At 72.8% G+C, this 56,248-nt stretch carries 51 protein-coding genes and 1 tRNA gene (1 of these 52 only partly in view); 20 read left to right on the forward strand and 32 right to left on the reverse strand.

Annotated elements, in window-relative coordinates; all coding sequences use genetic code 11:
• Nucleotides 1–84: 84 nt before the first annotated feature.
• Entirely contained in the window at nt 85–1,191 is a 1,107-nt protein-coding gene (locus tag ACZ6IM_RS32565) for a DUF5937 family protein (protein ID WP_052836355.1), read from the forward strand.
• A gap of 105 nt (nt 1,192–1,296) precedes the next feature.
• Here ACZ6IM_RS32565 and ACZ6IM_RS32570 read toward each other — a convergent pair whose 3' ends face one another.
• Together ACZ6IM_RS32570 and ACZ6IM_RS32575 are read right to left on the reverse strand one after the other, a co-directional pair.
• Nucleotides 1,297–1,971: a response regulator gene (locus ACZ6IM_RS32570; RefSeq protein ID WP_003975444.1), complete on the reverse strand. Its 675-nt coding sequence runs from the start codon at nt 1,969–1,971 to the stop codon at nt 1,297–1,299.
• 61 nt (nt 1,972–2,032) lie between these two features.
• Complete coding sequence (locus ACZ6IM_RS32575; protein ID WP_052836356.1) at nt 2,033–3,238, reverse strand: sensor histidine kinase; 1,206 nt, start codon at nt 3,236–3,238, stop codon at nt 2,033–2,035.
• Between the two features lie 118 nt (nt 3,239–3,356).
• On the opposite strand from ACZ6IM_RS32575, the gene ACZ6IM_RS32580 reads away from it, so the two are divergent.
• A complete protein-coding gene (locus tag ACZ6IM_RS32580; RefSeq protein WP_052836357.1) occupies nt 3,357–4,454 on the forward strand; it encodes an SAM-dependent methyltransferase in 1,098 nt (365 codons plus the stop codon).
• On the opposite strand, the gene ACZ6IM_RS32585 is transcribed toward ACZ6IM_RS32580, so the two are convergent.
• The gene (locus ACZ6IM_RS32585; protein WP_052836358.1) at nt 4,419–5,570 is read right to left on the reverse strand and encodes an NADH-quinone oxidoreductase subunit D; all 1,152 of its coding nucleotides are present in this window, start codon (nt 5,568–5,570) and stop codon (nt 4,419–4,421) included. The two genes, ACZ6IM_RS32580 and ACZ6IM_RS32585, sit on opposite strands and share 36 nt — an antisense overlap.
• 31 nt (nt 5,571–5,601) lie before the next feature.
• Between ACZ6IM_RS32585 and ACZ6IM_RS32590 the strand changes: the two genes are divergently transcribed.
• Entirely contained in the window at nt 5,602–6,168 is a 567-nt protein-coding gene (locus tag ACZ6IM_RS32590; protein ID WP_052836359.1) for a PH domain-containing protein, read from the forward strand.
• A 386-nt stretch (nt 6,169–6,554) separates the two neighbouring features.
• Complete coding sequence (locus ACZ6IM_RS32595; RefSeq protein WP_052836894.1) at nt 6,555–7,829, forward strand: PH domain-containing protein; 1,275 nt, start codon at nt 6,555–6,557, stop codon at nt 7,827–7,829.
• A gap of 37 nt (nt 7,830–7,866) precedes the next feature.
• On the opposite strand, the gene ACZ6IM_RS32600 is transcribed toward ACZ6IM_RS32595, so the two are convergent.
• Nucleotides 7,867–9,123, reverse strand: coding sequence for a hypothetical protein (locus ACZ6IM_RS32600; protein WP_469561517.1), 1,257 nt, complete (start codon nt 9,121–9,123; stop codon nt 7,867–7,869).
• 136 nt (nt 9,124–9,259) lie between these two features.
• The gene (locus tag ACZ6IM_RS32605; RefSeq protein ID WP_052836361.1) at nt 9,260–10,393 is read right to left on the reverse strand and encodes an alpha/beta hydrolase; all 1,134 of its coding nucleotides are present in this window, start codon (nt 10,391–10,393) and stop codon (nt 9,260–9,262) included.
• A 183-nt stretch (nt 10,394–10,576) separates the two neighbouring features.
• On the opposite strand from ACZ6IM_RS32605, the gene ACZ6IM_RS32610 reads away from it, so the two are divergent.
• From ACZ6IM_RS32610 to ACZ6IM_RS32635, 6 genes are all read left to right on the forward strand, one after another.
• On the forward strand, nt 10,577–12,373 hold the full coding sequence (locus ACZ6IM_RS32610; protein WP_052836362.1) for a phosphatidylglycerol lysyltransferase domain-containing protein: 1,797 nt from the start codon (nt 10,577–10,579) through the stop codon (nt 12,371–12,373).
• 653 nt (nt 12,374–13,026) lie between these two features.
• Nucleotides 13,027–13,890: a dihydropteroate synthase gene (gene folP / locus ACZ6IM_RS32615; RefSeq protein WP_052836363.1), complete on the forward strand. Its 864-nt coding sequence runs from the start codon at nt 13,027–13,029 to the stop codon at nt 13,888–13,890.
• A complete protein-coding gene (locus tag ACZ6IM_RS32620) occupies nt 13,887–14,390 on the forward strand; it encodes a nuclear transport factor 2 family protein (RefSeq protein ID WP_052836364.1) in 504 nt (167 codons plus the stop codon). Before folP ends, ACZ6IM_RS32620 begins: the two co-directional genes overlap by 4 nt.
• Nucleotides 14,391–14,672: 282 nt before the next feature.
• Entirely contained in the window at nt 14,673–15,032 is a 360-nt protein-coding gene (gene folB / locus ACZ6IM_RS32625; RefSeq protein ID WP_052836365.1) for a dihydroneopterin aldolase, read from the forward strand.
• Nucleotides 15,029–15,640 carry a 2-amino-4-hydroxy-6-hydroxymethyldihydropteridine diphosphokinase gene (folK, locus tag ACZ6IM_RS32630; protein ID WP_052836366.1) on the forward strand — a complete coding sequence of 204 codons (612 nt, stop codon included), beginning with the start codon at nt 15,029–15,031 and terminating at the stop codon, nt 15,638–15,640. The genes folB and folK overlap by 4 nt, the downstream gene beginning before the upstream one ends.
• 70 nt (nt 15,641–15,710) lie before the next feature.
• On the forward strand, nt 15,711–16,199 hold the full coding sequence (locus tag ACZ6IM_RS32635; protein ID WP_052836367.1) for a DUF3180 domain-containing protein: 489 nt from the start codon (nt 15,711–15,713) through the stop codon (nt 16,197–16,199).
• A 42-nt stretch (nt 16,200–16,241) separates the two neighbouring features.
• On the opposite strand, the gene folE is transcribed toward ACZ6IM_RS32635, so the two are convergent.
• From folE to dacB, 6 genes are all read right to left on the reverse strand, one after another.
• On the reverse strand, nt 16,242–16,847 hold the full coding sequence (folE, locus tag ACZ6IM_RS32640; protein WP_030184086.1) for a GTP cyclohydrolase I FolE: 606 nt from the start codon (nt 16,845–16,847) through the stop codon (nt 16,242–16,244).
• A 132-nt stretch (nt 16,848–16,979) separates the two neighbouring features.
• Nucleotides 16,980–19,019, reverse strand: coding sequence for an ATP-dependent zinc metalloprotease FtsH (gene ftsH, locus ACZ6IM_RS32645; protein ID WP_052836368.1), 2,040 nt, complete (start codon nt 19,017–19,019; stop codon nt 16,980–16,982).
• Nucleotides 19,020–19,215: 196 nt separating this feature from the next.
• A complete protein-coding gene (gene hpt / locus ACZ6IM_RS32650; RefSeq protein ID WP_007452004.1) occupies nt 19,216–19,776 on the reverse strand; it encodes a hypoxanthine phosphoribosyltransferase in 561 nt (186 codons plus the stop codon).
• Between the two features lie 77 nt (nt 19,777–19,853).
• Complete coding sequence (tilS, locus tag ACZ6IM_RS32655) at nt 19,854–20,912, reverse strand: tRNA lysidine(34) synthetase TilS (RefSeq protein WP_469561525.1); 1,059 nt, start codon at nt 20,910–20,912, stop codon at nt 19,854–19,856.
• A 191-nt stretch (nt 20,913–21,103) separates the two neighbouring features.
• Nucleotides 21,104–22,231 (reverse strand): zinc-dependent metalloprotease, encoded by a 1,128-nt coding sequence (locus tag ACZ6IM_RS32660; protein WP_052836370.1) that lies wholly within the window; start codon nt 22,229–22,231, stop codon nt 21,104–21,106.
• A gap of 67 nt (nt 22,232–22,298) precedes the next feature.
• Nucleotides 22,299–23,855: a D-alanyl-D-alanine carboxypeptidase/D-alanyl-D-alanine endopeptidase gene (gene dacB, locus ACZ6IM_RS32665; RefSeq protein WP_469561610.1), complete on the reverse strand. Its 1,557-nt coding sequence runs from the start codon at nt 23,853–23,855 to the stop codon at nt 22,299–22,301.
• A gap of 124 nt (nt 23,856–23,979) precedes the next feature.
• On the opposite strand from dacB, the gene ACZ6IM_RS32670 reads away from it, so the two are divergent.
• A complete protein-coding gene (locus ACZ6IM_RS32670) occupies nt 23,980–24,471 on the forward strand; it encodes an inorganic diphosphatase (RefSeq protein WP_007452023.1) in 492 nt (163 codons plus the stop codon).
• A 113-nt stretch (nt 24,472–24,584) separates the two neighbouring features.
• Entirely contained in the window at nt 24,585–26,291 is a 1,707-nt protein-coding gene (locus ACZ6IM_RS32675) for a threonine/serine exporter family protein (RefSeq protein ID WP_052836371.1), read from the forward strand.
• Here the strand turns inward: ACZ6IM_RS32675 and ACZ6IM_RS32680 are convergent.
• Nucleotides 26,288–27,181 (reverse strand): DedA family protein, encoded by an 894-nt coding sequence (locus ACZ6IM_RS32680; RefSeq protein WP_469561529.1) that lies wholly within the window; start codon nt 27,179–27,181, stop codon nt 26,288–26,290. The two genes, ACZ6IM_RS32675 and ACZ6IM_RS32680, sit on opposite strands and share 4 nt — an antisense overlap.
• Before the next feature lie 135 nt (nt 27,182–27,316).
• Between ACZ6IM_RS32680 and ACZ6IM_RS32685 the strand changes: the two genes are divergently transcribed.
• The gene (locus ACZ6IM_RS32685) at nt 27,317–27,682 is read left to right on the forward strand and encodes a YbjQ family protein (protein WP_052836373.1); all 366 of its coding nucleotides are present in this window, start codon (nt 27,317–27,319) and stop codon (nt 27,680–27,682) included.
• A gap of 21 nt (nt 27,683–27,703) precedes the next feature.
• Here ACZ6IM_RS32685 and ACZ6IM_RS32690 read toward each other — a convergent pair whose 3' ends face one another.
• The gene (locus tag ACZ6IM_RS32690) at nt 27,704–28,465 is read right to left on the reverse strand and encodes a MerR family transcriptional regulator (protein ID WP_469561532.1); all 762 of its coding nucleotides are present in this window, start codon (nt 28,463–28,465) and stop codon (nt 27,704–27,706) included.
• Nucleotides 28,466–28,595: 130 nt separating this feature from the next.
• Here ACZ6IM_RS32690 and ACZ6IM_RS32695 point away from each other — a divergent pair, with 130 nt between their 5' ends.
• Nucleotides 28,596–30,023, forward strand: a complete 1,428-nt coding sequence (locus ACZ6IM_RS32695; RefSeq protein WP_469561535.1) for a glutamate decarboxylase — start codon at nt 28,596–28,598, stop codon at nt 30,021–30,023.
• A 110-nt stretch (nt 30,024–30,133) separates the two neighbouring features.
• On the opposite strand, the gene ACZ6IM_RS32700 is transcribed toward ACZ6IM_RS32695, so the two are convergent.
• From ACZ6IM_RS32700 to ACZ6IM_RS32710, 3 genes are all read right to left on the reverse strand, one after another.
• On the reverse strand, nt 30,134–30,778 hold the full coding sequence (locus ACZ6IM_RS32700; RefSeq protein ID WP_052836376.1) for a PadR family transcriptional regulator: 645 nt from the start codon (nt 30,776–30,778) through the stop codon (nt 30,134–30,136).
• Nucleotides 30,779–30,841: 63 nt separating this feature from the next.
• Nucleotides 30,842–32,302 (reverse strand): aldehyde dehydrogenase family protein, encoded by a 1,461-nt coding sequence (locus ACZ6IM_RS32705; protein WP_469561539.1) that lies wholly within the window; start codon nt 32,300–32,302, stop codon nt 30,842–30,844.
• Nucleotides 32,303–32,377: 75 nt separating this feature from the next.
• Nucleotides 32,378–33,202 carry a helix-turn-helix domain-containing protein gene (locus tag ACZ6IM_RS32710; protein WP_052836896.1) on the reverse strand — a complete coding sequence of 275 codons (825 nt, stop codon included), beginning with the start codon at nt 33,200–33,202 and terminating at the stop codon, nt 32,378–32,380.
• A 378-nt stretch (nt 33,203–33,580) separates the two neighbouring features.
• Here ACZ6IM_RS32710 and ACZ6IM_RS32715 point away from each other — a divergent pair, with 378 nt between their 5' ends.
• The gene (locus ACZ6IM_RS32715; RefSeq protein WP_052836379.1) at nt 33,581–34,045 is read left to right on the forward strand and encodes an ATP-binding protein; all 465 of its coding nucleotides are present in this window, start codon (nt 33,581–33,583) and stop codon (nt 34,043–34,045) included.
• A 28-nt stretch (nt 34,046–34,073) separates the two neighbouring features.
• Here ACZ6IM_RS32715 and ACZ6IM_RS32720 read toward each other — a convergent pair whose 3' ends face one another.
• From ACZ6IM_RS32720 to rpmG, 5 genes are all read right to left on the reverse strand, one after another.
• The gene (locus ACZ6IM_RS32720) at nt 34,074–34,292 is read right to left on the reverse strand and encodes a DUF397 domain-containing protein (RefSeq protein WP_469561613.1); all 219 of its coding nucleotides are present in this window, start codon (nt 34,290–34,292) and stop codon (nt 34,074–34,076) included.
• 335 nt (nt 34,293–34,627) lie between these two features.
• Nucleotides 34,628–34,867 (reverse strand): 30S ribosomal protein S18, encoded by a 240-nt coding sequence (gene rpsR, locus ACZ6IM_RS32725; protein ID WP_469561542.1) that lies wholly within the window; start codon nt 34,865–34,867, stop codon nt 34,628–34,630.
• Between the two features lie 4 nt (nt 34,868–34,871).
• A complete protein-coding gene (locus ACZ6IM_RS32730) occupies nt 34,872–36,062 on the reverse strand; it encodes a CobW family GTP-binding protein (RefSeq protein WP_469561545.1) in 1,191 nt (396 codons plus the stop codon).
• Nucleotides 36,059–36,313 (reverse strand): type B 50S ribosomal protein L31, encoded by a 255-nt coding sequence (locus ACZ6IM_RS32735; protein WP_469561548.1) that lies wholly within the window; start codon nt 36,311–36,313, stop codon nt 36,059–36,061. The genes ACZ6IM_RS32730 and ACZ6IM_RS32735 overlap by 4 nt, the downstream gene beginning before the upstream one ends.
• A 6-nt stretch (nt 36,314–36,319) precedes the next feature.
• Nucleotides 36,320–36,484, reverse strand: coding sequence for a 50S ribosomal protein L33 (gene rpmG / locus ACZ6IM_RS32740; RefSeq protein WP_052836384.1), 165 nt, complete (start codon nt 36,482–36,484; stop codon nt 36,320–36,322).
• A 72-nt stretch (nt 36,485–36,556) separates the two neighbouring features.
• On the opposite strand from rpmG, the gene rpmB reads away from it, so the two are divergent.
• Genes rpmB through ACZ6IM_RS32755 form a run of 3 tightly spaced genes read left to right on the forward strand, consistent with a single transcriptional unit; the run spans nt 36,557 to nt 37,879 of the window.
• The gene (gene rpmB / locus ACZ6IM_RS32745; protein WP_469561551.1) at nt 36,557–36,793 is read left to right on the forward strand and encodes a 50S ribosomal protein L28; all 237 of its coding nucleotides are present in this window, start codon (nt 36,557–36,559) and stop codon (nt 36,791–36,793) included.
• Nucleotides 36,793–37,098: a 30S ribosomal protein S14 gene (gene rpsN, locus ACZ6IM_RS32750; RefSeq protein WP_469561554.1), complete on the forward strand. Its 306-nt coding sequence runs from the start codon at nt 36,793–36,795 to the stop codon at nt 37,096–37,098. The genes rpmB and rpsN overlap by 1 nt, the downstream gene beginning before the upstream one ends.
• A gap of 52 nt (nt 37,099–37,150) precedes the next feature.
• A complete protein-coding gene (locus ACZ6IM_RS32755) occupies nt 37,151–37,879 on the forward strand; it encodes a hypothetical protein (protein WP_469561556.1) in 729 nt (242 codons plus the stop codon).
• Between the two features lie 31 nt (nt 37,880–37,910).
• On the opposite strand, the gene ACZ6IM_RS32760 is transcribed toward ACZ6IM_RS32755, so the two are convergent.
• Nucleotides 37,911–39,053: a DUF2786 domain-containing protein gene (locus ACZ6IM_RS32760; RefSeq protein ID WP_469561559.1), complete on the reverse strand. Its 1,143-nt coding sequence runs from the start codon at nt 39,051–39,053 to the stop codon at nt 37,911–37,913.
• A 94-nt stretch (nt 39,054–39,147) separates the two neighbouring features.
• Here ACZ6IM_RS32760 and ACZ6IM_RS32765 point away from each other — a divergent pair, with 94 nt between their 5' ends.
• Entirely contained in the window at nt 39,148–39,933 is a 786-nt protein-coding gene (locus ACZ6IM_RS32765) for a Clp protease N-terminal domain-containing protein (protein WP_469561561.1), read from the forward strand.
• Nucleotides 39,934–40,026: 93 nt separating this feature from the next.
• Entirely contained in the window at nt 40,027–41,736 is a 1,710-nt protein-coding gene (locus tag ACZ6IM_RS32770; RefSeq protein WP_469561564.1) for a bifunctional 3'-5' exonuclease/DNA polymerase, read from the forward strand.
• A gap of 78 nt (nt 41,737–41,814) precedes the next feature.
• On the opposite strand, the gene ACZ6IM_RS32775 is transcribed toward ACZ6IM_RS32770, so the two are convergent.
• The 10 genes from ACZ6IM_RS32775 to ACZ6IM_RS32820 form a co-directional block, all read right to left on the reverse strand.
• A complete protein-coding gene (locus ACZ6IM_RS32775) occupies nt 41,815–42,468 on the reverse strand; it encodes a response regulator (RefSeq protein WP_469561568.1) in 654 nt (217 codons plus the stop codon).
• A 41-nt stretch (nt 42,469–42,509) separates the two neighbouring features.
• Entirely contained in the window at nt 42,510–44,027 is a 1,518-nt protein-coding gene (locus ACZ6IM_RS32780) for a sensor histidine kinase (RefSeq protein WP_469561571.1), read from the reverse strand.
• Nucleotides 44,028–44,061: 34 nt separating this feature from the next.
• Nucleotides 44,062–45,261 carry a hypothetical protein gene (locus tag ACZ6IM_RS32785; RefSeq protein WP_052836390.1) on the reverse strand — a complete coding sequence of 400 codons (1,200 nt, stop codon included), beginning with the start codon at nt 45,259–45,261 and terminating at the stop codon, nt 44,062–44,064.
• Between the two features lie 200 nt (nt 45,262–45,461).
• Nucleotides 45,462–45,538, reverse strand: a tRNA-Thr gene (locus tag ACZ6IM_RS32790).
• Nucleotides 45,539–45,654: 116 nt separating this feature from the next.
• Nucleotides 45,655–47,274 (reverse strand): alpha/beta hydrolase, encoded by a 1,620-nt coding sequence (locus tag ACZ6IM_RS32795; RefSeq protein ID WP_469561575.1) that lies wholly within the window; start codon nt 47,272–47,274, stop codon nt 45,655–45,657.
• A 123-nt stretch (nt 47,275–47,397) separates the two neighbouring features.
• The gene (locus tag ACZ6IM_RS32800) at nt 47,398–48,603 is read right to left on the reverse strand and encodes a DNA polymerase III subunit delta' (protein WP_469561578.1); all 1,206 of its coding nucleotides are present in this window, start codon (nt 48,601–48,603) and stop codon (nt 47,398–47,400) included.
• Between the two features lie 165 nt (nt 48,604–48,768).
• Nucleotides 48,769–52,044, reverse strand: coding sequence for a dTMP kinase (gene tmk / locus ACZ6IM_RS32805; RefSeq protein WP_469561580.1), 3,276 nt, complete (start codon nt 52,042–52,044; stop codon nt 48,769–48,771).
• A 156-nt stretch (nt 52,045–52,200) separates the two neighbouring features.
• A complete protein-coding gene (topA, locus tag ACZ6IM_RS32810; protein ID WP_052836394.1) occupies nt 52,201–55,047 on the reverse strand; it encodes a type I DNA topoisomerase in 2,847 nt (948 codons plus the stop codon).
• 271 nt (nt 55,048–55,318) lie between these two features.
• Complete coding sequence (locus tag ACZ6IM_RS32815) at nt 55,319–55,516, reverse strand: hypothetical protein (RefSeq protein WP_052836395.1); 198 nt, start codon at nt 55,514–55,516, stop codon at nt 55,319–55,321.
• A 221-nt stretch (nt 55,517–55,737) separates the two neighbouring features.
• A protein-coding gene (locus ACZ6IM_RS32820) for a DUF7059 domain-containing protein (RefSeq protein ID WP_052836396.1) crosses the window boundary here: on the reverse strand, nt 55,738–56,248 show its 3' portion. Its footprint extends 1,007 nt past the window's final position; the window shows 511 of its 1,518 coding nt (coding positions 1,008–1,518); its start codon lies beyond the right edge, outside the window; the stop codon is at nt 55,738–55,740.

Raw genomic sequence — 56,248 nt, forward strand, 5'->3', positions numbered from 1 at the left:
CCGGCCCGTGCCCGCGGTCGCGCCGATTGACGGCGGCGGTCAATCGGCGGCGGCGTTGTCAGTGGCGACGTGCACCATGGGGGCATGAGCGTGCGCATCGACATCACGGGGCTGCGGCCGGAGAGCGTCGCCGTCGTGCCCTCTCCCCTGGCCGAGCTGGGCATGGCGCTGCACGCGCTGTCCGAGCCGGGGCACCACCCGGGGCTGCAGGGCTGGGCGACGGGCGTGACCGCCCGGCTCGACTCTCATCTGGCCGACCGGATGTGCGAGGCCGACTTCCTGTGGCGGACGACCTTCTCGGACCTGTTCATGCCGTTCGCCGGGGTGCCGGGCCGCAGCACCCTGCCCGGCGCCACCCTCGCCGAAGACCTGGACCTGCTCGACAAGCTGACCGACGAGCAGTTCGTCGACGCGGCCCTGGAGTTCACCTGCGCGCTGCCGTACAGCACCGGTGGGGTCTCGGCGCTGGACGACCCCGAGGTGCGCCGGCGCGCGCTGGACCTGGCCGCCGCGCGGGGACCGCAGCAGCTGCGTTTCAGCGAGCGGCTGCTGGCCGATCCGCCGCGGATCCGGGACTGGCTGCGGCAGTTCGCGCGGGACTGCGACGAGGCGTTCTTCGCGGAGGCCTGGTCCCGGCTGCGCATCCAGCTCGCGGCGGACGCCCGTCACAAGACGGACCTGCTGCGCCACAAGGGCCTCGCCGAGGCGCTGGCCGCCGTGTCCCCGGCGGTGACGCTGGACGAGGCCGCCGCCCGGATCACCGTCGACAAGCTGGGCGACGGCCGTTCGGCGACGGCGGACGGCGGCCTGCTGCTGGTCCCGACCAGCCTGGGCTGGCCGCACCTGATGGTCCTGCACCGGCACGACTGGCAGCCGGTGCTGCACTATCCGGTGGGCTCCCCCGAGCTGGCCTCACCGCCCTCGGTCGAGCAGCTCACCCTGCGGATGACCGCGCTGTCCCACCCGGTGCGGATGCGGATCTGCCGGCACCTGGCCCGCAGCGCGTACACCACGAGCGAGCTGGCTCAGGCGCACGGCATGACGGCCCCGGAGATATCCCGGCACCTCGGTGTGCTGAAGAAGGCCGGACTGATCACCACCCGGCGCCGCGGCCGGTACGTCCTGCACCAGCTGGACGTCACGGTGGTGGCCCGGCTGGGCAGCGACTTCCTGGAGGGGATACTGCGCTAGCCCGCCCCTGCCGCCAGGAGGCCAGATCCTGGAAGTCGCCGGCCGACGGGCTCCGGCCGCGGGCGTCCGCGGCCCGGGCGGCGGCACGCGGCGCGGGCAGGCCCGTCAGCCCTGTCCGCCGCCGGCCCGGACCAGCCCGGTCTCGTAGGCGAGGACCACCACCTGGACGCGGTCGCGCAGGCCCAGCTTGGTCAGGATGCGGCCCACGTGCGTCTTGACGGTCGCCTCCGACAGCACGAGCCGTGCCGCGATCTCGCCGTTGGACATGCCCTGTGCCACCAGCACCATCACCTCGCGCTCCCGCTCGGTGAGCCGCTGGAGCTCCTTCTGCCGGGGCTCCTGCCCGGTGGCCGGCAGCATCGGCGCGAACCGGTCCAGGAGCCGCCGGGTGGTGGAGGGCGCGACCACCGCGTCACCGCTGTGCACGGAGCGGATCGCGGCGAGCAGCTCGCCGGGCGGCACGTCCTTGAGCATGAAGCCGGAGGCACCCGCCTTCAGCGCCGAGAACGCGTACTCGTCGAGGTCGAACGTGGTCAGGATCAGCACCTTCGGCGCGTTCGGGTCCACGCAGATCCGGCTGGTGGTCTCCACGCCGTCGAGCTTGGGCATGCGGACGTCCATCAGGACGACGTCCACGGCGGTCGAGCGCAGCACCTGGAGCGCTTCCACGCCGTCGCCCGCCTCCGCGACGACCTCCATGTCCGGCTGGGCCGCCAGCACCATCCGGAACCCGGTGCGCAGCAGCACCTGGTCGTCGACGAGCATCACGCGGATCGCCATCGGGCCTCTTCTTCCTTTGCCTTACAGGTGTCAATGCCGTACATGCGTACGGGCGCGGCGGTCACGGTGAGGGTTTCAGCGGGAGCAGCGCACTGATGCGGAATCCTCCGCCCGGACGCGGGCCGGCGTCCAGGGTTCCGCCGACCATGCCGATCCGCTCGCGCATGCCGATCAGCCCGTGGCCCTGGCCGTCGAAGCCGCCCTCCTCGTACAGCTCGTGCGGGGCGCCCTTGCCGTCGTCCTCGATGAGCAGACCGAGCCCGTCGTCGAAATAGACCAGGCGCACGCTCGCGCCCGCGTTCTCGCCACCGTGCTTGCGCGTGTTGGTCAGCGCCTCCTGCACGATGCGGTACGCGGTCAGCTCCACGCCGCTGGGCAGCTGCCGGGGGGTGCCCTCGACCTTGAAGTCGACCGGCAGTCCGGAGGTGCGGCACTGCTCGACGAGGTCCTCGATCTGCTCGACGTCGGGCTGCGGGACGTACTCCCCGGCCTCCTTGTGCTCGCCGGTGCGCAGCACGCCCAGCAGGCGGCGCATCTCGGCGAGCGCCTGCCGGCCGGTGGAGGAGATGGTCTCCAGGGCCTTCTTCGCCTGGTCGGGCGCCGCGTCCAGGACGTAGGCGGCGCCGTCGGCCTGCACCACCATCACGGAGACGTTGTGCGCGACGACGTCATGCAGCTCGCGCGCGATCCGGGCGCGCTCGGCGGCGACCGCGACCTTGGCCTGTGCCTCGCGCTCCTTCTCCAGCCGGGTCGCGCGCTCCTCCAGCTGCGCGAAGTAGGCGCGCCGGGTGCGGATGGAGTCGCCGAGCACCCAGGCGAGGGCGAAGGGGACCGCCTGGAAGACCGTCACGGCGATGGTGGTGCCCATGCCCAGCTCGCTGTCGGACCAGCGCAGCTGGGCCAGCGGCGCCGCGCACAGGCCGGTGGCCAGCGCGGTCCTGGAGGCCCAGCGGGCGCCGGTCGCGGCCACGGTGTAGATGATCACCAGGAAGGCGAAGTCGGCGGGCATCGTCGCGACGTCGAGCGCCAGTTGTCCCACGCCGAGTGCGACGGCGAGCAGCAGCATCCTCTCCGGCGCCCGCTGGCGCAGCGCCATCACGACACTGAGCAGCACCACGAAGGGGACGATCAGCGCCACGTTGTCCGTCCCGTCCGCCCGCGTCCCCGGAGTCGCCGCGGAGACCAGGGAGATTCCGAGCACGACGAGGGCCCAGAAGGAGTCGACACCGGTCGGGTGTCTGCGGAGGAAGTCGTAGAGGCGCTGCACGTAACCCAGCGTAGGGAAGTGGAATAGGTGCAGGGGTCAACCGGAGGGCCGATCCGCATGGTCCGCGCGTACTCCGCAAGGTGGAGGTTCCGCTCTCCTGTGCCCCTAGCCTGGGTCTGTGACACCAGGGACGGCAGGGACAGCAGGGCTCAGTGGGTCTCCGGGGGCGCACGGGGAATGGCGGGGCTGGCGGGAGGCCACGCACGAGGCCCTCTACGGACCGGAGGGTTTCTACCGCGCGGGGCCCGCGGGCCCGGCCGGGCACTTCCGGACGTCCGTGCACGCGTCGCCGCTGTTCGCGGGGGCCGTGGCGCGGCTGCTGTGCCGGGTCGACGAGGCGCTGGGCCGGCCCGCGGTGCTGGACTTCGTGGACATGGCGGCCGGCCGGGGCGAGCTGGTCACCGGGGTGCTGGCGGCCCTGCCCGCCGAGGTGGCCGAGCGTACGCGCGCGTACGCCGTCGAGGTCGCCGCCCGCCCGGAGGGACTCGACCACCGGGTCAGCTGGCTCCCCGGGCCGCCGCGCGGTCTCACCGGGCTGCTGTTCGCCAACGAGTGGCTGGACAACGTACCGGTGGACGTGGCGGAGGTGGACACGGCGGGCGTGCCGCGGCGGGTGCTCGTCCGGCGCGACGGGACCGAGCGGCTCGGCGGGCCGGTGGCCGGGGCGGAGGCCGAGTGGCTGGCCCGGTGGTGGCCGCTGACCGGCGAGGAGGGACTGCGGGCGGAGATCGGGCTCCCCCGCGACGAGGCCTGGGCGTCGGCCGTGGCGGCGCTGGACGCCGGGCTCGCGGTGGCGGCCGACTACGCGCACACCGCGGCCGCCCGCCCGCCGTTCGGGACGCTCACGGGCTTCCGGGAGGGACGGGAGACCGAACCTGTGCCCGACGGGTCCTGCGACATCACCGCGCATGTCGCGCTGGACGCGTGCGCGGCCGCCCACACCGCGAGGTGCGCTCCGGGGCACGCGCCCCCTGACGCGCTCGTGCGCCCCCAGCGCGAGACCCTGCACGCCCTCGGTGTCACCGGCGCACGCCCTCCGCTCGCGCTGGCCTCCACGGCCCCGGCGGCGTACGTGCGCGCCCTCGCGAGCGCCTCCGAGGCCGCCGAGCTGACCGCACCGGGCGGCCTGGGCGACTTCTGGTGGCTGCTCCAGCCGGTGGGGCAGCTCGACGCGGCCGCGCTACTTGTCGATGTCGCCGACCACGAAGAACAGTGACCCCAGGATCGCCACCATGTCCGCGACCAGCGTCCCCGGCAGCAGGTCGGCCAGCGCCTGGATGTTGTTGTACGACGCCGAGCGCAGCTTCAGCCGGTACGGGGTCTTCTCGCCCTTGCTGACCAGGTAGTAGCCGTTGATGCCGAGCGGGTTCTCGGTCCAGGCGTAGGTGTGGCCCTCGGGCGCCTTCAGCACCTTCGGGAGCCGCTGGTTCACCGGTCCCGGCGCCAGCTCGGCGAGTCGGTCCAGGCAGGCGTCGGCGAGGCCGAGGGCGTTGTGCGTCTGCTCCAGGAGGCATTCGAAGCGGGCCAGGCAGTCGCCCTCGGTACGGGTGACGACCTTGAGGGTGTCCTGGAGTTCGCCGTAGGCGAGGTACGGCTCGTCGCGGCGCAGGTCGAAGTCGACGCCGGAGGCGCGGGCGATCGGTCCGCTGACGCCGTAGGCGTGCACGGCCTGCGGGGACAGGGCGCCGACCCCCCGCGTACGCCCCCGGAAGATCTCGTTGCCGAGCACCAGGTCGTCGAAGACGTCCATGCGCGAGCGCACGGCGGCGACGGCTCCACGCGCGCGCGTGGTCCAGCCCGCGGGGAGGTCCTCCTTGAGACCGCCGACGCGGTTGAACATGTAGTGCATGCGCCCGCCGGAGACCTCCTCCATCACGTTCTGGAGGACCTCCCGCTCCCGGAAGGCGTAGAAGACCGGGGTGATGCCGCCCAGCTCCAGCGGGTACGACCCGAGGAACATCAGGTGGTTGAGCACCCGGTTCAGCTCGGCGAGCAGCGTCCGCGTCCACACCGCGCGCGTGGGGACCTCCATGCCGAGCATCCGCTCGACGGCGAGGACGACGCCCAGCTCGTTGGAGAAGGCCGACAGCCAGTCGTGGCGGTTGGCGAGCATGATGATCTGACGGTAGTCACGGGCCTCGAACAGCTTCTCCGCGCCGCGGTGCATGTAGCCGATCACCGGCTCGGCGCTCGTGATGCGCTCGCCGTCCAGAACCAGCTTGAGCCGCAGCACGCCGTGGGTGGACGGGTGCTGGGGGCCGATGTTGAGCACCATGTCGGTGCTCTCCGCGGCACCGCCGATTCCGACCGTGGTCTCCGTCGTAGGAGTCATGGACACAGTCTCCCCTACGTACGCTGGCCCCATGGAGACGGGGAGCCCGGACGACACGGGTACGGCGGGGGCAACGCGAGCGGCGGGTCGGGCGGACCCGGCGAATCCGGCGGGTCCGGCGGTTCCGGTGCGGGAGGAGCCGGTGTGGACCGGCCTGCCGCCGGGGCTGCTGCACATGCGGCGACTGCTGCTGGTGGTGTGGCTCGGCCTGCTGACGCTCGCCGCGGGTGTGCTGCCCGCGCTGTTCCTGGCCCCCCTCTGGGCCGCCCTGGCGCTCCTGCCGCTGGCCCTGACGGCCTGGGGCTGGGTGATGCTGGGACGCAACTGGCGCTCCTGGCGGTACGCCGAGCGCGCCGACGACCTGCTGATCAGCCGGGGCGTGCTGTGGCGGGAGGAGACCGTCGTCCCGTACGGGCGCATGCAGCTGGTCGAGGTGACCTCCGGGCCGGTCGAGCGGCACTTCGGCCTGGCCAGCGTGCAGCTGCACACGGCCGCCGCCGCGACCGACGCCACCATCCCCGGCCTCGACCCGGCCGAGGCGGAACGCCTCCGCGACCGCCTCACCGAGCTGGGCGAGGCCCGATCGGCGGGACTGTGACCGGGACCGGGGCCGGCGAGAACACGGCCGAGGACGGCACGACGGGGCATGCGGACAGCGCGGGCAACCCCCGCCCGGCAGCCCTCGCCGGTCACGGGGACGCTCCCCTGAGGCCCCCCGGACACGACACCACCAAGCCCCCGGACCACAGGCCTGGCCCACCTGCCGGTACGACAAACGCCACACCCGACGCCACCGCTCCCGACGCACCGGGCGCAGAGATCGGCGGGAAGCCGGTGACGGGAGACACCGCGGACGGACGCCCGGACAGCGCCCCCGCCGCCGGGCCGGACCCGGTCACAGAAGCCGCGGACAGCGCCGACGCCGCCGAACCCGGCGCCGGTACCGGCGCGCTCCCGTCCGCGGACGACGTCGCAGAGCGGCGCCTGCACCCCGTCACGCCCCTGCGGCGGGCGTGGGCGCCGGTCGCCGTGCTAGTCGGCTGGGCCGTGCACGATCCCGACCAGGCACAGCGCCAGCTGACCCGGCTGACCACGACGCACCTGCTGATCGGCCTCGCCGTACTGATCCCGGCCGCCGCCCTGTACGGCTTCCTCACCTGGTGGTTCACCCACTACGCGGTGACCGACACCGAGCTGCGCATCCGCACCGGACTGCTGTTCCGGCGCACCGCGCACATCCGCCTCGAACGCATCCAGGCGATCGACGTCACCCAGCCCCTGCTGGCCCGGGTCGCGGGGGTCGCCAAGCTCAAGCTGGACGTCATAGGCACCGGCAAGAAGGACGAACTGGCCTTCCTGGGCGCCGACGAGGCGAGCGCGCTGCGGGCCGAGCTGCTCGCGCGCGCGGCGGGCTTCGCACCCGAGACGGCACACCAGGTCGGCGAGGCCCCCGCACGCCGGCTGCTGCGGGTACCGCCCGGCGTCCTCGCCATCTCCCTCCTGCTGACCGGCGCGACCTGGGGGACGCTGCTCGCTGCCGTGGTCGTACCGACACTGCTGTGGCTGGCCACCCACAACCTGTGGACCGTGCTGGCGACCGCCCTGCCGCTGGTGGGCGCCGCGGGCGCGCGCAGCGCGGGCCGGTTCGTGGGTGAGTACGACTGGACGGTGGCCGAGTCCCCGGACGGGCTCCGCATCGACCACGGCCTGCTGGACCGCGCCCACGAGACGGTGCCGCCGGGCCGGGTGCAGACCGTGCGCCTCGTGGAGCCGCTGCTGTGGCGGCGCCGCCGCTGGGTGCGGGTGGAGCTGGACGTGGCCGGGTCGTCGAACTCGGTGCTGCTGCCGGTCGCCCCGCGCGAGATCGCCGAGTCGGTCGTCGCGCGCGTGCTGCCCGGGGTGACCGTACCGACGGCTGGGGAGCTGTCGCGCCCGCCGCGGCGGGCGGCGCGGTGCAGACCGCTGTGGTGGCGCGGCCACGGACTCGCCGTCACCGACGCGGTCTTCACCGCTCGGTACGGCCTGCTGCGCCGCAGCCTGGCGCTCGTGCCGCACGCCAAGGTCCAGAGCGTCCGCCTGACCCAGGGCCCCTGGCGGCGCGCCCTGCGCCTGGCCGACGTCCACGTGGACACGGGGGCGAACAAGACCGTGACGGCCCGCCTGCGCGACGCGGGCGAGGCCGCGGAACTGCTGCGGAGCCAGGCGGAACGGTCCCGGACCGGGCGCCGGGACGCCCCGCCGGACCGCTGGATGGCCTGAGGCCACAGATCCGAGGCGCCCGCGGCGTCCGCGGCGATCAGGAGACCGCGCTGCGCAGCCCCTGTACGTCGATCTGCTCGGTCTCGTCGTGGGCCGTCAGGTCGATCACCTGGCCCACGCCCCGGGACTCCTCACCGGCCTGCTTGAAGGAGACCTCGGCCTCGGCCTTGTGCAGGGCGAGCGCTTCCTGGCCGACCACGTCGGCGAGATCCTCGTTCTGGACGGTCTCCAGAGCGGCGTCGGACGCGGCCGCCGCCCCGTCCACCGAGCCCTCGGGGGCCTTGGTGCCGAAGAAGTCGAAGCCGCCCTCGACCACCGGACGCCGCGCCGGAGCCGGCGGTACGACGGCCACCGCGGTCGGCACCGCGAAGTGCCCGTCGGTCCGCCGGGTGGACTGGGTGGGCTGCGCGGGCGGCTCGTCGGAGGTGGCCATCGGGGAGGCGGCGGCGGTGCGCTCGTGGCCGTCGGCCGCCTCGGGCTGCCCCTGCGTCTCGCCGTCCTGCCCCGCGTCGGCCGCCGCGCCCTCGCCACCGCCGCCGTCCCCGCCGCCGTCCCCGCCGCCATCACCTTCGGAGTCGTCGGAGGCCTCGCCGCGGCCGCCCCGGTCGCCACCGTCCGGGTCGGCGGGCGTGTCCCCGACGAGGCGGGCCAGCGCCGCGTTCGCGCGCAGGAACAGCCGGGAGCCCTCGGGCGAGAAGACCGCGGGGGCGGAGACCTCTTCGTCGCCCCCGCTCTCCTCGGCCGAAACCTCCTGCCGGGCCGTCTCCTCCGGCGTCTCCTTCTCCGGGCTCTCCTGTGCCGGGGCGGATCGTGCCGCCGGCAGCGCGGGTGCCTGCGGCGCGGCCTCTATCTCCAGCAGCCGGCGGCCCTCCAGCGCGCTGGCGCGCTCGGTCTCCGCCGTGGCGTAGCGCCGCAGCAGCGAGGCGTGCTCGTTGCGCAGCCCCGCAAGCTCGGTGCGCTTGGCCCGCAGCCGGTGCTCCAGCTTCTGCCGCAGCTCGCGCGACTCCTCCAGGTCGGACTCCAGTTCGGCGACCCGTTCCTCGAAGCGCCACTCGTCGCTCGCACGCGCGCGCGTGAGGTCGGCGACCTGCCGCCCCGCCTGCGCGTCCCAGTGCCGCATGACGACCGCGCCGACCACGGCCGTCACCGCGGCGGCCGCGGCCAGGACGCGAAGGATCATGGTCTCGCTGAACAACCAGGGCCCGAGGGCGCAGACGACCGAAACGCCTGCGATCGCCGACGGAGGAAGCAGCCTGTGCAGAGGCGGGGAATGGCGGTGACGTCCACGTGGCATGGCCAGAAACTTACCGCGCGTAGGCGAATCTTGGCGCCCCGGCCCGCAAAAACACGGCCATCTCCCCCGTGTTCACAGGGAACCGGGAATCCACATCCCCGAAGACGGGCGAATTACGCCGGGACCTCAAGATCATTTATGCCTCCCGTCCGCCGCCCAGCCGCTCATCCAGCCACCGCAGCGTCGCGGGAATCTCCCGCCGCCAGGTATTGAAGTTGTGCCCGCCGCTTTCCAGGATGATCGACGAGATCCGCGTCGGCTTCTTGCCCTTCACCAGTTCGATGAACTTCAGCGTGTCCTTGTAGTTCGTCTCACCGGCCCTGCTGCTGGTGACGAGCAGTGAAGTGTCGGGAGCGGCCGCGTTCTTGAGGTACCACCACAGACTCGCCCGCTCCTCGAGTCCCTTGTCCCCCTGGAACAGGTCGCCCGTGGTGGGGTCGCTCGGCGCGTCGTAGTACGCGGACAGCCCGGCCCCGGCGGCGTACACCTCGGGATGGTGCGCGGCGAGTTTGAGGGCGCAGTAGCCGCCGGTCGAGTTGCCGACGACGCCCCAGCTCCGCGGCCCCTTGTCCACCCGGTAGTGGGCGCTCACCGCCTCGGGAAGATCCTTGGCGAAGAACGTCTCGGTCTGCGGTCCGCCCGGTACGTCCACGCACTCCGTGTCGCGCGGCGGCGCCACCGTGGGCCGCAGCATCACCAGGATCATCGGCCGCATCCGACCGGTCTTCGCCAGTTCCAGCGCCGTACGCGGGTAATGGAGTTTGTCCACCAACGCCTCGGCGGTGCCCGGATAACCGGTCAGGACGACGGCCGCGGGAAACGTACGACCACGGTGCCCCGCCTGGAAGTACTCCGGCGGCAGATAGACGAACGCGGGAGACGCGATCCGAGAGGCACGCCCGACGACCCGTATCTCCTCGACCCGCCCGGAGACCTCCGGCCGCGCCCCGCCCCCGGGCGTCACCCCCCGCTCACCGACGACCCGCAGCGGCCCACCGCCCGCACCGGCGGAGTGGTCCACGACCACGCCCTGACCGTCCTCCCGCCCGAACAGGTCGGCCCAGCTGCCGTAGAACCCGAAGGACTGGTTGGCGACCAGCCCCACCGCCGCGAAGACCGCCGCCTGGGTGGCGAACAGCAGACCGATCCTCCCCAGAACGGCCCGCACGCTCCGCCGGGCCAGCCGTGGCCACAGCCACACCGTCGCGGCGAACAGCAGCACACCGGCCGCCACCACCAGCACCAGCACCTTGTCGCTCGTGAGCCCCATGCCTTGCTACCTGCCCGCGCTTTCGTACGCCCGTCCGTCCGGGCTTTGTGATCAGGGGAGTGAACCTCTCCCTCCGAGACACCGTCCTAGAGGGCGCAATGTCGCCGGATGCCCGAAACGGGCCCGGATCCACGCTCTCTCGCAGAACAAACAGGTGCGATGTCTGTCAGGACAGATGAGGAAATGTCGGGCGCGGTTCCGACGGGACCCACCCGCATGCGCCGCGCACTGCGCGGCCCCCGCCCGGAGCAGGTCCCCCTCCTCGTAGGCCGCGCCTGTGTGCTCGTCGGCCTGCTGGACATCGCGGCCGGCTCCTTCCCGCGCTTCCGGCACAGCCGCATGCACGCCCTCGCCGAAGTCCTCCCCGGCGCCTTCGGCCCCTTCGCCGCGGCCCTCTCCCTCAGCGCCGGCGTCCTGCTCCTCCTGCTCGCCCACGGCCTCAAACGCCGCAAGCGCCGGGCCTGGCGAGCGGCCGTGGCCCTCCTCCCCCTCGGCGCCGCCGCCCAGTTCACCTACCGCCACTCCCTCCTCGGCGTACTGATCTCCCTGATCCTGCTGACCCTCCTCCTGCGCCACCGCGACGAGTTCGCCGCCCTTCCCGACCCCCGCAGCCGCTGGCGGGCACTGGCCAACTTCGTCCTCATGAGCGCGGGTTCCGTCCTGCTCGGCCTGCTCGTCGTCAACGCCCACCCGCACCGCATGCTCGGCGACCCGAGCCTGGCCGACCGCCTCACCCAGGTCCTGTACGGCCTGTTCGGCGTCGAGGGCCCGGTCGACTACCGGGGCAACACCTCCTGGACGGTCGCCTTCTCCCTCGGTGCCCTCGGCCTCCTGACCGCCATCACCACCATCTACCTGGCCTTCCGCCCCGAACACCCCGCGGCCCGCCTCACCGAGGACGACGAGACCCGCCTGCGCGCCCTCCTCGCCCGGCACGGCGGCCGCGACTCGCTCGGCCACTTCGCGCTGCGCCGCGACAAGGCCGTCGTCTTCTCCCCCAGCGGCAAGGCCGCCGTCACCTACCGCGTCGTCTCCGGCGTGATGCTGGCCAGCGGCGACCCGATCGGTGACGTCGAGGCCTGGCCGGGCGCCATCGAACGCTTCATGGACGAGGCCCGCTCGCACTCCTGGACCCCGGCCGTCATGGGCTGCTCCGAGACCGGAGGCGAGGTCTGGACCCGCGAGACGGGCCTCGACGCCCTCGAACTGGGCGACGAGGCGGTGGTGGACGTGGCGGATTTCTCCCTCGCCGGCCGTGCGATGCGCAACGTGCGTCAGATGGTCAAGCGCATCGAGCGGGCCGGTTACGAGACCCGGGTACGGCGCGTGGCTGACCTGTCGGCCGCCGAACTGGACCGCGTCCGCCGCGCCGCCGACGCGTGGCGCGGCACGGACACCGAGCGCGGCTTCTCCATGGCCCTGGGCCGCGTCGGCGACCCGTCCGACGGGGACTGCCTGATAGCGACGGCCCACAAGCAGGACACCGAGCCCGGCGAGTACGGCGACCTCAAGGCGATCCTGCACTTCGTGCCGTGGGGCACGGACGGGGTGTCCCTCGACCTCATGCGCCGCGACCGCGCGGCCGACCCCGGCATGAACGAACTCCTGATCGTGGCCGCGCTCCAGGCCGCCCCGAAGCTGGGCATCGCGCGGGTGTCGCTGAACTTCGCCATGTTCCGCGCGGCGCTCGCGCGCGGCGAGAAGATCGGCGCGGGTCCGGTCCTCCGGGCCTGGCGGGGACTGCTGGTCTTCCTCTCCCGCTGGTTCCAGATCGAGTCCCTGTACAAGTTCAACGCGAAGTTCCGGCCCCGGTGGGAGCCGCGCTTCGTCGTCTACCGCCGCTCAGCCGACCTCCCCCGCATCGGCTTCGCGGCGATGCAGGCGGAGGGCTTCCTCACGTTCCCCCTCCCGCGCTTCCTCCAGCGCCGGACCCCCACGCGCCGCCCCTGCACACACCAGGCACCGGCGCGGGCGGCATGAGGACCGGTGGTCCGGCGTCCCCTTGGCACCCGGCGCGGGTGTGGCCGCGAGAGGAGCGCGGCCCGGCGCAACGGGGCGCCGCTGCGCCCACCCTCCCCCACTCTCGGCTTCGCTCGAGCGGGGGGACCCCCGTCGCCCCAGCGGCACGACGGCCCGCGGCGAGGGCGACGGCCGGCAGCCGGGGCGGCGTGGCGACGCGGCGGGAGAGCCGCGTACGGCGGGCTGGGGCAGCGCGGGCGTTGGCGGCCCGCAGCCGCGTACGGCGGGCCGGGGCAGGGCGGCGTTGGCGGCCCGCAGCCGCGTACGGCGGGCCGGGGCAGGGCGGCGTTGGCGGGCCGCAGTCGCGTACGGCGAGAAGGGGTCGTGTCGGGGGGTGTCCGCCCGCAGCGGTTGGCGCGTCAACGGAGTTCCACTTCTGTGGCCGACCGATTCCGCGCCGTTCCGAGGACGGACACCCCCCGGCACGGCCCCGACCCACCCACCGAACCCACCGCGCACCGCGAACCCCCACCACCCCGCACAGGCGCCGCAGGCACCCCGCACCGCGAACCCCCACCGAACCCGCACAGGCGCCGCAGGCACCCCGCACCCACCACCGCACAGGCGCCGCAGGCACCCCGCGCCCCCCGCAGCCCACCGCATACGCTGAACACATGAGCAAGCAGACCGGCCGCCGACGCCATCTCGCGGGACTGACCGCATGGGACCGCTGCGCGGTCATGGGAGTCGTCAACGTAACCCCCGACTCCTTCTCCGACGGCGGCCGCTTCTTCGACACCACGGCCGCCATCAAACACGGCCTCGACCTGGTCGCCGAGGGCGCCGACCTGGTGGACGTCGGCGGCGAGTCCACCCGCCCCGGCGCGACCCGCGTGGACGAGGACGAGGAGCTGAGGCGCGTGGTCCCGGTCGTACGCGGCCTCGCCTCCGAGGGCGTCACGATCTCCGTCGACACCATGCGCGCCTCCGTCGCCGAGCAGGCACTCGCGGCCGGCGCCGCCCTGGTCAACGACGTCAGCGGCGGCTTGGCCGACCCCCGGATGATCCCCGTCGTCGCCGACGCGGGCGCCCCCTTCGTCGTCATGCACTGGCGCGGCCTCCTGGAGGGCGGAAACGTCCGGGGCACCTACACCGACGTCGTCACCGAGGTCGTGGACGAACTGCACGCACGCGTGGAGGCCGTCCTCGACGGCGGCATCGCCCCCGACCGCATCGTCGTGGACCCCGGCCTTGGCTTCTCCAAGGACGCCGAGCACGACCTCGTCCTCCTCGCCCACCTCGACCGCCTCCTCACCCTCGGCCACCCCCTCCTGGTCGCCGCTTCCCGCAAACGCTTCCTCGGCCGGGTCCTCGCCGGCCCGGAAGCCGCCCCGCCCCCCGCGCGCGAGCGCGACGCGGCCACCGCCGCGGTCTCCGCGCTCGCCGCGCACGCCGGCGCGTGGGCGGTACGCGTCCACGAGGTCCGCGCCACGGCCGACGCCGTCCGCGTCGCGCGTGCGGTCGAAGGAGCCCGGTGAGCACCCCGCACCTCGACGTCGAACAGGTCGAGGCCGCCAACACCGCCTTCTACGAGGCCCTGGAGGAGGGTGACTTCGAGAAGGTCTCGGAGTTCTGGCTCACCCCGTCCGACCTGGGCATCGACGAGTCGTACCACGACCCGGCCGACGCCGGCGTGGTCTCCTGCGTGCACCCCGGCTGGCCGGTGCTCACCGGCCGCGGCGAGGTCCTGCGGTCCTACGCCCTGATCATGGCGAACACGGACTACATCCAGTTCTTCCTCACCGACGTGCACGTCTCCGTCACCGGCGACACCGCCCTGGTCACCTGCACCGAGAACATCCTCAGCGGCGGCCCCGCACCCGACGGCGGCGAGGAGCTGGGCCCGCTCGTCGGCCAGCTCGTGGTCGCCACCAACACGTTCCGCCGCACCCCAGCCGGCTGGAAACTCTGGTCGCACCACGCCTCCCCCGTACTCGCGGAGACCGAGGACGAGGACGGCGAGGACACACCCCCCTGACCCGACCGCCGCCGCCCACCGCCGCCCATCGCCGGCGTCCGCCGCCGACCACAGCGACCAAGAAGTGGTTGGAATCACGGCCCGACGGGTAGGGGCGGCTACCAACCCGTGATCCACCGGGACCGCCAGGGAAAACGCCCGGTGAAAACAGCCGCCTCCCCACCCCGCCCCGCACCCCGTGGCCCGGCGCTGTCGGTGCACGCGGGTAGATTCGACTGGGGCCGCCGTACCACCCGCACGTGGTGCGACCGGCCGAGACCGACGACTGCAGGAGTGATTCGCGTGGATCGTGTCGCGCTGCGCGGCCTGAAGGCCCGTGGGCACCACGGTGTGTTCCCCAAGGAGCGCGAGGACGGCCAGACCTTCCTCGTGGACATCGTCCTTGGCCTGGACACCCGCCCGGCCGCGGCCGACGACGACCTGGCGAAGACCGTGCACTACGGCATCGTGGCCGAGGAGGTCGTGGCCGTCGTGGAGGGCGAGCCGGTCAACCTCGTCGAGACCCTCGCCGAACGCATCGCCCAGGTCTGTCTGAAGCACGAAGGGGTCCAGGAGGTCGAGGTCTGCGTCCACAAGCCGGACGCGCCGATCACCGTCCCCTTCGACGACGTGACCGTCACCATCATCCGGAGCCGTGTATGAGCGCCCCCTTCGCCCAGGGTCCGAGCGACCCGACCGTACAGCCCGTGCCCGCCTCCGTCATCGAGCAGGTCGACGCCGCGGACACCACCCTGTCCAACCCCAAGCGCGCGGTGATCGCCCTCGGCGCCAACCTCGGCAACCGCCTGGAGACCCTTCAGGGCGCGATCGACGCCCTGGAGGACACCCCGGGCGTACGCGTCAAAGGCGTCTCGCCCGTCTACGAGACGGAGCCGTGGGGCGTCGCACCCGACAGCCAGCCCTCGTACTTCAACGCGGTCGTGATCGTGAAGACGACGCTGCCCCCGTCCTCCCTCCTGGAGCGGGCGCACGCGGTCGAGGAGGCCTTCCACCGGGTCCGCGACGAGCGCTGGGGCCCGCGCACCCTGGACGTCGACATCGTCGCCTACGCCGAGGTCGTCTCCGACGACCCGCAGCTCACCCTCCCCCACCCGCGCGCCCACGAACGGGCCTTCGTGCTGGCCCCCTGGCTGGACGTGGACCCCGAGGCCGCGCTGCCCGGGCAGGGCAGGGTCGCGGACCTCCTGGCGGCCGTCACCCGGGACGGCGTCGCGCCCCGTGCCGACCTGGAACTCCGGCTGCCCGAGTAGTCGTTAAGGTCGACGAGGACGACGAGGTCATGACGACCGCGCCGGGGAGCCGAAGGGACACCGGAACACCGTGAAAGAGTTGCGCGTCAGGGTGCTGGCCGCCGTGTTCGTCATCGCCGGAGTGCTGTCCTGGGCCGGTGCCCGCCTGTGGAACTCGGTGGGGACCCTCCCGAGCGTCCCGCTGGCCGCCCCCGTCGTCCTCGCCCTGATCGCGGTGATCCTGCTGGCCACGGCGCTCTCGATCCGCGCCCGCCTCAAGGCCCAGCGGGAGCGCGTCCCCGGCGCCAAGGGCGTCGACCCGATGATGGCGGCCCGCGCCGTGGTCTTCGGCCAGGCCAGCGCCCTGGTGGCCGCCCTCGTCTCCGGCATGTACGGCGGCACGGGCGTCTTCCTCCTGGAGTACCTCGACATCCCGGCCCGCCGCGACCAGTCCATCTACGCGGGTGCCTCGGTCGTGGCGGGTATCGCCGTGATAGCGGCCGCCCTCTTCCTGGAGCGGGTCTGCAAACTCCCGGAAGACGAGGACGACGACCACCCGGGCACAGCGACAGCCGCGTGACGCACGGCACCGCACCCCACACCACGCCCCGGCAAGCCCTCCTCAGCGAGCCATGATCAGACTCATCGCCTCGTTGCGCGTCGCCACATCCCGCAGCTGACCCCGCACGGCCGAGGTGAGCGTCTTCGCGCCGGGCTTGCGGATGCCCCGCATGGACATGCACATGTGCTCGCACTCGACCACGACGATCACCCCGCGCGGTTCGAGGATCTCCATCAGCGAGTCGGCGATCTGCGTGGTGAGACGTTCCTGCACCTGCGGGCGGCGCGCGTAGACGTCGACGAGACGGGCCAGCTTGGACAGACCGGTGATCTTCCCGCTGGTGGAGGGGATGTAGCCGACGTGCGCCACACCGCGGAACGGCACAAGATGATGCTCACAGGTCGAGAACACCTCGATGTCCTTCACCAGGACCATCTCGTCGTGCCCGAGGTCGAACGTCGTCGTCAGCACGTCCTGCGGCTCCTGCCACAGGCCGGCGAATATCTCCTTGTACGCCCGCGCCACGCGCGCCGGGGTCTCCCTGAGGCCCTCGCGGTCCGGGTCCTCACCGACCGCGATCAGCAGTTCGCGTACGGCGTTCTCGGCCCGCTTCTCGTCGAACTCGCCGATCTCGCCCTCGCCGTCCAACGTCACGGGGTCGGTCATCTGATGCCTCGTTCCTGATCCGTCCTGCGGTCGGCATACGAAAATGCCGCACCCCCCAGGCTAGAACCTGGGGGGTGCGGCATACATTCCGGGCCTGATCGGGCCGCCGGGGGCGGTCCGGGAGGGACCGGGTCAGCTCTCCGGGCGGTCCTCCGGTGCCCGTTCCGGTGCCGGAGCGGGCTCCACCGTGGTGCTCTTGGCGGTGGAGATCGCCGCCGTCGCGCCGTTCGCACCGTTCGTCAGGGCGAGCTCCTTGGGGGAGAGCACCGGCGGACGGGTCGAGGGCGTACGGCGGGAGGAGCCGGTCCAGGCGGGCCGGGCCGGGCGCTTGACGATCTGGGAGAAGACCTCGGCGATCTCCTCCTTGCCCAGCGTCTCCTTCTCCAGCAGCGCGAGGACGAGGTTGTCGAGGACGTCGCGGTTCTCGACCAGGATCTCCCAGGCCTCGTTGTGCGCCGTCTCGATGAGCTTCTTGACCTCCTCGTCGACCAGCGCGGCGACCTCTTCCGAGTAGTCGCGCTGGTGGGCCATCTCGCGCCCGAGGAACGGCTCGCTGTTGTCGCCGCCGAACTTGATCGCGCCGAGGCGCTCGGTCATGCCGTACTGCGTGACCATCGCCCGGGCCAGACCGGTGGCCTTCTCGATGTCGTTGGCCGCGCCGGTCGTCGGGTCGTGGAAGACCAGTTCCTCGGCCGCACGGCCGCCCAGCATGTAGGCGAGCTGGTCGAGCATCTCGTTGCGCGTGGTCGAGTACTTGTCCTCGTCCGGGAGCACCATCGTGTAGCCGAGGGCCCGGCCTCTGGACAGGATCGTGATCTTGTGGACCGGGTCGGAGTTCGGTGAGGCCGCCGCGACCAGGGCGTGACCGCCCTCGTGGTACGCGGTGATCTTCTTCTCCTTGTCCGACATGATCCGGGTCCGCTTCTGCGGGCCCGCGACCACGCGGTCGATCGCCTCGTCCAGCATGTGGTTGTCGATCAGCTTCTGGTCGCTGCGGGCCGTCAGCAGGGCGGCCTCGTTCAGCACGTTGGCCAGATCGGCACCGGTCATGCCGGGCGTACGGCGGGCGACGGCCGACAGGTCGACGTCGGGCGCGACCGGCTTGCCCTTCTGGTGGACCTTGAGGATCTCCAGACGGCCCTGCATGTCCGGACGGTCGACCGCGATCTGCCGGTCGAAGCGGCCGGGGCGCAGCAGCGCCGGGTCGAGGATGTCGGGCCGGTTCGTCGCGGCGATGAGGATCACGCCGCCCTTGACGTCGAAGCCGTCCATCTCGACGAGCAGCTGGTTCAGGGTCTGCTCTCGCTCGTCGTGACCGCCGCCGAGGCCGGCGCCGCGGTGGCGGCCGACCGCGTCGATCTCGTCGACGAAGACGATGGCCGGGGCGTTCGCCTTGGCCTGCTCGAACAGGTCGCGCACTCGGGAGGCACCGACACCGACGAACATCTCGACGAAGTCGGAACCGGAGATCGAGTAGAACGGCACGCCCGCCTCGCCCGCGACGGCACGCGCGAGCAGGGTCTTGCCGGTGCCGGGCGGGCCGTACAGCAGCACGCCCTTGGGGATCTTGGCGCCGACGGCCTGGAACTTGGCCGGCTCCTGGAGGAACTCCTTGATCTCGTGGAGCTCCTCGACGGCCTCGTCGGACCCGGCGACGTCGGAGAACGTCGTCTTGGGGGTGTCCTTGGTGATGAGCTTGGCCTTGGACTTGCCGAAGTTCATGACCCGGGAGCCGCCGCCCTGCATCTGATTCATCAGGAACAGGAAGACGACCACGATGAGGACGAACGGGAGCAGGGAGAGCAGAATCCCGACGAACGGGTTCTGCTTCGACGGCGACACGGTGTAGCCGTCGGGGATCTGCTTGTCCTGGTACTTGTTCTGAAGTGTGTTGGCGAGGGTCACGCCCTGGTCGCCGATGTAGCTCGCCTGGATCTTCGAGCTGCCCTCGACCTTCTGGCCGTCCTTGAGCTGGACCTTGATGGTCTGCTCGTCACCGGTGGTCAGCTTGGCCGACTCGACCCTGTTGTCGTTGATCGCCTGGACGACCTGGCCAGTGTCCACCGTCTTGTAGCCGCCGGACGAGCCGACGACCTGCATCAACACGACCACGGCAAGGACGGCCAGCACGATCCACATGACCGGCCCACGGAAGTATCGCTTCACGTCCATCCACACGGAGCGGTGCCGCCCCGTCCCTCCTGCCATAGTGAGTTTGATAAGACAGTTCTTCTGACGGTACCCCAGCGTGGCGGCCGTCAGCCGCACGGGCGGGCCGACGTCCCGTCTGCATGCTCCAACGGCGCGAGGTCCCGAGGGGTTCCCGGGTGGCCCGCCGAAACGCCGTGAAGCCCGTTACAGGGCCGCGTCAGCCGCCGTACACGTGGGGCGCGAGCGTACCGACGAACGGGAGGTTGCGGTACTTCTCGGCGTAGTCGAGGCCGTAGCCGACGACGAACTCGTTGGGGATGTCGAAGCCGACCCACTCCACGTCGATGGCGACCTTCGCGGCGTCGGGCTTGCGCAGCAGCGTGCACACCTTGAGGGAGGCGGGCTCGCGCGAGCCGAGGTTGGAGATCAGCCAGGACAGGGTCAGGCCGGAGTCGATGATGTCCTCGACGATCAGGACGTGACGGCCCTTGATGTCGGTGTCGAGGTCCTTGAGGATCCGCACCACACCGGAGGACTGGGTGCCCGCGCCGTAGGAGGACACCGCCATCCAGTCCATCGTGACGGGGGTGGACAGCGTGCGCGCCAGGTCGGCCATGACCATCACGGCGCCCTTGAGGACGCCGACGATGAGCAGGTCCTTGCCCGCGTACTCCGCGTCGATCTTCGCGGCCAGCTCGGCCAGCTTCGCGTCGATCTCTTCCTTGGTGATGAGTACCTTCTCGAGGTCGGCACCCATGTCGTTCGCGTCCACCCGCATCACTTTCGGTCGTCCGTCCCACCGGCCGCTCCGGAGCGTCCGCCGATCCGTGTGCGGATCGGTGGGAGGGTCCGGATTCAGCCTTGCCGAATCACCAGTCTGCCACCCTGCCGCCGGGCGACGACTTTGCCGGGGAGGTTGATGGCCCCCTGACCGCGCCAGCCGGTGATCAGCCGGTCGACTTCCTCGATGTGGCGGGCGAACAGGGCACCCCCGGGAGCACCGGCCTCCAGGGCGGCGCGGCGCAGGATCCGGCGGCGTACGGCGGGCGGCAGGGCGTAGAGCTTGGCGCACTCCAGTCCGCCGGTGGCGTCGCGGACACCGGCCTCGGCCTGGCGGGCCCAGGTGTCGAGGGCGTCGGCGTCGTCCCGGGAGAGTTGGGCCGTACGGGCGAGGGCCTCGACGACGCCCTTGCCGAGCGCCTTCTCCAGGGCGGGCAGGCCCTCGTGGCGCAGCCGGGAGCGGGTGTAGGCGGGGTCGGTGTTGTGCGGGTCGTCCCAGACGGGGAGGGACTGGGCCATACAGGCCTTGCGGGCGGTCTGGCGGTCGACCTGGAGGAAGGGGCGCCGGTAACGGCCGCCGGCCCCCGAGACCGCGGCCATGCCCGACAGGGAGCGGATGCCGGAGCCGCGGGCGAGGCCCAGCAGGACGGTCTCGGCCTGGTCGTCGCGGGTGTGGCCGAGCAGGACGGCGGCGGCGCCGTGACGGGCGGCGGCGGCGTCCAGCGCGGCATAGCGTGCGTCCCGGGCGGCGGCTTCCGGCCCGCCGGCGCGGCCGACGGTCACAGCGGTGGCCTCCACGGGGTCGAGGCCCAGTTCGCGCAGGCGCAGGACGACCTCTTCGGCGCGCAGGTCGGAGCCGCTCTGGAGGCCGTGGTCGACGGTGACACCGCCGGCGCGGACGCCGAGCCGGGGGGCCTCGAAGGCGAGGGCGGAGGCGAGCGCCATGGAGTCGGCACCGCCGGAGCACGCCACGAGCACGAGCGGTGCCGTCGGAAGCGCGGGCGCGCGCTCGGGCGTACGCTCGACGGCCGTCGCGGCGGGTACGCCGGCCGGAGTGTTCAGTTCGGTGAGGATGTCGTGGAGGACGCGGCGGACCGCCAGGCGTATCGCCGCGACCGCAGGATGGGGACCCATGTCCGGTGCCCTTCATGAAGTTGTCGGGGGTGAGCCCGAGGTTCGGTCACGCAGAGTGTGTAGATGGTGACAGAAACGGGCCGTTCTCCGAGCATCGCACGCCTGCCGAAGGCTCACGGTCCCTCGGACGGGTGATTGGAGGGTCGTTCGCCTGCCGTCGGCCGAAATCGTTCACGCCCCGCCCGCGCGGCTCACGCCTCCGGCTTGCGGTGCACCCGCGCGATCCAGTCCGCCGGTTTGGCGATCTCCGACTTGGTGGGGAGCGTGTTGGGCGAGGTCCAGACGCGGTTGAAGCCGTCCATGCCGCACTCGTCGACGACGGCCCGTACGAACCGTTCGCCGTCCCGGTACTGGCGGAGCTTGGCGTCCAGGCCGAGCAGCTTGCGCAGCGCCATGTCGAGGCGGGAGGCGCCCTTGGCGCGGCGCTGCTGGAACTTCTCCCGGATCTCGCCGACGCTCGGCACGACCGCGGGTCCGACGCCGTCCATCACGAAGTCGGCGTGCCCCTCCAGGAGGGACATCACGGCGGTGAGGCGGCCGAGGACCTCCCGCTGGGCCGGGGTCTGCACCAGTTCGACGAGCGAGCGGCCGCCGTCGTCCTCCTCCGCGTCGGGACGGCCCCCGGCGAGGGACTGGGCGGCCTCGCGGACGCGTTCGAGCACGGTCATGGGGTCGACGTCGGTCTCGGCCAGGAACGACTGGATTTCGCCCTCGAGGTGGTCACGCAGCCAGGGCACGGCGGTGAACTGGGTGCGGTGCGTCTCCTCGTGCAGGGTCACCCACAGGCGGAAGTCGTGCGGCTCCACGTCGAGTTCGCGCTCCACGTGCACGATGTTCGGCGCGACCAGGAGCAGCCGTCCGCCGCCGTTCGCGCCGGCGGGCAGTTCCCGGGTGGCGGGGGCGAACGTCTCGTACTGGCCGAGGACGCGGGAGGACAGGAACGACAGCAGCATGCCCAGCTCCACGCCGGTGACCTTGCCGCCGACGGCGCCGAGGACCGCGTTGCCCGCGCCGCCGCCGCGCCGCTCCTGCATCTTCTCCAGCAGGGGTTTGAGGATCTCCCGGAACCCGGCGACGTTGGCCCGGACCCAGCCCGGCCGGTCGACCACCAGGACGGGGGTGTCATGGGTCTCCTCGGTGCCCATCCGGGTGAAGCCGCGGACGTGCTCCTCCGAGGACTTGGCATGGCGGCGGAGCTCGGCGACGACGGCCCGGGCCTCGTCGCGGCTCACCTCGGGGCCCGGCCGTACGAGCCGGGTCGCGGTCGCCACCGCGAGGTTCCAGTCGACCATGCCGGAATTTGCGCCGATGCTCGTCATGCGTCAACGGTACGGGAGCGCTGCCGCTGGGGGCAGTCGTGCGGGCGGTGGGTGCGACTGCCCGCGGCTAGGGCGTCCGGGACGCCAACGCCGTCGCCGCTCGGTCCAGGGCCGACTGGGCGGCCCAGGCGTCCGTCGTGTCGTTGGCCAGGAAGGCGAAGCCCAGGAGGCGGCCGTCGGGGGTGGTCACCGTGCCGGCGAGGGTGTTCACGCCGGTGAGGGTGCCGGTCTTGGCGCGGACGAGCCCCGCTGCTCCGTCCGTGTAACGGCCGGCCAGGGTGCCGGTGAAGTGGGCGACGGGCAGGCCGGTGAGCACCGGGCGCAGCTGGGGGCGGGCCGGGTCCGCCGCCTCGGCCAGCAGGGCGGTGAGCAGGTCGGCGCCGATCAGGTCGGTCCGGTCCAGGCCGCTTCCGTCGTGGAACCGCGCGCCCCGCACCGGCAGGCCCAGCTGCTTCAGACGGGCGGTGACGGCGGCGCCGGCCCCGTCGAAGTCGGCGCGCTTGCCGGTCGCCACGGCGGTGTGGCGGGCCAGGGCCTCGGCGAGGTCGTTGTCGCTGTTGGTCAGCATCCGCTCGACGAGGGCCGACAGCGGGGGCGAGGAGACCGCGGCGAGGGTGTCGGCGCGGGCCGTGGCCTTGGAGGGGCCGGGGGCCGACGCGACGATGCCGTGCCGCTTCAGGAGGCCGGCGAAGGTGCGGGCGGCGTCGGCGGCCGGGTCGGCCACGCGCGGGGCGGGGCCGCTGGTGGAGTCGTCGGTGCGGCCCTCGTCGGTCATCAGGGCGGTGACGCGGGCGAGGTTCTCGTTGACCCCGATCGGGTGCATCTCCGTACCGGCGTAGAGCGTCGTGTCGTACGACAGCGTCACCTTGCGCACGTCGCGCTTCTTCAGGGCGGCGGCGGTCTTCTCGGCGAGGGCGCGCAGGTCGGCGAGGCCGCGGGTGTCCTCGCGCGCGGTGAGGGTGGGGTCGCCGCCGCCGACCAGGACCAGTTCGCCGGTGTCGTCCTCCAGGGCGGTGCGGGTGGTGAGGCGGTGGTCGGGCCCGAGGGCGGTGAGGGCGGCGACGGCGGTGGCGATCTTGGTGGTGGAGGCGGGGACGAGCGGGGCACCGACGCCGAGGCCGTACAGGCGCTTGCCGGTGGTGAGGTCGACGACGGCCGCCGCGCGGCGCCCGCCCAGCGCGGGGTCGTCCTTCAGCAGGGGGTCGAGGAGGCCGGCGAGGTCCTTGTCGCCGGGTGCCGCCTTGACGCCCCCGGGGGTGGCGGTGCCGCCGAGGCCGGCCAGTACGGCTCCGGCGCTGGGCGCGGGGCGGGGCGAGCCGGACGCCGTACCGGAGGCCCCGGGTCCGCTGCCGTGATCTGCGCCACCCGTGTGGTCCAGGGCGACGGCCCGGTCCCGCTCGGCCGTACGCTGACCCGTGGAGTCCCAGGGGCCGGCGGCGGTCACCACACCGGCGGCCAGTGCCAGCCCGGCGGTGGCGGCACCGGCGGTGTACTGCCAGGTCTTCGGCCGCGTGATCCGGGCGAGCTGCGGAGCCGTGGCCCGTGCGGACCGCGCGACCCGCGGTCCGGCGGTCCTGGCGAAGCGTGCCAGACGGGGACGAACGGCACGCGCGGCCCGCGCCATGTGCGGTCCCGCGGCCCGCCAAGGCCTCAGCTCCGGCACCGTCACCAGCCCCTTTCGCGATCACACACCTGCGTGAGGGACACTTAACCACCAGAACTATGTGCTGATCATGGAGGAGCGTCCGGTGGAGTTCGACGTCACGATCGAGATCCCGAAGGGTTCGCGGAACAAGTACGAGGTGGACCACGAGACCGGTCGTATCCGCCTGGACCGCCGACTGTTCACCTCGACCGCCTACCCGACCGACTACGGCTTCGTCGAGAACACCCTCGGCGAGGACGGCGACCCGCTGGACGCGCTGGTCATCCTGGACGAGCCGACCTTCCCGGGCTGCCTCATCCGCTGCCGCGCGATCGGCATGTTCCGGATGACGGACGAGGCCGGCGGCGACGACAAGCTGCTGTGCGTGCCGTCGACCGACCCGCGTGTGGAGCACCTGCGTGACATCCACCACGTCTCGGAGTTCGACCGCCTGGAGATCCAGCACTTCTTCGAGGTCTACAAGGACCTGGAGCCCGGCAAGTCCGTCGAGGGCGCCGACTGGGTGGGCCGCACCGACGCCGAGGCCGAGATCGAGCGGTCGTACAAGCGCTTCAAGGACCAGGGCGGCCACTGATCAGGCGCCCCTCCCGTAACGGGCCGCACGCACACGCGTGCGGCCCGTTTGCGTTTGAGTGGCCATACTGAGGTCATGAGGAGGGTGAGTTCGTACCAGGGAGCGTTGCGCAGGTGACGGAGGAGGACCCCAAGCCGCAGCCGGACGAGGCCCGCAGTGCCTTCCGGCAGCCCGGTGGCATCACGGCGTCGATCGACGGCGAGTCGTCGACGACGTCCGAGTTCGAGATCCCGCAGGGACTCGCCGTCCCCCGGCACACCGCCACCGAGTCCGAGACGACCTCGGAGTTCTCGCTCCCCGACGGCCTGGAGGCGCCGGCCGCCACGTCCGCGGACGCCGAGGGCTCGGCGTTCACCATGCCGAGCACCCACAGCGCCTGGTCAGCACCGGCCGCCTTCACCCCGGCGAGCGGTTTCCCAGCGGTGAACCTGACGGACGTGCCCTGGCAGGACCGGATGCGCGCCATGCTGCGCATGCCGGTGGCCGAGCGGCCCGCGCCCGAGCCCTCGCAGAAGCACGACGACGAGACCGGCCCCGCCGTGCCGCGCGTGCTGGACCTGACGCTGCGTATCGGGGAGCTGCTGCTGGCGGGCGGTGAGGGGGCCGAGGACGTGGAGGCGGCCATGTTCGCCGTCTGCCGGTCCTACGGCCTGGACCGCTGCGAGCCCAACGTCACCTTCACCCTGCTGTCGATCTCCCACCAGCCGTCCCTGGTCGAGGACCCGGTGACGGCCTCGCGCACGGTACGCCGCCGGGGTACGGACTACACCCGCCTCGCGGCCGTCTTCCAGCTGGTGGACGACCTCAGCGACCCCGAGACGAACATCTCGCTGGAGGAGGCCTACCGGCGCCTCGCGGAGATCCGCCGCAACCGGCACCCGTACCCCACCTGGGTGCTGACCACGGCGAGCGGTGCGCTCGCGGGCGGGGCCTCGCTGCTGGTCGGCGGTGACGTGATCGTGTTCTTCGCGGCGATGTTCGGCGCGATGCTCGGCGACCGGCTGGCGTGGCTGTGCGCGGGGCGCGGGCTGCCCGAGTTCTACCAGTTCGCGGTGGCCGCGATGCCGCCGGCCGCGATCGGCATCGCGCTGACGCTGACCCACGTCGACGTGAAGGCGTCCGCGGTCATCACCGGTGGGCTGTTCGCGCTGCTGCCCGGACGGGCGCTGGTCGCGGGCGTACAGGACGGCCTGACCGGCTTCTACATCACCGCGGCGGCACGCCTGCTGGAGGTCATGTACTTCTTCGTCAGCATCGTCGCCGGGGTGCTGGTGGTGCTGTACTTCGGCGTCCAGCTGGGCGCCAAGCTCAACCCGGACGCCGCGCTGGGCACGGGCGACGAACCGTTCGTGCAGATCTTCGCCTCGATGCTGCTGTCGCTGGCCTTCGCGATCCTGCTCCAGCAGGAACGCTCCACCGTGCTGGCGGTCACCCTGAACGGCGGCGTCGCCTGGTGCGTGTACGGCGCCATGCGCTACGCCGGCGACATCTCACCGGTGGCCTCCACGGCCGCCGCGGCGGGGCTGGTGGGCCTGTTCGGGCAGCTGATGTCCCGGTACCGGTTCGCCTCGGCGCTGCCGTACACGACCGCGGCGATCGGGCCGCTGCTGCCCGGTTCGGCGACGTACTTCGGTCTGCTGGCGATCGCGCAGAGCGAGGTGGACGCGGGGCTGCTGTCGCTGTCCAAGGCGGTGGCGCTGGCGATGGCCATCGCGATCGGGGTGAACCTGGGCGGGGAGATCTCGCGGCTGTTCCTGAAGGTGCCCGGCGCCGCGAGTGCGGCGGGACGCCGGGCGGCCAAGCGGACGCGGGGGTTCTAGCGGCCCTGGTCGTACGGGTACTGGTCGCCGTACTGCTGAGGCTGGTCGCCGTAGCCCTGCGGGTACTGCTGGGCGTACGGCTGCTGCGGGGGCTGCTGGCCGCCGTAGGGCTGGTTGCCGTAGGGCTGGTTGCCGTAGCCCTGGTCGTACTGCTGCTGCGGCTGGTCGTACGGGTCCACCCGGCGGAGCTGGGTCGTGGCGTCGTCCATGACCGGGTACGGGGGCTGGGGCTGGTGGGCCGCCGGCGGGGTCGGTGCGGCCGCGGCGGCGCGCTGCTTCTTCTTGCGCTCGCGCAGGTACTCGACGGCGATCGGGACGACGGACACCAGGACGATCAGGACGAGGATGGCCTCGACGTTGGTCCGGATGAACTCGATCTGGCCGAGCCAGTAGCCCGCGAGGGTGACGCCGGTGCCCCAGGTTACGCCGCCGATCACGTTGTACGTGAGGAAGGTGCGGTACTTCATGCGGCCGGCGCCCGCCACGATGGGGGCGAAGGTGCGCACGATGGGCACGAAGCGGGCCAGGACGATCGCCTTGGGGCCGTACTTGTCCATGAACTCGTGCGCCTTCTCCAGGTTCTCCTGTTTGAAGAGCTTGGAGTTGGGGCGGCTGAAGAGCCTCGGGCCGAAGAACTTGCCGATCATGTAACCGACTTGGTCGCCGAGGACGGCGGCGGCCACGATCAGGGTGCACACCAGCCACAGCGGCTGGCTGATGAACTCGCCCTGGGCGACGAACAGGCCCGCGGTGAACAGCAGCGAGTCGCCGGGCAGGAACGCGAAGAGTCCTGACTCGGCGAAGACGATGAGCAGGATGCCGGGCAGACTGAACGTCTCGATCAGGTAGTCCGGGCTGATCCACTCGGGACCGAGCGCAAGGGTGGTCACGGGATTGTGGCTCCTGCTGCTGGGGGGAGGCGGGCTGGACCTGGCTGCCCAAACGTACAACGCAGCCGCGGGGTCCCAGGTTCCACGGGGCTTCTTGGGGTGCACTGTGACGTTCCGCGGGGAAACCTGGGAACCATGGGTATTGAAGAATACGGCGGCGGCCAGGGTCCGCAGCCCGACGTGCTCGTGGTGACCACGAACGATCTGCCGGGACACCGCGTGCAGGAGGTGCTCGGGGAGGTCTTCGGGCTGACCGTGCGCTCCCGGCACCTGGGGAGCCAGATCGGTGCCGGGCTGAAGTCGCTGGTCGGCGGTGAGCTGCGCGGCCTCACCAAGACGCTGGTCGAGACCCGCAACCAGGCGATGGAGCGGCTGGTCGAGCAGGCACGCGCGCGCGGGGCCAACGCGGTGCTGTCCTTCCGCTTCGACGTGACGGAGGCGGCGGACGTGGGCACCGAGGTGTGCGCGTACGGCACGGCGGTGGTCGTGACCCGGGAGTGAGACCCGGGTCACGACCACCGCTCAGGCGGTGTGCCGGACGGCGTTGGCGAGGATCGCGTCGCGCATGTAGGCGGCGAGGCCCGGCTTGGCCGCGTCGATGTTCCGCGTGAAACGTTCGTCGGACACGTACATCTCCCCCAGGCAGGTGTGCATCTCGTACCCGCAGTCGTAGTGGTTGCGGACGATGCCCTGCCGGTGGTCCTCGGCCACGTCCATGGCCCCCTCGGAGTCGGCGGGCTCACCCGCGTCCATCAGGGCGACGAAAAGCCGGGTGAGCTCGTCGGCCTCGTCCTGGATGCGCTGCCAGTCCTCCTTGGTGTAGGAGGCGGTCTTCTCCTTGGACTGGCGGTAGGCGTCGGTGTCGCCCCAGCGCTCCTGGACCTCCTCCTCGTACTGGTCGGGGTCGAAGTCGCCGAAGACCTCGAACTTCTCCTCGGGCGTGAGGTTGATTCCCATGCTGCGTGCCTCCATGGCCTGCTCCACGGCCGCCGCCATCTTGCGCAGCTTCTCGATCCGGGCGGTCAGCAGCTCGTGCTGGCGGCGCAGGTGCGCGCGCGGGTCCGCGGCCGGGTCGTCGAGCAGGGCGGCGACCTCGTCGAGCGGGAAGCCCAGCTCCCGGTAGAACAGGATCTGCTGCAGCCGGTCGAGGTCGGCGTCGCTGTAGCGCCGGTGGCCCGCGTGGCTGCGCTCGCTGGGTACGAGCAGGCCGATGTCGTCGTAGTGGTGCAGCGTGCGCACCGTCACTGCGGCGAAGCCGGCCACCTGTCCCACGGAGTAGCTCACTTCCGCTCCTTTCTCTGCCGCCCTCCACGCTGCCGCCTCACGCGACGTGAGGTGCAAGCCCGGTGCGGTCCGGGGGCGCCCGGCCCGTCCCCGGGTGCGGGACACCGGACCCCGGCCTACCGTCGGTCGCATGTCACTGCACAAGGGTCCCCGCCCGCCCCACGACGACGACCGCGGCCGGCGCCGGCTCGCCGTGAACCCCTTCCACGCGGCGGCGAACCCGCTCGGCGGCATGACCGAGGCCCCGCCCTCCCACCGGCTGCCGGACTCCCCGCTGCCGCCGGAGAGCGCGTACCGGCTGGTCCACGACGAGCTGATGCTGGACGGCAACGCCCGGCTGAACCTGGCCACCTTCGTCACCACCTGGATGGAGCCGCAGGCCGGGGTGCTGATGAGTGAGTGCCGGGACAAGAACATGATCGACAAGGACGAGTACCCGCGCACCGCCGAGCTGGAGCGGCGCTGCGTGGCGATGCTCGCCGACCTGTGGCACGCCCCCGATCCGTCGGCGGTCGTGGGCTGCTCGACGACCGGGTCGAGCGAGGCGTGCATGCTGGCGGGCATGGCGCTGAAGCGGCGCTGGGCGATCCGCAACGCCGGCCGGTACCCATCGAAGGACGTGCGGCCCAATCTGGTGATGGGCGTGAACGTCCAGGTCTGCTGGGACAAGTTCTGCAACTTCTGGGAGGTGGAGGCCCGCCAGGTCCCGATGGAGGGCGACCGCTTCCACCTTGATCCGCAGGCCGCCGTCGAGCTGTGCGACGAGAACACCATCGGGGTCGTCGGCATCCTCGGCTCCACCTTCGACGGTTCCTACGAGCCGATCGCCGACCTGTGCGCCGCCCTGGACGCCCTCCAGGAGCGGACCGGACTCGACATCCCGGTGCACGTCGACGGGGCCTCCGGCGGCATGGTCGCGCCCTTCCTGGACGAGGACCTGGTGTGGGACTTCCGGCTGCCGCGGGTCGCCTCGATCAACACCTCGGGGCACAAGTACGGGCTGGTCTACCCCGGAGTGGGCTGGGCGCTGTGGCGGGACGCGGAGGCGCTTCCGGAGGAGCTGGTGTTCCGGGTCAACTACCTTGGCGGCGACATGCCGACCTTCGCGCTGAACTTCTCCCGGCCCGGCGCGCAGGTGGTCGCGCAGTACTACACGTTCCTGCGGTTGGGCCGCGAGGGGTACCGGGCCGTGCAGCAGTCCGCGCGGGACATCGCGGGCTCGATCGCCGACCGGGTGGCGGCGCTCGGCGACTTCCGGCTGCTGACGCGCGGCGACCAGCTGCCCGTGTTCGCCTTCACGACGGCCGACGACGTGACGGCGTACGACGTCTTCGACGTGTCCCGGCGGCTGCGCGAGGGCGGCTGGCTGGTGCCGGCGTACACCTTCCCGCCGAACCGCGAGGACCTCTCCGTGCTGCGGGTGGTGTGCCGCAACGGCTTCTCGACCGACATGGCGGACCTGCTCCTGGCCGACCTGGAGCGCCTGCTGCCTGAGCTGCGCCGCCAGTCGGGCCCCCTGACCCGGGACAAGGCGGCGGCGACCGGGTTCCACCACTGACCCCTCTCCCGCCCTCTCCTTCGCGTCAGCCCGGCCGACGTGCGCGCGTAGGCGGATCTGTACGTCGGTGCGGGCGACCGGGGGCCGCCCGCCCCCGAAGGCTGGGCCGCCTAATGGCGAGCGTCCCCGTAGTGCAGCGGGCCGGCCGCGAAGGGGTTCTCCTCGCCGTCCGCCAGCACCCCGACGAACGGCTCGCCCTCGCCGGCGAAGGTGTACGCGCCGCCCCGGACGCGTTCGATGAGGCCGCGGGTCCACTCGGCGCCCGAGTCGGCCGAGTGGACCCAGTAGTTCATGATCTCGCCGATGTGCCCGTACTGGCCGGGTCCCTGCGCCGGCCTGTAGTGCTCCGTGACGGCGGCACGCCACTGCCCGATCTTCCGCACCCGCTCCTCCAGGAGCGCGAGGACCTCCTCGCGCGGGAGGTCGACCATGAAGCCGATGGCCGCGGTGAGCACGTCCGGCCGCTGGTCGTAGGCGGTGAGGTAGGCGCGGAGCAGGGTGAGGTACTCCTCGGTGCCCTGCTCGGTGATCTCGTACTCCACCCGCGGCGGCCCGCCCACCGTGGACGGCGCGATCTCGTGCGCGCGGAGCAACCCCTGTTTGGCCATCTGCTTCAGCGCGTGGTAGATCGAACCGGGCTTGGCGTTGGACCACTCGTGCGCGCCCCAGTACTCCAGGTCGTTGCGCACCTGGTAGCCGTGGGCCCGCCCGTGCTGGCGGACCGCGCCGAGCACGAGGAGACGGATCGCTGACATGGGGACCAGCCTAGATCCGGCGCCGCGGTCCGCCCGCCGGGACCCTCGGAAACCTCACGCCCCTCAGAACGGGAAGCCGCTGCGCCCGTGCTGCACCGAGATCCACTTCTGCGTGGTGAAGGCGTCCAGCATGGTGTCGCCGTTGAGCCGGCCGATGCCGGAGTGCTTCTCGCCGCCGAAGGGCACGATGGGCTCGTCGTGCACGGTCCCGTCGTTCACGTGGAACATGCCGGTGTCGATCCGCTTGGCGAAGTCGACGCCGCGCTCGATGTCCCCGGTGTGCACGGCACCGCTCAGCCCGTACGGCGTGTCGTTGACGAGGCGCACGGCCTCCTCCTCGCCGTCGAAGGGGACGAGGAAGGCGACCGGGCCGAAGACCTCCTGCCGCAGCAGCGCGGAGTCGGCGGGCAGGCCGGTCAGGACCGACGGCTCGACGAGGTTGTCCGTGACCGAGCCGCGCACCAGGGCGGTCGCGCCCTCGGCGAGGGCCTGCTCGACGACACCGGAGACCGCGTCCGCCTGCGAGGAGTTGATCACCGGACCGATGACGGTCGACGGGTCGCGCGGGTCACCGGCCTTGAGGGTCTTCACCTTGGCGACGAACTTCTCGGTGAACTCGTCGGCCACCGTACGGTCGACCAGCACGCGGTTGGCGGCCATGCAGACCTGGCCCTGGTGGACGTAGCGGCTGAAGACGGCGGCGTCGACCGCGTAGTCGACATCGGCGTCGTCGAGGACCACCAGCGCGCTGTTGCCGCCCAGTTCGAGGACCGAGCGCTTGAAGTTCGCGGCGCAGACCGTGGCCACGTGGCGGCCGACCTTGTCGGAGCCGGTGAAGGAGATGACCTTGGGGACCGGGTGCTCCAGGAAGGCGTCGCCGATCTCCGCTATGTCGGTCACCACGACGTTGAGCAGGCCGCCCGGCAGTCCCGCGTCCTGAAGGATCTTCGCGACCAGGGTCCCGCCGACGATCGGCGTGTTCTGGTGCGGCTTGAGGACCACGCCGTTGCCCAGGGCGAGGGCCGGGGCGACCGACTTCAGGGAGAGCAGGAAGGGGAAGTTGAAGGGGCTGATGACGCCCACGACGCCGACCGGCACCCGGTAGACGCGGTTCTCCTTGCCGTCGACCGGAGAGGGGATGATCCGGCCCTCGGGGCGCAGCGCCAGGTGGACCGCCTCGCGCAGGAACTCCTTGGCGAGGTGCAGCTCGAAGGCGGCCTTGAGGCGGGTGCCGCCCAGCTCGGCGACGATCGCGTCGCTGATCTCCGCCTCCCGCTCCTCCACCAGGCGCAGGGCCTTCTCGAACACCGCGCGGCGCGCGTACGGGTTGGTCGCGGCCCACTGCTTCTGCGCGCGCTCGGCGGCCCGGTAGGCGGCGTCGACCTCGTCGACCGTGGCTATGGTGATCGAGGCGAGCTTCTCGTTGTCGTACGGGTTGAAGTCGATGATGTCCCAGGAGCCGGTGCCCGGCCGCCACTCGCCGTCGATGTACTGCTGGGCGAGGTCGGTGAAGTACGACGACATGTGTTCCCTCAATCCCCTTAGCTGCCGCAGCCGCCGCGAGCGAGCCGCCTGACTGGGCGTCATCGTACTGACGTTTCAGGAGAGTTGAAGGAGGCCCCGGAGAAGGTCCCGGCTCTCGTCCGGCCCCGGACTGTCCTGCTGGAGTTCCTTCAGCGCCGTCTCGTACTGGGTGACGTCCTCGTGCTTGTCCAGGTACAGCGCGCTGGTGAGCTGCTCCAGGTAGACGACGTCCGAGAGGTCGGACTCGGGGAAGCTGAGGAGCGTGAACGCGCCACTCTCGCCGGAGTGCCCGCCGAAGCCGAACGGCATGATCTGGAGCCGCACATTGGGGCGTTCGGACACCTCGATCAGGTGCTGGAGCTGGCCGCGCATCACCTCGCGGTCGCCGTACGGGCGGCGCAGGGCGGCCTCGTCGAGCACGATGTGGAACTCGGGGGCGCTCTCCGCGACCAGGTGCTTCTGCCGCTCCAGTCGCAGCGCCACCCGCCGTTCGACGTCCGCCTCGCCGGCGCCCTTCATGCCGCGCCGGACGACCGCGCGGGCGTACTCCTCGGTCTGGAGCAGGCCGTGCACGAACTGCACCTCGTAGGCCCGGATCAGCGAGGCGGCGCCCTCCAGACCCACGTAGGTGGGGAACCAGCTGGGCAGCACGTCGGAGTAACTGTGCCACCAGCCCGCGACGTTGGCCTCCTTGGCCAGGGAGAGCAGGGAGGCGCGCTCCTGCTCGTCCGTGATGCCGTACAGCGTCAGCAGGTCCTCGACGTCCCTGGTCTTGAAGCTCACCCGGCCCAGCTCCATCCGGCTGATCTTCGACTCCGAGGCGCGGATCGAGTAGCCCGCGGCCTCTCGAGTGATCCCCCGCGTCTCACGCAGTCGCCTGAGTTGTGATCCGAGCAGCATGCGCCGCACCACCGATCCGGGCTCTCCCGCGCTCACGTTCGCCAGCCTCCCCAACCGTCTTCAGGGGCCGCAGTCTGCCACTAAAACACTCCGAGCAGTACTCGTCCGGTTACGGAAACGGAATCGAGCCAAAGGAAACGTGCAGGACCAAGCACGCGGTGGGCAGGAACCGGCCGTTGGAGGAGATGAAGGGGAGGCGAAGATGACGGAAAAATTGACCAACAAGCGGTACGGGCAGGTCCATTTCGGTCACGTGCACGTGCATCTGCCCTTGCATCTGAGGTACGCATCCGAAACCATGGTCCCCGCACCACCGCGCCGCATCGCTACGACCGCGAACTCCCGGGAGTGCCTCGCATGGGGACGAATGGATCGACCATGCTCGAGCCGTTACGGCAGGGCCTTCCGCCACTCGACCCCGCAGCCGTGTCCAACGCCGCGTCCTGCGCCCTGCCACCCCGCTTCGAAGCGGTGCGCGAGGCCCGGAGGTTCACCCGCAGGACGCTCGACGGCTGGGACACGGGCGACCGCTTCGACGACGTCTGCCTGGTGGTCTCGGAACTCGTCACCAACGCCCTGCGGCACGCACTGCCCGCCGACACCCCGCGCCACGACGAGCGGCACGGTCCCGTCCGGCTGCACCTGATGCGCTGGACCGAGCGGCTGGTGTGCGCGGTGCGCGACCCCAGCCACGAGAGCCCGGTGGCCCGTGAGACGGACGATTTCTCGGCGGAGTCGGGCCGGGGCCTGTTCCTCGTCGACTCCTTCAGCGACAGCTGGGGCTGGCACCCGCTCGCCGGAACACTCAACGGCAAGGTGGTCTGGGCGCTGTTCCGCGTCTAGCGGCTGAGCGGCCGGCCGGCCGACGGGATCAGCTCGCGATCAGGTGGTCGAACTCGCCGTCCTTGACGCCCAGCAGCATGGCCTCGATCTCGGCACGCGTGTAGACGAGCGCGGGGCCGTCGGGGAAGCGGGAGTTGCGCACCGCCACCGCGCCGTCGGGCAGGCGGGCGAACTCCACGCACGAACCCTGCGAGTTGCTGCGTCGGCTCTTCTGCCAGGCCGCATTGTGCAACTGCGTGGCGGCCATGCCGTTGTACACGTCGTACACCTCGTGGTCCACAGGTCGCTCCCCGGTGTGCACTGGCTGATGTGGCCATTGATGCAGTGGTCAACTGATCCGGATCATAACCCTGTTCACGTGCAGATGCATGAGCAAATGCACGTGCACGCGCGGTGTTCCCGCGGTTACAGCTTTGACGACCGCTTTACCGAGCCCTGCCCACTACGACGCCGAGACCCGGAGAGTCGTTCCCGCATGTGCCCCCGAATTCGAAGAATATGCAACAACATGCGACAACACCGGGGCCCTCGTGACGAGCGGGCCCCGGTGTCGTCACCGGTGCGCGAGGTGCGGCGGGCGGGTCAGCGCGTGCCGTACGGCAGCAGCGCCATCTCGCGTGCGTTCTTGATCGCCCTGGCCAGCTGCCGCTGCTGCTGGGACGTCACGCGGGTGACGCGGCGGCTGCGGATCTTGCCTCGGTCGGAGATGAACTTCCGCAGCAACTCGGTGTCCTTGTAGTCGACGTACGTCACTCCGGCCTGATCCAGCGGGTTGGGGCGCTGCCGCGCGGGCGTGCGGTCGTTCTTGCGGGGGCCGGGCATGGGGTCAGACCTCCAGGAGGGTGTCGAAGGCGGGCGCCAGCCGGTCCCAGGCGGCCTGCCCCGCGGCGTACTCGGCGTCGGTCAGCAGGCAGGACTCCAGGAGCCGTTCCAGGCCGTCGCGGTCGAGGCCGGGGGACGTGAAGACCAGGTGCTGGCAGCGGTCGCCGTGCTCGGGGTGCCAGTCCAGTGCGGCGGCGGCGCGGCGCACGGGAGGCACCAGTTCCCAGGCGGCGTCGGGGAGCGAGGCGAGCCACGGTCCCGCGCTCTCCACGCACAGGGCACCGCCCGCGGCGTCCCAGTGCAGCAGCGTGTCCCCCTTGCCGGCGAGCCAGAACCGCCCCCGGCTGCGGGCCGCGGCACAGGTCAGGTCCTCCAGCGCGGCATACAGCCGCTCCGGGTGGAAGGGGCGGCGGCGGTGCCAGACCAGGGTGGCGACACCGTGTGCGTCGGCCTCCGCGGGCAGCAGGGCGCAGGCCGGGTGCTGGGCCGCGGCCGCGGCCTCCACGTCGAACCCGGCGAGGGCGGCCCGCGCCAGTTCCGGGGTCGCGGACGGTGCGCCCGCCGGGTTCCCGCGGCCGATCGGGACCCGGCGGGCCGTCGGGTGCAGCTGGGCCAGCAGCTCGCGGTCCTCGTCGTCGGGCTCCGGAGAGCCGGGCAGGGACTCGGCGAGCGCGAGGACGGAGGCGTACTCCAGCTGCCGCGCGAAGGTGTCGGCGACGGTGCGCCGGTCGGTGGCCGCCGCCGCGAGGCCGCCCTCGGCGAGGTCGTCGCCGTTGCCGAGGTACGGCAGCACCAGGGCGGGGTCGACGGCGGTGATCACGCCGGCGACGGTGAAGCCGCCGGCCGTGACCACCTCCGCCATCGCCTTGGGCTCGACGGAGTCCCACAACTCGACGACCGCCAGCGGGGTGCCGCCCGCCTGGGCGAGCCGGACCAGCTCGGGGACGAGGTCCTCGCGCAGCGCGCAGCACGCGCAGTCGTTGACCAGGGGCGCCTCGCCCGCGGCGAGGATGCCGGTGGCGTCCCGCACGGTCCGTACGACCGTGCCGGCGGTGGCCGTCGCCAGGTCGTGGTGGAGGACGACGCTGCCGGGCACGTCGGCGAGCAGCCGGGCCACGGCCGCCCGGCGCGCGTCGGCGTGCAGCCCGCCGACGATCACCACCGGCGGTTCGGGAAAGCGGCCCGGCCCGCTCATGCCCCGTCCTGCTTGCCGTACCGGCGCTCGAAGCGCTCCACGCGTCCGGCGGTGTCCAGGACGCGGGCGGTGCCGGTGTAGAAGGGGTGGCTGACGTGGGAGATCTCGACGTCGACGACCGGGTAGGTGTGGCCGTCCTCCCACTCGACCGTGCGCTCGCCGGTCATGGTCGAGCGGGTGAGGAAGGCGTAGTCCGCGGCCCGGTCGCGGAAGACGACGGGGCGGTACTCGGGGTGGATTCCCTTGCGCACGGCGTCTCAGCGCTCCTCTCGGAAGTCGACGTGGCGGCCGGCCATCGGGTCGTACTTGCGCAGGGTCAGCCGGTCCGGGTCGTTGCGGCGGTTCTTGCGGGTGACGTAGGTGTAGCCGGTCCCGGCGGTGGACCGGAGCTTGATGACCGGGCGGAGTTCGTTGCGTGCCATGCTGCTATCTTACTGAAAATGAATTCCATTAACAGCTAGGGCCCGTCCGGTCCGGAGGAGAGGTACGTCACCGTGTCCGCCCACTGCATGCTGACCGGGGCCCGGCCCGGTTTCGGCAACCGCGTCTCGCACTCCCACCGGCGCACCTCGCGCCGCTTCGACCCCAACATCCAGACCAGGCGCGACTGGCTGCCGAGCGAGAACCGGCACGTGCGGCTGCGGCTGAGCACGAAGGGGATCAGGACGGTCGACTCGATCGGCGTCGAGGCGGCCGTGGCGCGCATCCGTGCCCGGGGAGTGAGGATCTGATGGCGAAGAAGAGCAAGATCGCGAAGAACGAGCAGCGGCGGGCGACCGTCGAGCGCTACGCGGCGCGCCGGGCCGAACTGAAGGAGATCGTCCGCCGGCCCTCGTCGACGGAGGCCGAACGGCTCGCCGCCCAGCGGGAACTGCGACGGCAGCCGCGCGACGCGAGCCCCACGCGGGTGCGCAACCGCGATCAGGTCGACGGGCGCCCGCGCGGGTACTTCCGGGTCTTCGGACTCTCCCGGGTGAAACTGCGCGAGCAGGCGCATGCCGGGCATCTTCCCGGGGTGCGCAAGTCCTCCTGGTAGCTTGCGGCTGTTCGGGGCCGCACGGCCGTCCGGCTACAGCTTGGAGCTTCCGGTGACGTGGGTGACTGCGGAGAACACGGCGAGCACGGAGAACACGGCGCTCGCGGCGCGGGGAACGGGTCCGTCGACCGCGGCGAGCGCGGCGGACGCGGCGAGCGCGGCGGACGCGGCGAGCGCGGCGGACGCGGCGAGCGCGGCGGACGCGGCGGATGGGGCGGATGGGGCGGCCGTGGCGCGTACGGACGTCCCGCCCGGCGGGGTCCCGCGCCGCCGGGCGCGCCGGTCCGTGCGGGCCGTGGCGCTCGGTCTCGGGCTGGCGGGCGCGCTGGCCCTGACCGCGTGCACCGACGACGGGGGCTCCGACGGCGGCTCGGGCGGCGGCGACAACCCGTCGGCGGCCCCCAGCGCGTCGGCGAGCGCGGAGGCGGGCGGCGACGCAGGCGGATCGCCGTCCGCCGGTGCCGCCGGCGAGCTGGAGGGCAGCTGGCTGGCGACCACCGACGGCCAGGCCGTCGCCCTGATGGTGACCGGCGACAAGGCGGCCCTGTTCGCCACCGGCGGGACCGTGTGCAGCGGCACGACGGCGGAGACCTCCGGCACCCGGACGATCCACCTGAAGTGCACCGACGGCAGCGACGACCGGACCACCGGCAAGGTCGGGGCGGTCGACGCCGAGTCGCTCACGGTGGCCTGGGAGGGCGACCTCGGCGAGGAGACGTACACCAGGTCGGAGGGCGGCTCCCTGCCACCTGGCCTGCCGACCACGGGCATCGGTTCCTGAGCGGGGCCGGACGGTCGGGGCCGGCTGAGCCTCAGCTCCGTTTCAGTGGGCTGTGGTGGCCCACGCGGGCCTCGTCGGCGGCTCGGGTGCCCTCCGTCCAGCCGGCCGTGTCCGCGGCGCCGCGCAGACGGGTGGTGGTCGTCTCCGGGAACATGCGCTCCGTGCGGTCGCTGACCGCGACCTCGCGGGAGGCGAGTACCGGCAGCAGGTCCGCGTCCGCCGCCGCGTCCGTGGCCGCGTCCGCCGCGGCCCGCAGCCTGGTGCCCGCGCGGTGGGCGTAGGCGGCGAGGAACGACTGCCGGAAGGTCTTGGTGCGCTTGCGCCCGCCGGCCCGCTGTCCGGCCTCCGCCTTCGTCATCGCGGCCTCGGCCTGCACCAGCAGGGAGGTGTAGAGGAGCTCCACCGCCTCCAGGTCGGCCTCGAAACCGACGACGGTGGAGAAGCCGAAGGGCTCGTTCCACACCGCCCGGCAGTGGTTGGCGCCGGCCACCGCGTCCAGCAGCACCGCCTTGGCCTGCTCGTACGGCGGCTCCACTCCGATGCGGCGAGCGCCCGGTGTGTCGGGCGAAGGCGCGTGCGCGGCCAGCAGCGCCTCGTCGACGCTGTGCCGCGCCATCAGCTCCTGCGCCTTCGCGCTCAGCGCCTCCGCCTCTTCGGGATACCCCGTCGCCTCCGCCTTGGCGAGCAGCGCGCGGATGCGGGCGAGGGCACGGGACTCCGGCCGTGCCTCCCGGCCCCGACGCGGCGCCTCCCCCGCCTCCAGGGGCTCGAGGCCGGGCAGCCGCACCAGCAGGCGGTACAGCTCCAGTACCGCGGTGGCGTGCGAGAAGCGGTCGGTGCGGGAGGGCGCCGTCCCGCCCGCGTCCGGTACGTCGTCGAGCTGCGCGGCCCAGCGGGGACCGCGCGCACGGTCGTGCGGCGCCCGGGCGCGGATCAGCGCGGCCACCACCCGTACGTGCACGTCGTCCAGTTCGCGTCGCACAATCCGTACGAGGTCGGCGGGCTCCCAGCCGCGCCGCCAGGCCGCGGCCACGAACTCGTCGCCGCGCCGGGCCAGTTCCGCGTCCGCCGCCGGATCGGCCGCGAGCAGCGAGGCGGCGGTGTCGAGGGCGTCGTCGGCGGTGTCGTACAGGGCGGTCTGGAAGGCACGGTCGACGGTGCTGGGCGTACTCACCCGGCGATGGTGCCACGGCCTGCCAGGACGCTGTCCACGCAGCGACTGTCAACCCGTGGTTGACAGTCGCCAGGGCGCAACCTACGGTTGACACATGACGACGAACCCGAGCATCACGTCATCCGTACGTCTCGACGAACTCATCACCGCGATCAAGAAGGTGCATCCGGAGCCCCTGGCGCAGCTCCAGGACGCCGTCATCGCCGGCGAGCACCTGGGAGAGGTGGCCGACCACCTCATCGGCCACTTCGTTGACCAGGCCCGGCGTTCGGGCGCGTCCTGGACGGACATCGGCAAGAGCATGGGCGTCACCCGGCAGGCGGCGCAGAAGCGCTTCGTCCCCAAGGAGTCGGCCGACCTCGACGCGAGCCAGGGCTTCAGCCGCTACACGGACCGCGCGCGCAGCGCCGTCATGGCCGCCCACAACGCGGCCAAGGCCGTCGGCAACGCCGAGGGCCTGCCCGAACACCTCGTCCTCGGCCTGATCACCGAGCGCGAGAGCCTCTCCGCCAAGGCGATCGCCGCGCAGGGCGTGACCCTGGACGCGATCCGCGCGGCGGCGACCGCCGCGCTCCCGCCCGCCGCCGCCGAGGTCCCGGAACTGGTGCCCTACGGCCCCGCTGCCAAGAAGGTCCTCGAACTCACCTTCCGCGAGGCCCTGCGCCTGGGTCACAACTACATCGGCACGGAACACATCCTGCTCGCCCTGCTGGAGCACGAGCACGGCGAAGGTGTGCTCAGTGGACTCGGTCTCGGCAAGGAGGCCACCGAGCGCTACGTCGTCGACGCGCTGGCGGAGTACATCCGGATCACCGGGGGGAAGACCGAGGAGGAGACGGGGCAGACCGGGGCGGCCGGGTCCGCGGCGGCGGAGGGATGAGACGTGGTGAGGGCGTGCTGAAGGCGTCCTGAGTGGGTGCCGCGGGCCGTCCGTCGCGAGGTGACTGTCATACCCGCCTGCGACACTCGCGACATGGCCGAGAGGTGGGCGCTCGCGGTGGCCGAGGACGGTGGCGTGGAGGTCGCCGCCCTCGGCCCCGACGGGCTGCCCGCCGGACCGGTGCGCCGGGAACCCGGCCCCGCCGAGGCCGTGCGGGCCAGACCGGAGGTGACGCGCTGGGTGTGGCGGTCCACCGCCGAGATCGCGCCGCGCCTGCTCGCCGCAGGGGTGCGAGTGGAGCGGTGCTACGACGTGGAGGCCGCCGAGACCCTCCTGCTCGGCCACGAGGGGCGGTACGGGGAGCCGCGCTCGGCCGCGGCCGCCCTGGCCCGGCTGCACGGCGGCCCCGTACCGCCCGACCCGCCGCAGCGCTCCGCCGAGCCGGGCGCGCAGTCCCCGCTGTTCGAACCGCAGGCCGTCCGCCTCCCCCTGTCCGACCTGCTCGCCGTCTACGCCGGGCAGCAGCGCCGCCACGACCGCTCGGCGCACCCCGACCGGCTGCGGCTGCTGACCGCCGCCGAGTCCGCGGGGATGCTGGTGGCCGCCGAGATGAACCGCGCGGGGCTGCCCTGGCGGGCCGACGTGCACCGCCAGGTCCTGCACGACCTGCTGGGCGAGCGGTACGCGGGCGGGGGCGAGCCGCGCCGCCTGGCCGAGCTGGCCGAGGAGGTGTCGGCCGCGTTCGGCCGCCGGGTTCGGCCCGACCTGCCCGCGGACGTGGTCAAGGCCTTCGGGCAGGCGGGCGTGAAGGTCGCCTCCACCCGCCGCTGGGAGCTGGAGTCGCTGGACCACCCGGCCGTGAAGCCGCTGATCGAGTACAAGAGGCTGTACCGCATCTGGGTCGCCCACGGCTGGTCCTGGCTCCAGGACTGGGTGCGCGACGGCCGGTTCCGCCCCGAGTTCCTGGCCGGCGGCACCGTCACCGGACGCTGGGTCACCAACGGCGGGGGCGGGCTGCAGATCCCCAAGGTGATCCGGCGGGCCGTCGTCGCCGACCCGGGCTGGCGGCTGGTCGTCGCCGACGCCGACCAGATGGAGCCGCGCGTGCTGGCGGCGATCTCCCGCGACCCCGGCCTGATGGAGGTGGCCGGCCGCGAGACCGACCTCTACCAGTCCGTCTCCGACCGCGCCTTCTCCGGCGACCGAGCCCAGGCCAAGCTCGCCGTGCTCGGCGCGGTCTACGGCCAGACCTCCGGCGACGGCCTGAAGAACCTCGCCGCGCTCAGACGCCGCTTCCCCAGGGCCGTGGCCTACGTCGACGACGCGGCCCGCGCGGGCGAGGAGGGGCGGCTGGTGCGCACCTGGCTGGGCCGCACCTGCCCGCCCGCGGCCGGCGCTGCCGACGGCACGGAGGAGGCGGGGCTGCCGCAGGACGACCCCTCCGGCGCTGCCGACTCCGCCGGCTCCGGGGACCGCCCGCAGGAGTGGTTGCCGGGCTACGCGTCCTCCAACGCCCGCGCGCGGGGCCGCTTCGCCCGCAACTTCGTCGTCCAGGGCAGCGCCGCCGACTGGGCCCTGCTGCTGCTCGCCGCACTGCGCCGGACCTGCGCGGACATGGCGGCCGAGCTGGTCTTCTTCCAGCACGACGAGGTGATCGTGCACTGTCCCGAGGAGGAGGCCGACACCGTCGTCGCGGCGATCCGGGACGCGGCGGAGCTGGCGGGACGGCTGACGTTCGGGCCGACGCCGGTGCGGTTCCCGTTCACGACGGCGGTGGTGGAGTGCTACGCGGACGCGAAGTGAGCGGGTGGCAGGGGCAAGCGAAGCGAGCGGGCGGCAGGCGGACGGAAACCAGCGGGTGGCAGGCGGACGCGCAGTGGCCTACGGCTCGTCGAGGAGCCCCGCGTCGTGGGCGAGGACGGCGGCCTGGACGCGGTTGGCGCAGCCGGTGCGGGTGAGGATGCGGCTGATGTGCGCCTTGACCGTACCGGCGCTCAGATACAGCCGGTCGGCGATCTCCCCGTTGGACAGTCCGGTGGCGAGCAGGCGCAGCACGTCCCGTTCGGCCGGGGACAGTTCGTCGATCCGGCGCAGCGCGGCCTCGGTGTCCCGGCCGGACCGCACATGCCGTTCCAGCAGCTGCCGGGTGATCCGGGGGGCCAGCACCGGTTCGCCCTTGGCGGCGAGTTGGACGGCGCGGATCAGGTCGGCGGGGCCGGTGTCCTTGAGGAGGAAGCCGCTCGCCCCGGCCCGCAGGGCCCGCGTCACGTGCGCGTCCTGCCCGAAGGCCGTCAGCATCACGACACAGGTGCGGGGCGAGAGACGGGAGATGTCCTCGGCCGCGGCGATACCGTCCCGGACCGGCATCTGGACGTCGACCAGGGCGACGTCGACGTCCTGGTCGCGACAGACCGCGGCGGCTTCCCTGCCGTCGCCCGCCTCGGCGACCACCTCGATGTCGTCGGCGTTCTCCAGGATGAGCCGGATTCCGGCGCGCATCAGCGCCTCGTCGTCGGCGACCAGGACTCGGATCATCGGCTCATCCTAGGACTGCCGGTCATCGGCTCGTCTTCAGCTCATCCCAGGGCCGCCAGCACCAGCAGGACGACGAGGAAGCCCGCCGTGGGCAGCACCACGACCAGCGCCGCGCAGCCCGAGCCGAGGACGCGCGGCCAGGTCAGGATCTCGTCCGGCAGCGGAGCACGGGCTCCCTCCGGACCGGGACGACGGACGGGCGGGTGAGGAGAAGAGGGGCGACCGGGGGACGAGTGACCGGCAGCCGACTGCCCGGCGGCCGATGTCCCGGGCAGCCGGGCGGCGACGCGGAAGCCGCCGTTCACCAGGGCGCCCGCCTCGAACGTGCCGCCGAGCAGCCCGACCCGCTCCGCACACCCGGCCAGTCCGCTGTGACTGCCCCCGCGGGAGGGCCCGGCCACGGGCGGCGGGGCGTTGGTGACGGACACCTCGATCTCCCCGCCGACGCTCCCCACCCGCACCCAGGTGGGCGCCCCGGACGCGTGTTTCAGCACGTTGGTGAGTCCTTCGCGGACCACCCGGTGAATGGCGTTCCGCGTCCGCGGCCCCGGCTCCGCCCCGTCGGGGACGGACCAGTCCAGCTCGACGGCGCTGCCGGTCCGCCGCGACTCGTCCACCAGCGCGGCGATGTCCTCCCGCGTCCCCCGCCCGCTCCCGGACCCGCCGTTCCCGGACCGGTCGTCCTCCGGGCCGGCCAGGTCGGCGTGGCGCAGGACGCCCAGGATCTCCCGCAGTTCCTCCATCGCCGTACCGGCGGTCGTACGCAGCAGCTCGGTCTGTCCGGCGAGGGCCGGCGCCTGCCGTGCCGCCGCCAGTTCGAGAGCTCCCGCGTGCACGGATATCAGGCTCAGCCGGTGGCCCAGGAGGTCGTGCATCTCGCCCGCGATCCGGTTCCGTTCCTCCGTCCGGGCCGCCTCGGCGGTCAGGGCGCGGGCCCGCTCCAGGTAGGCGTTGCGTTCGCGCAACAGGCTGACGAGCGGCCGACGTTGGCCGAGCAGCGTCCCGGCCAGGGCGGGAAGCACCAGGAGCAGCACCAAGGAGACCGCGTTGCCCACCACCTGGAACGCGAGGCGCTCGGTCCGGAACGGGGCGGTGACGACGGTCAGCACACCGACCACGGCCGACGCCGCCCCGACGACCTGCCACGCACGCCGGGTCGGCGCGATGCGCCGCGTCGCGGACATCACGACGAGCGGCGCCACCGCCAGCGTCCACACGTTGACCCCCACGACCAGCACGGAGGCCCCCAGCACGGCGGCGACCGGCCGGCCACGGCGCACGGCAACGAGCAGCACCGCCCACACGGCCTCCAGCACGGCGAGCCCCGGCCGCGCGGGCACCACCAGCAACAGCGGCACCAGCCCGAAGGCGGCCGTGAGGAGACAGAGCAGCCCCTCGGCGACGACCGTGCGACGCCCGGCACCACGCACCGCGGCCCACCCTGCGACCGCCTCCCGCCGCACCCGGTGCGGCACACCGGCCGCCGCGCGCCGCACCCGCCCGGACGGCCGAGGCGCGCCCGTGCCGCCGTACTCCTGACCACCGCTACGCACCCGCACCCCCGGAACGCTATCCGCCCGGCCGCCCCCGCCCTCACGCACCCGGCAGGCCGTCCAGCTCGCCCCGCAACATGGCCACGTCGACCTGCTCGGCGGCCAGCAGCTCCGCCACGCCGGCGTCGTCGAGCAGCGCGGCCACCAGATGGACGGTGCCGACGGTGGGCGACTCCCGCTCGGCGGCCCGCAGCCGGGCGACCGCGAGGGCACGTTCGGCAGCGCCGGACAGCCTGGCCCGCTCCCCCTCGGCCCGGTCGGCACCACCGTCGGCCGACACGGCCGACTCCGGAGCGACGGCCGAGGCGACGAGAGGGCCCTGCCGTACCCCGTGGCGGCGCAGGACGGCGGCCGCGGCATTGGCGTCGGCCAGCCCTTCCGGAAGCGCACGCCCCGCCACGGCCAACGCCCGGTCCAGGGCCAGCACCCCCAGCAGCAGATCCACCGGTTCCGCCACGTCCCGCCCGCACCGCACCGCCTGACGCGTGGCCTCGACGTTCACGGCGAACAGGACCGGCGAACCGTTCAGCCCGGACTGCGCGGTCCACGAAGTGAAGGCACGCGTCAGCGGGTTGCCACTCCTGCCCAGCGTCCCCGCCCGGCGCAGCAACAGCACACCGTACGACTCCGGCCGCTCGCTCTCCTCGGCGGCCCCCGCGGCCTCGGCGTCCAGCCGGTCCAGCCGGGTCACCGCCTCGGCCGTGTCCAGCCGCCGAAGCAGCAGCGCCTCCCTCGCCCTGCTGTCCGGCAGTTCGAGCAGCGCCCTGGCCACATGCCGGCAGCGCACGGAGACCGTGCCCTCGGCACGCGCGGACGCCGACGCGTGCAGCAGACAGCTCCGCAGCGCCCCGCTCATCGCGGGCGGCCCGGCCGGGACCGCCTCCCGCGTCCCCTGCCCGAACCGCCACCACGCCTCACGCCAGGCGGCCTCGACCTCGACCTCGTCGGCCTGCGCACCCGGCCCACCGCTCGCCTCGTCCTCGCTGACCCAGCCCAGGCCCGCCCGAGCCCGGATGAAGCCACTGAGCCCACCGGACCTCCGCATCCCCGGAGCGATCGCCGCACCCGCCTCCGAGTCACCCATCACCAGCTCCCCCAGCAGGGTGTCCGTCCCCGCGAACGCCGGCTCGCTCCGCACCGCCCGGCGCACCGTCGAGACGAGCACCTCCATGACGTCCGGCTCGAACTCCACGGTCATCCCGAGCCCGGCCAGGTCTGCCGTCGTCCCTCGCTGCCCCATCGAACATCTCCTCACTGCGGCGGTCTGGACTACCCGGACGACGCTAGGCACCCCCGCCCCGCCCCCGCGCCTGCCGACCGGCCAGACTCCCGGTCCGATCGGCCCACGGAGCGGAACCGCAAGCACGAAGGAGGGCCACGAGCGAAGAGGAGAACGCAGAAAACCCGCAGGCCGGATGTCCGACCTACGGGTCTCAAAAGTGGAGCCGCCTTCGGGATTCGAACCCGAGACCTACGCATTACGAGTGCGTTGCTCTGGCCATCTGAGCTAAGGCGGCGCGCTGTGCACCCATGGTGCGATCAGCAACGTCGGTAAGTCTACACAGTTTCCCGGGGTGCTCCGAACCCGCCCCGGAGGCGTGGGCGCCGGGGCGGGCGGGGCGCCGGGCGGGGGCTACGAGCAGCGCTTGCCGTCCTCCGGGGCGGTGCCGCGCAGCAGGTAGGTGTTGATCGCCGAGTCGATGCAGGTGCTGCCGCGGCCGTAGGCGGTGTGGCCGTCGCCCTCGTAGGTGAGGAGGTGGCCGGAGGAGAGCTGGCCGGACAGGGCCTCGGCCCAGCGGTACGGGGTGGCCGGGTCGCGGGTGGTGCCGACCACGACGATCGGGGTGGCGCCGGCCGCCTCGATGCGGTGCGGCTCCCCCGTGGGCCTCACCGGCCAGTACGCGCAGTTCAGGGAGGACCAGGCGAGGCCCTCGCCGAAGACCGGGGACGCCTTCTCGAACTCGGGGAGGGCGTCGCGCACCTCGTCCGGGGAGGAGAAGGCGGCGGGGAGGTCGAGGCAGTTCACGGCGGCGTTGGCGAACATGAGGTTGCTGTAGCCGCCGTCGGCCTCGCGCTCGTAGTAGCTGTCGGACAGGACCAGCAGGCCGGCGCCGTCCTTCTCCTTCATCGCCGAGGTCAGCGCCTCGCGCAGCTGCTGCCAGGCGCCCTCGTCGTACATCGCCGCGATCACGCCCGTGGTGGCGAGGGACTCGGTGAGCTTGCGGCCGTCGGCGTCTCCTGCGGAGAGGGGTTTCGCGTCCAGGTCGTCGAAGAAGGACTTGAGGTTCTTGCCGACCTGGCCGGGGGTGGTTCCCTTGTCGCCGAGGGGGCAGTCCGGCTGCCGTACGCAGTCCTTCGCGAAGGACTGGAACGCCGTCTCGAAGCCCTCCGTCTGCTCCAGGTTCAGGCGGCGGGCGGGCAGGGAGGGGTCCATCGCGCCGTCCAGGACCAGGCGGCCCGCCCGGTCCGGGAACAGGCCGGCATAGGTCGCGCCCAGGAACGTGCCGTACGACGCTCCGACGTAGTTCAGCTTCTCGTCGCCGAGCACCGCGCGCAGTACGTCCATGTCGCGCGCCGCCTCGACCGTCGAGACGTGGCGCAGCAGCTTCGGCGCGTCGGCTCCGCAGCCCTCGGCGAACTCCTTGTAGGCATCGACCAGCTTGTTCGCCTCGCCCGTGTCGTCCGGCGTGACGTCGGTCTGCGTGTACGCGTCCATCTCACGGCCGTCGAGGCACTCGACGGGCTCGCTGCGGGCCACACCCCGCGGGTCGACGGCCACCATGTCGTACTGGGCGCGGACCTTCGCCGGGTAGCCGATGCCCGCGTACTGCTGGAGGTAGCCGATCGCCGAGCCGCCCGGCCCGCCCGGGTTGACCAGCAGCGAACCGAGCCGCTTGCCCGGTCCCGTGGCCTTCTTGCGGGCCACCGCGAGCCGGACGTCGCCCTCGGCGGGCTTGGCGTAGTCGAGCGGGGCCTTCATGGTGGCGCACTGGAAGCCGGGGACACCGCAGTCGCGCCAGCCGACCTTCTGCTCGTAGTACGGCGACAGCTCGGAGGGCGTGGTCTTCGGCAGGGGGGTCAGGGTCGCCGTCGCCGCCTGCGTCGAGCCGACCGCCTCCGCCGCGGGGGATCCGGCGGACGTCGACGCGCCCCCGGCCGAGCAGGCGGTGGCGAGCAGCGCGGCGGTGAGCAGCGCCGCTCGGAAACGGGTGCTGCCGGTGCGGGTCCTGCGGTGAGTGCGCCTAGTGTGCATTCAGCGAGCGTAACTCTCCGCGACGGCACCATTGCGCTGCGTGGTTCACGTGCCCCGTACGTGTTACGGCGTCAACCGGGCGCGGCGCGGCAACCGACCGGGACGGACTCGGGCGGGCCGCGCTCAGCCGGATCTGAGCGCCATGGTCATCGCCTCCACCGCCAGCAGCGGGGGCACGTTGCGGTCCAGGGCCTCCCCGCAGGCGGCAACCGCCTCGATGCGGCGCAGCGTGGACTCGGGCGTGCTGCCGCGGGCCAGCCGCTCCAGGGCGTCCTGCGCGTCGGCGTTGGCGATCGCCACGCGGGAGCCGAGCTGGAGCGCGAGGACGTCGCGGTAGAAGCCGGTCAGCTCGCTCAGGGCCAGGTCGAGGCTGTTGCGCTGGGTGCGCGCCTTGCGGCGTTTCTGGTCGGCCTCCAGGTCCTTGATCACGCCGGCCGTGCCGCGCGGGAGCCGGCCGCCCTGGGCCGCGCCCAGCGCCGCCTTCAGCTCCTCGGTCTCCTTGGCGTCCATCTCCTCGGCGAGCTGCTTGGCGTCCTCCGCCGCGGCGTCGACCAGCTCCTGGGCCGCCTTGAGGGCGCCGCCGACGTCCTCCACCCGCAGCGGCAGCTTCAGCACGGCGGCCCGGCGGTCCCGGGCGGCCTGGTCCGTGGCCAGGCGGCGGGCGCGGTCGATGTGGCCCTGGGTGGCGCGGGCCGCCGCGGCGGCGATGCCGGGTTCGACGCCCTCGCGCCGTACGAGCATGTCGGCGACGGCCTCGACCGACGGCGTGCGCAGGTTCAGGTGGCGGCAGCGGGAGCGGATGGTCGGCAGGACGTCCTCGACCGAGGGGGCGCACAGCAGCCAGACCGTCCGCGGCGCCGGTTCCTCCACGGCCTTCAGCACGGCGTTGGCCGACTTCTCGTTCAGCCGCTCGGCCTCTTCGACGAGGATGATCTGCCAGCGGCCGTTCGCGGGCGAGGTGAACGACTTGCGGACGGTGTCCCGCATGTCCTGGGCGCGGATCTCGGCGCCCATGGCGACCACGGTGCTGACGTCCGCGTGGGTGCCGACCAGCGCCGTGTGGCAGCCGTCGCAGAAGCCGCAGCCGGGGACGCCGCCGAGGGCACGGTCGGGGCTCACGCACTGCAGTGCGGCGGCGAAGGCCCGGGCCGTCTGTGCCACGCCGGAGCCGGGCGGGCCGGTGAACAGCCAGGCGTGCGTCATGCTCGTCGACTGCGGCAGCGGGCCCGCGGCCGCGGCGGCGGTGACGAAGGCGTCGGCATCCCGGGCAGCGGCGGCGAGCGGCTCGCACACCTTCTCCTGCCCGACGAGGTCGTCCCACACGGTCATGGGTCACGCCGTCCTTCCGTCACACCGAGCCGTCACCGAGCCGTCACACGGAGCCGTCACACCGAGTCGCCGCGCCGGTCCGCGCCGCGTCCTCCATTGTGCGGGTCGCCACTGACAACGCGGCGGGGCCGCCGGGGCACGCACGGCCACCCGCGGTCCCGGTGCTCAGCGCCGTCCCCTGCCCCGGCCCCGGCCACCGCGGCCGTCGTCGTCGGGGCCGCCCTCGGCCTCGTCGTGCGGCCCCAGCAGCTCGTCCGCCAGCGTCGGCAGATCGTCCAGCGGGGTCTCCTCGGCCCAGTCGGAGCGGCGCCTGCGGGGCGGCTCCTGGTCCGGGTCGATCTGGGGCAGCTCACGCGTGCGGTCCTGGGCGTCCTCGGCCGGGCCCTCCTCCCGGAAGTAGCCCGGCGGGACCCGGTCGGCGGGGTCGTCCCCGCGTACGGGAGGCAGGACGGCCGTCTCGTCGGCGGCTCCCGGCGGCGTCACGGGCGGCAGGACCGCCGTCTCCTCGGGGTCCCGCGGCTCCACCGCCGGGAGCACAGCCGTCTCGTCCGCCGCGCCGGACGGCACCGGCGGCTTGGGCAGCTCGGTCGTCACCTCGGACTCGGACTCGCCGGACGCCCGGCCGCCGTCCTGCGCATCGTCGGCCCGGCCGTCGTCGGGCGTGTCCCGGACCGGCCGCAGTACGGCCGTGTCCTCCACCGGGCCGCCGGAGGCGTTGGTCGGGGTCACGATCGGGGTCGGCACCGTCGCCGCGTCGGTGGGGGTCGAGGCGGCCGGCTTCGGGCGGGGCGCGTCCGCCGCCGCGGGGGCCGCCGACCTGGGACCGGCCGCGGCCGCTGCCGCCGCCTGCTCCGCCGCCCGGCGTGCCTCCTCGGCCCGCAGCAGGGCCTCCTCGGCCTTGCGCTGCTTCTCCAGGCGCCGGGCCTCGGCCTCGGCGCGCAGCCGCTCCTCCTCCTCGGCCTGCTTGCGGCGCCGCTCCTCCTCGGCCCGCAGCCGCGCTTCCTCCTCGGCGCGCGCCTTCTCCTCCGCGAGGAGCCGTGCCCGCTCCTCCTCGGCCTTGCGGCGGGCCTCCTCGGCCCGCCTCCTGGCCTCCTCGGCCTGCCGCTCGGCCTCGCGCCGCTGCGCCTCCTCCAGCTCGCGGCGCTTGCGCTCCTCCTCCTCGGCGCGCACCCGCGCCTCCTCCTCGAGGCGCTCGCGCTCCAGGCGCTCCTCCTCCGCCTTGCGGGCGGCCTCTTCCTCGGCCTTGCGGCGGGCTTCCTCCTCCGCCTTGCGACGCGCCTCCTCCTGGGCCTTGATCTCGGCCTCGGACAGCGGCAGCACCTGGTCGAGCCGGTGGCGTACGACGGTGGTAACGGCCTCCGGCTCCTGGCCGGCGTCCACGACCAGGTAGCGCCCGGGGTCGGCGGCGGCCAGGGTGAGGAAACCGGAGCGCACGCGCGCGTGGAACTCGGCGGGCTCCGACTCCAGCCGGTCCGGCGCCTCGGTGAACCGCTCGCGCGCGGCCTCCGGCGACACGTCCAGCAGGACGGTCAGGTGCGGTACGAGCCCGTTGGTGGCCCAGCGGTTGATGCGGGCGATCTCGGTCGGCGACAGGTCGCGTCCGGCGCCCTGGTAGGCGACCGAGGAGTCGATGTAGCGGTCGGAGATGACCACGGCGCCGCGCTCCAGGGCGGGCCGGACCACGGTGTCGACGTGCTCCGCGCGGTCGGCGGCGTACAGCAGCGCCTCCGCGCGGTGGGACAGTCCGGCGCTGGAGACGTCCAGCAGGATGGAGCGCAGGCGCTTGCCCACCGGGGTCGCCCCCGGCTCGCGCGTGAGCACGACCTCGTGCCCCTTGCCGCGGATCCACTCGGCGAGGGCCTCGGCCTGGGTGGACTTGCCGGCGCCGTCGCCGCCCTCCAGAGCGATGAAGAAACCGGTCCCGGCGGGCGTCGGCACCGGGTCGTCGCCGCCGAGCAGCGCGTCCCGCAGGTCGTGCCGCAGCGGCACGCCGGAGCGGTCGTCGACCTTGGCCAGCACCAGCGCGGCCAGCGGCAGCAGCAGGGCGCCGAGCAGCATCAGGACGAACGCGGCGCCGCCGTGGGCGAAGACGAACTTGCCGTTCTCCAGCCGGTGCGGTCCGATCGCCGCGGCCACGACCGGTCCGACGACCGCGCCGAGCGCCACGTAGACCCGGACGACCGCGTGCAGATGCTCGGTGGTCCGGGCCCGGCGGTGGTCCTCGGTCTCCTGGTCGAGCAGCGCGTGCCCGGTGTTCGCGGCCACGCCCGCGCCGACTCCGGCCAGCGCGAGGAGCAGCAGCACCGTGGTGTCGTCCGGGACGAGTCCGGCGGCCAGCAGGGTGACGCCGACGAAGGCGATGGCCAGGGCGAGCAGCCGCCGGCGGGACAGGGAGGGCAGCAGGGCGGGGGCGGTGCGGATGCCGACGACGACGCCGCCGGTCAGCGCGCCCACCGCCAGTCCGTACAGCACCGGGCCGCCGCCCAGGTCCTTGGCGTGCAGCACCGCCACGGCGACCGTGGCGGCCACCACCGCGGCGACCGCGGCGCAGGCGAACACCAGCAGCGGGAGCGCCCCGGTACGGCCCCGGTCGACGCCGCCGCCGCTCCTGGGACGGCGCAGGCCCTCCAGCGGCGACCGCGCGCGCGGGGTGCGCACTCCGGGCAGCTCCAGGAAGCTCAGCACGGACAGGGACGCGGCGAACAGTCCGGCCGCCACGTACGAGCCGAGCGCCGCCTGGTGCTCGGCGAACCAGTCGACGCCGGCGCCCAGCAGGTTGTTCAGGAGCCCGGCGACGACCAGCGCGGCGGCCGCGAGGGGGATCGCCACGAAGCTCGTGCGCAGCGACAGGCGGCGCAGGGCGCCCATGTGGTCCGGCAGCGGCCGTACCGTCGCGCCCTCCAGGGGCGGGGCGGGCAGCAGCGCGGGGGCGGCGCCCTCCCGGCACACCGTCCAGAAGCGCTCGGCGACGCCGGTGACGAAGGCGGTCACCAGGAGGACGGCGAGCGCGTCGTCGGGCGTCCAGTCGATCCACAGCGGCGCGACGATCAGCAGCGCGGCCCGCAGCCCGTCGGCGCCGACCATGGTCCAGCGCCGGTCGAGCGGGCCGTCCTGCGAGGTGAGTGAGGTCAGGGGCCCGAGCAGCACGGCCCCGAAGAGCAGCGTCGCCAGGATGCGGACGCCGAAAACGGTCGCCACTGCGAACGCCACGCCCCGGTAGCCCCCGCCGAACGAGCCCGCGCCGATCGCGGCCTGGACGGCGAGGAGGACCAGCACCAGCAGGGCGAGGATGTCGCCGACACCCCCCACGAGCTGTGCGCTCCACAAACGCCTCAGCTGCGGACGGCGCAGCAGGGCGCGGACGGCGCGCTCGCGGGAGTCCGCGACCAGTGCGTCGTCCGGGGCCGGGTGAGGGGCCGTTGGCTGCTCGGCTCGCGTCATGCGTTCAGCCTATCGGTCGCCGCCGACAGTCCGGTGTGCCCGGCCGAACGTACGCACGCCCCGACACCGAAATGATGCCGGGGCGTTCGTTTTGCGAAGAGCGTGCACGGCGCCGAAGGGGCGCCGCTCAGCGGTTCGGGCGTTTCTGAGCCGGACTCAGTCCTCCGACCCCTTCGACGCGGTCGCCTTCTTGGTGACGGTCTTCTTCGCCGTGCTCTTGGCCGCGGCCTTCTTGGCGGCCGTGGTCTTCGCGGCGGCCGTCTTCTTGGTCGCCGCCGCCTTCTTGGCGGGGGCCTTCTTGGCAGCCGTCTTCTTCACGGTCTTCTTCGCCGTCTTCTTGGCCGGAGCCTTGGCGCGCTTCTCGGCCAGCAGCTCGTAGCCCCGCTCGGGCGTGATCTCCTCGACACTGTCGCCGGAGCGCAGGGTCGCGTTGGTCTCGCCGTCGGTGACGTACGGGCCGAAGCGGCCGTCCTTGACGACGACGGGCTTCTCGCTGACCGGGTCGGTGCCCAGCTCCTTCAGCGGCGGCTTGGCCGCGGCCCGGCCACGCTGCTTGGGCTGGGCGTAGATCGCCAGCGCCTCCTCCAGCGTGATCTCGAAGAGCTGCTCCTCGGTCTGGAGGGACCGCGAGTCCGTGCCCTTCTTCAGGTACGGGCCGTAGCGGCCGTTCTGCGCGGTGATCTCCACGCCCTCCGCGTCGGTGCCGACGACCCGCGGCAGCGACATGAGCCTCAGGGCGTCGTCGAGGGTCACCGTGTCCAGGGACATCGACTTGAACAGCGAGGCGGTGCGCGGCTTCACGGCGTTCTTGCCGGTCTTCGGGGTGCCCTCGGGAAGCACCTCGGTGACGTACGGGCCGTAGCGGCCGTCCTTGGCGACGATGGCGTGGCCGGTGGCCGGGTCGGTGCCCAGCTCGAAGTCGCCGCTCGGCTTGGCGAGCAGCTCCTCCGCCAGCTCCACGGACAGCTCGTCGGGTGCCAGGTCCTCGGGGACGTCGGCGCGCTGGTGGTTCTCGGAGTCCTTCTCGCCGCGCTCCACGTAGGGGCCGTAGCGCCCGACGCGCAGCACGATGTCGTTGCCGACCGGGAAGGAGGACACCTCGCGGGCGTCGATCGCGCCGAGGTCGGTGACCAGTTCCTTGAGGCCGCCGAGGTGGTCCCCGTCGCCGTTGCCCGCGTCGGCCGCGCCGCCGCCTCCCGCGCCGCCGCCCTCGCCGAAGTAGAAGCGGCGCAGCCACGGCACCGCCTGGGCCTCGCCACGGGCGATGGCGTCGAGGTCGTCCTCCATCTTGGCGGTGAAGTCGTAGTCGACGAGCCGCCCGAAGTGCTTCTCCAGGAGGTTGACCACGGCGAAGGAGAGGAAGGACGGGACGAGTGCCGTGCCCTTCTTGAAGACGTAGCCGCGGTCCAGGATGGTGCCGATGATCGACGCGTACGTCGACGGCCGTCCGATCTCGCGCTCTTCCAGCTCCTTGACCAGCGACGCCTCGGTGTAGCGGGCCGGGGGCTTGGTGGCGTGGCCGTCGACCGTGATCTCCTCGGCCGTCAGCGCGTCGCCCTCGGCGACCTGCGGCAGCCGGCGCTCGCGGTCGTCCAGCTCCGCGTTCGGGTCGTCGGCGCCCTCGACGTAGGCCTTGAGGAAGCCGTGGAAGGTGATGGTCTTGCCGGAGGCGCTGAACTCGACGTCCCGGCCGTCGGAGGCCGCGCCGCCGATCTTCACGGTGACGCTGTTCCCGGTCGCGTCCTTCATCTGGGAGGCGACGGTCCGCTTCCAGATCAGCTCGTACAGCTTGAACTGGTCGCCGGTCAGTCCGGTCTCGGCGGGCGTGCGGAAGCGGTCGCCTGAGGGGCGGATCGCCTCGTGCGCCTCCTGCGCGTTCTTGACCTTGCCGGCGTACGTACGCGGCTGGGGCGGCAGGTAGTCGGCGCCGTACAGCTGCGTCACCTGGGCGCGGGCGGCGGTGATCGCCGTGTCGCTCAGGGTCGTGGAGTCCGTACGCATATAGGTGATGTAGCCGTTCTCGTACAGCTTCTGGGCGACCTGCATGGTCGACTTCGCGCCGAAGCCGAGCTTGCGCGAGGCCTCCTGCTGCAGCGTCGTCGTACGGAACGGGGCGTACGGCGAGCGGCGGTACGGCTTGGACTCGACGGAGCGGACGGCGAACCGGGTGTTCTCCAGCGCGGCGGCGAGCGCGCGGGCGTTCGCCTCGTCGAGGTGGAGGGTGTTCGCGCTCTTGATCTGTCCCAGGGAGTCGAAGTCGCGGCCCTGCGCGACACGCCGTCCGTCTACCGTCTGGAGACGGGCGACCAGCGACGACGGGTCGGAGGCGTCTCCCGCGCGGCCGGTGGCGAACGTCCCGGTGAGGTCCCAGTACTCGGCGGAGCGGAACGCCATGCGCTCGCGTTCCCGCTCGACGACGAGCCGGGTGGCGACGGACTGGACGCGGCCGGCCGACAGGCGCGGCATGACCTTCTTCCACAGGACCGGCGAGACCTCGTAGCCGTAGAGGCGGTCGAGGATGCGCCGGGTCTCCTGGGCGTCGACGAGCTTCTGGTTCAGCTCGCGCGGGTTGGCGACGGCGGCGCGGATCGCGTCCTTGGTGATCTCGTGGAAGACCATCCGCTTGACCGGGATCTTCGGCTTGAGGACTTCCTGGAGGTGCCAGGCGATGGCCTCGCCCTCGCGGTCCTCATCGGTGGCGAGGAAGAGTTCGTCGGAGTCCTTCAGCAGGTCCTTGAGCTTCTTGACCTGGGACTTCTTGTCGGCGTTGACCACATAGATGGGCTGGAAGTCGTGTTCGACGTCCACCCCGAGGCGGCGGACCTCGCCGGTGTACTTCTCCGGTACCTCCGCCGCGCCGCTGGGAAGGTCGCGAATGTGCCCGACGCTCGCCTCGACGACGTAGCCAGGGCCGAGATAGCCCTTGATCGTCTTCGCCTTGGCAGGCGACTCGACGATGACGAGTCGTCGGCCGCCCTTCGCGGTCTCGCTGGTCGGGGACAACTTCGCTCTTCTCTCCGGTCGACGCTGGGGCCTGACCCAGGCAGTGCTCCCGGGGTCGGGTCGTTCTGTGTTTCGATCGTGACGCTGCGGAGTGTGACGGTACCTCCCGCCCCCGTGTCAAACGGGAAAAGCCCGCAACGGCCACTCGAACGGTAACCCGACGAACCCTGTTCCTGCCGCCCGGAGTGCCCACCTGCCCCGACGCGCGTATCCGGAGCGCGATCCCCCGATTACCCGGGCCGCGCTCCGCCCGGGGTCCGGAACCGGCCGCTCACACCTGGGTGAGGCACCAGGCCCCGAGGCCCAGCGCGACCACGGCGGCGACGGTCGCGACGGTCGCCGATGCGACCGGGCTCACACCGTGCGCGACGGGCCGGCCGTGCCGCACCCGCGTCGTGGTCCACACCAGCAGACCGGCCCCGAACAGGGCGAACACCAATCCCGCGAAGATCGCCGGCCCGCTCTCCATGGTCCCCGTGCCTCTTTTCTCCAGCCCGCGCGTGTCCAGCCTCCGGGAGGCTGTCACGCGCGGACGGCGGGCAGGCGAACCCTGGGTGAACGGGGAGCCGACGGGCCCGCCCGGTGTCGTCGGGCAGGACCGGTTCCCCGTACGCCCGGCGGCGCGGGCGGCGTGACCCGCCGCGGAAAAAGAATTGGGTGCGCGCACCCACGCCCGGCGACCGGACCGCGCTACGCCGGTTCGAGGAAGCCCTGCTCCACCAGCAGCCGGATCTGCGCGGGCGTCCGGTCGCGCAGGGCCACCGGGTCCTCGCCGACCAGCTGGGCGATGGCGTCCAGGATGCGGCCCGCGCTCATGGTGCCGTCGCAGACCCCCGCGAAGCCGGCGCCGACCGTGTCGACCCGGGTGGCCCGGCGCATGCCGCGGTTCTGGCGCAGGACGACGTGCTCCGGGTCCTCGGCGCCGGGCAGCCCGACCTGCTCCTGGACGACCTCACCGGCCAGCGCGAAGTGCGCCGCCAGCAGGGCCGCGTCGTCGTGGGAGCGCAGGTAGTCGACGCGGTCGAAGTGGGCGCGCACGGTCTCACCGAGCGGCTGCTCGACCGGGTGCGGCCACTCCTCGGCGACGACCGAGGGCTCGGCGGCCCCGGTCCGGCGCAGCGTGATCCAGCCGAAGCCGACGGCCTTGACCTTGCGTGCCTCGAACTCGTCCAGCCACGCGTCGTACCGCGCCTCGTAGTCG

The organism is Streptomyces sp. NPDC042336 (assembly GCF_055581985.1).

Bases quoted from the DNA above. Each gene is read 5' to 3' on its own strand.
- ACZ6IM_RS32685 (WP_052836373.1), top strand. From the start codon at position 27,317: ATGGGTATTGAAGAATACGGCGGCGGCCAGGGTCCGCAGCCCGACGTG.
- folK (WP_052836366.1), top strand. From the start codon at position 15,029: ATGAGCGCCCCCTTCGCCCAGGGTCCGAGCGACCCGACCGTACAGCCC.
- ACZ6IM_RS32585 (WP_052836358.1), bottom strand. From the start codon at position 5,570: ATGACTCCTACGACGGAGACCACGGTCGGAATCGGCGGTGCCGCGGAG.
- ACZ6IM_RS32570 (WP_003975444.1), bottom strand. From the start codon at position 1,971: ATGGCGATCCGCGTGATGCTCGTCGACGACCAGGTGCTGCTGCGCACC.
- ACZ6IM_RS32660 (WP_052836370.1), bottom strand. From the start codon at position 22,231: ATGACGAGCATCGGCGCAAATTCCGGCATGGTCGACTGGAACCTCGCG.
- ACZ6IM_RS32795 (WP_469561575.1), bottom strand. From the start codon at position 47,274: ATGCACACTAGGCGCACTCACCGCAGGACCCGCACCGGCAGCACCCGT.
- hpt (WP_007452004.1), bottom strand. From the start codon at position 19,776: ATGCGGGTGGACGCGAACGACATGGGTGCCGACCTCGAGAAGGTACTC.
- ACZ6IM_RS32800 (WP_469561578.1), bottom strand. From the start codon at position 48,603: ATGACCGTGTGGGACGACCTCGTCGGGCAGGAGAAGGTGTGCGAGCCG.
- ACZ6IM_RS32720 (WP_469561613.1), bottom strand. From the start codon at position 34,292: ATGGCCGCCACGCAGTTGCACAATGCGGCCTGGCAGAAGAGCCGACGC.
- folE (WP_030184086.1), bottom strand. From the start codon at position 16,847: ATGACCGACCCCGTGACGTTGGACGGCGAGGGCGAGATCGGCGAGTTC.
- dacB (WP_469561610.1), bottom strand. From the start codon at position 23,855: ATGGCGCGGGCCGCGCGTGCCGTTCGTCCCCGTCTGGCACGCTTCGCC.
- ACZ6IM_RS32710 (WP_052836896.1), bottom strand. From the start codon at position 33,202: ATGCTGCTCGGATCACAACTCAGGCGACTGCGTGAGACGCGGGGGATC.
- rpmG (WP_052836384.1), bottom strand. From the start codon at position 36,484: ATGGCACGCAACGAACTCCGCCCGGTCATCAAGCTCCGGTCCACCGCC.
- ACZ6IM_RS32770 (WP_469561564.1), top strand. From the start codon at position 40,027: ATGGCCGAGAGGTGGGCGCTCGCGGTGGCCGAGGACGGTGGCGTGGAG.
- ACZ6IM_RS32775 (WP_469561568.1), bottom strand. From the start codon at position 42,468: ATGATCCGAGTCCTGGTCGCCGACGACGAGGCGCTGATGCGCGCCGGA.
- ACZ6IM_RS32565 (WP_052836355.1), top strand. From the start codon at position 85: ATGAGCGTGCGCATCGACATCACGGGGCTGCGGCCGGAGAGCGTCGCC.
- ACZ6IM_RS32700 (WP_052836376.1), bottom strand. From the start codon at position 30,778: ATGTCAGCGATCCGTCTCCTCGTGCTCGGCGCGGTCCGCCAGCACGGG.
- rpsN (WP_469561554.1), top strand. From the start codon at position 36,793: ATGGCGAAGAAGAGCAAGATCGCGAAGAACGAGCAGCGGCGGGCGACC.
- ACZ6IM_RS32785 (WP_052836390.1), bottom strand. From the start codon at position 45,261: ATGGGGCAGCGAGGGACGACGGCAGACCTGGCCGGGCTCGGGATGACC.
- ACZ6IM_RS32605 (WP_052836361.1), bottom strand. From the start codon at position 10,393: ATGGGGCTCACGAGCGACAAGGTGCTGGTGCTGGTGGTGGCGGCCGGT.
- ACZ6IM_RS32765 (WP_469561561.1), top strand. From the start codon at position 39,148: ATGACGACGAACCCGAGCATCACGTCATCCGTACGTCTCGACGAACTC.
- ftsH (WP_052836368.1), bottom strand. From the start codon at position 19,019: ATGGACGTGAAGCGATACTTCCGTGGGCCGGTCATGTGGATCGTGCTG.
- ACZ6IM_RS32600 (WP_469561517.1), bottom strand. From the start codon at position 9,123: ATGCCACGTGGACGTCACCGCCATTCCCCGCCTCTGCACAGGCTGCTT.
- ACZ6IM_RS32705 (WP_469561539.1), bottom strand. From the start codon at position 32,302: ATGTCGTCGTACTTCACCGACCTCGCCCAGCAGTACATCGACGGCGAG.
- ACZ6IM_RS32610 (WP_052836362.1), top strand. From the start codon at position 10,577: ATGTCGGGCGCGGTTCCGACGGGACCCACCCGCATGCGCCGCGCACTG.
- folP (WP_052836363.1), top strand. From the start codon at position 13,027: ATGAGCAAGCAGACCGGCCGCCGACGCCATCTCGCGGGACTGACCGCA.
- rpsR (WP_469561542.1), bottom strand. From the start codon at position 34,867: ATGCCCGGCCCCCGCAAGAACGACCGCACGCCCGCGCGGCAGCGCCCC.
- ACZ6IM_RS32590 (WP_052836359.1), top strand. From the start codon at position 5,602: ATGGAGACGGGGAGCCCGGACGACACGGGTACGGCGGGGGCAACGCGA.
- tilS (WP_469561525.1), bottom strand. From the start codon at position 20,912: ATGGGTCCCCATCCTGCGGTCGCGGCGATACGCCTGGCGGTCCGCCGC.
- tmk (WP_469561580.1), bottom strand. From the start codon at position 52,044: ATGACGCGAGCCGAGCAGCCAACGGCCCCTCACCCGGCCCCGGACGAC.
- ACZ6IM_RS32715 (WP_052836379.1), top strand. From the start codon at position 33,581: ATGCTCGAGCCGTTACGGCAGGGCCTTCCGCCACTCGACCCCGCAGCC.
- ACZ6IM_RS32815 (WP_052836395.1), bottom strand. From the start codon at position 55,516: ATGGAGAGCGGGCCGGCGATCTTCGCGGGATTGGTGTTCGCCCTGTTC.
- ACZ6IM_RS32695 (WP_469561535.1), top strand. From the start codon at position 28,596: ATGTCACTGCACAAGGGTCCCCGCCCGCCCCACGACGACGACCGCGGC.
- ACZ6IM_RS32730 (WP_469561545.1), bottom strand. From the start codon at position 36,062: ATGAGCGGGCCGGGCCGCTTTCCCGAACCGCCGGTGGTGATCGTCGGC.